This is a genomic window from Mangrovicoccus sp. HB161399, assembly GCF_013184745.1.
In the GTDB taxonomy this organism is placed as follows: Bacteria; Pseudomonadota; Alphaproteobacteria; order Rhodobacterales; family Rhodobacteraceae; genus Mangrovicoccus.
On record NZ_JAATVU010000051.1, the window covers coordinates 1 to 43,028 of the forward strand.

Here is a 43,028-nt window from a genome sequence, read left to right on the forward strand (position 1 = left end):
CAACGCCGCGAGGCCGGGAGAGGCCGGGAGGTTGCGCAGCCCGTCCGGCACGGCGGAAACCGTTCCGCCCGCACGGCTATGTCGGCAGCCTGCTAGCGGTTCGTGAGGGAAGTCCGCCAAGGAAGCGCGCCGGATGGCGGCGATGGTGCTGGAAGGCGTGGCCGCGCCCCGTTCCGGGCGGCGGCGGGGCTGGTCCGCGAGGGGACGCAGTCGGCCGCGGTGTCTTCCCCCGGAAACTGGCAAAGGCTTGCCAGCGGGCCGCATGCTGTCCCGTCGGACGAGGCCGGCAAATAGTGCCTACTGATGGCGGGCGCGGCCGCGCACCGCTCGGGGAGGCACTGGCGGCAGCGGGTCTTGATCAGTGCAATTGCGTGCCCGGTACCGGGAAGGGGGCCCGCGGCCGCTGCTCACCGCAGCGGAACTGGCGGGCATTGCAGCAGGTTTGCGGCTCCGGTTGCGCACCAGATTGGCCAGGGGTGCGGACACTGCCCTGCGGCATTGCCCGCGCCTCCGGCCTGCGCAACGGGCATGCCTGCCCGGGGACGGCGCTAGCCCGCCTTCCTGGCCGGAACGTCCGGGGCGGCCTCCGCAAGGGTGAAGCGCGCCACCGCCTCGGTCATGGCGCGGGCCTCGGCGCCGAGGGAGTGGCTGGCGGCGGTGGTTTCCTCCACCATGGCCGCGTTCTGCTGTGTCGCGCGGTCGAGCTGGCCGAGGGCGGTGTTGATTTCGGACAGGCCCGCCGACTGCTCGTTCGAGGACTCCGCGATGCTGCGCGCCTGCACAGCGATCTCGTTCACCGAGTCCGCGATATTGCCGAGGACCTGCCCGGTCTGGGTGACCATCTGCACGCCCTTCGTGACCTGCTGGGCCGAGGCGCTGATCAGCCCGCCGATCTCGCGCGCGGCATCCGAGGCCCGCTGGGCAAGGGCGCGGACTTCCGAGGCGACCACGGCAAAGCCCCGGCCGGCCTCTCCCGCGCGGGCGGCCTCCACCCCGGCATTCAGCGCCAGGAGGTTCGTCTGGAAGGCGATCTCGTCTATTGTCGCGATGATCTTGGACATGGCTTGCGAGGATTTCTCGATCTCGTCCATGGCGAAGATGGTGTCGCGCACGACCGCACCGCTGGCCCCGGCATCGGCCTTGGCTGCCTCGACCAGCTTCGCCGCCATGTCCGCGCCCTGGGCGGAGGATTTGACCGAGGCGGCGATCTGGTCCATCGCCGCCGCCGTCTCTTCCAGGGTCGCCGCCTGGGTCTCCGTCCGGCGGGCGAGGTCGTCTGTGGCCGAGGTGATGCCGCCGGATTCGCGCCGGATCGCCTCGGATTTCTCTGCGATCAGTGCCAGCGCTTCCGCCAGGGACTCGGCCGCCGAGTTGAAGTCGCGCCGGAGTTCCTCGTAATCCTCGGCGAATTGCGTCCGGATCCGGGCGGTCAGGTCGCCCTGGGACAGCTGGCGGAGCCCGACCTGCAGGTTGTCGACGACATCCTGCTGGGCCTGCCGCATCCGCTCCTGGACGGCATGGGCTGCGGCCATCTCCTGCCGCTGGCGGGTGACGTCGGAGGCAATCAGCAGCGCCCCGGCCGGGCGGCCGGTCTCGTCCGGCAGGGGGCTGAGGCTGCCTTCCAGCAGGAAGACGCGGCCTCCATGGCGGATCTCGAATGTGCCGAGGCGGCTCTTGCCGGCGCGCAGCTCGTCCCAGACCCGGTCCGGATCGGGCATGTCCGGTCCGGGGCTGATCATGTCCGGGAGGCGCTGGCCTTCGAGCTCGCGGGCGGGCAGCCCCAGGAGATCCGCGAAGATCGGGTTGACGGATTTCAGCGTGCCGCCGAAATCCGTCTGGACGCGGCATTGGCAGGCATCGACCGCCGACTGGATTACCTGGCTGCTCATCTGGAAGGTCTGGTCGCGCCATTCCGCGACGTAGCCGATCAGTTCGTCCCGAGCGTTGCGCACCGGCGCGAAGAGCAGGCCGATGAAGGACTCTCCGAAGCGGATCTTGCGGCGGATCGGCAGGTTTGCCGGGGCGCTTATTTCGGCTGGCGACAGGCCCAGCACGCCGGCGAAGATCGCCATGTTGCGGCCGAGCAGCGCATCCGCCGAGAAATCCGCGATCTCGCGGCGGAAGTCGCCGCCCTTGTCCCCGGCCAGGCGCAGCATCGCCTTGTTGCAGTAGATGATCTCCAGATCGGGGCCGCAGACGAACATGGGCGCGCCGGACATGTCGAAGCCTGCGCCCTTGAACGCGGCCTCGCGCGCAACGCTCTCGCCCGCCAAGAGCGACTCGCGGAAATTTTCCAGCGACTTGGCGATGGCGCCGATCTCGTCGCCGCGCGAGGTGTCAGGAACGTGCTGTCCGAGATCGCCGCCGGAAATCGCCTCCATCGCGCTGCCGACCCGGGCAAGCGGCCGGGTGATGCTGCGGGCGAGGAGGGTCGAGAAGGCGAGCGCGAAGATCACCAGCCCGGCACCGTTCAGGAAGAAGCTGCGCCGCAGCTCGCCCAGCATCGAGAACAGCTCGGCGCTCTGCTCGGTGACGACCAGAAGCCACGGGGTGCCTCCGAAGTCGATTTCCTGCGCGCTGCCGACGGCGGGCTGCCCGGCAAGGTCGGTGAATTCGGCGAAGGTTCCGGCCCTGGACTGGAGGTCCGACAGGACCTCTGGCGGCAGCCGGGTTGCGAGGATGTCGTTCGTTCCGGTCTTCAGCGAGTCGGTGCGCAGGAGCCCGTCCCCGCCGACGATATAGGCGTCGCCGCTTTCGCCGAGGCCCTTGAAATCGCGCACCGCCTCGTTGATCGCGTCGACCGGCATCTGGTAGGCGATGGCGCCCAGCCGCATGCCGTCCGCGGCGAAGACCGGCATCGCGATGAAGGAGGCGGGGGCGCCGGCGCTGGGGGCGTAGGGCGCGAAATCCGAAAAGGCGGCGCCGCCGTCCCGGTCCAGCTGCATCGCCCGGCGGTAGACATCGCCCAGCCCGGTATCCTTCCACTCGCCGTCCAGCAGGTTGGTGGCGAAATCGAGTTCCTTGAAGACGGTGTAGACGACATTGCCCGCCGCATCGACGAGGAACACGTCGTAGTAGCCGAACGCGTCCTGGAGCTGGTTGTAGTGAGGATGGAAGGTGGCATGGGCAAGGTCGTAGGGATTGTCCGCCCCGGTGCTGACCAGCAGATCCTTGGACCCGGCGGGATTCGGGTTCTCGTCTATGTACCTGCGCTGCAGCTCTTCCCGGGGCGCGCCGGTCCCGGCGAAGGCCGCGGCGAAGGCCTGCAGCGCAGCGCGGGTGTCAGGTTCGGCGGAGACGACATGAAGGTTGCGCTCGATATTGCCGAAGAAGCGCCGCACCATGCCGGCCTGCTGGTAGCCGATGGCGACGATCCGGTCCTCCGCGGCCTGCCGGATCTCGATCCGGGCGCTGCGGTAGGAAACGAGCCCCATGGCGATGATCGCCATGAGCGTGAGCGCCACCATGAACAGGGGCAGCTTGGTCTGGAGCCGGACAGAATCTAGGTACGTCACGAACAGGCACTTTCCGCAAGGGCCCGGCTGACCTGCCGGCCAAGTCACGGAATAGGGCCCAATCGGTTACAAAACATGAACATCGCCGGAACCGTCCCCGGGCGCGGTGCCGTTCAGCGCGCTCCTGCTCCGCGGCGCAGGAAAAGGCGCAGCAGGTCATCCGCGGAGGGACGGCCGGCGAAGCCCGTCGCAGGGGCATGGGCGATCTCGCGCAGGAGCGCGCCGAGCGTCGCCCAGTGCCCGGCGAGCACCTCCGCCTACGCCGGGGCGCGGCGCGACAATTCGAGGATCGCCAGCGGCCGGAGCCCGGAGCGCGACCGGCTGCCCGCCCAGGAGACCAGATGGAGTGGTTGCCGCGCTCCCCAGACGGCATCGCAATGTGCCAAGGCCGTGGTGTTGAACGCCACATAACGGAGAGGACAGCTATAAGAAGGATATGATGACCGGAGTCGATCTGGCAAAGAATGTTTTCCAGGTCCACGGCGCGTTGCGGACAGGAGAGGTGCAGTTTCGCATGAAACTTGCGCGCGCTCAGTGTCTAGCGGTCATGGGCCAGCAAGGATCTTGCATTGTCATCTTGGAGGCTTGCGGCAGCGCGAGTTGCTGGGCGCATCAGATGGCAGCGATTGGCCACCAAGTGAAACTGGTCGCGCCTCAGTATGTCCGCCCGTTCGTGAAGCGCCAGAAGAATGACGCTGCCGACGCCGAGGCAATCGTTATCGCGGCCCGCCAGCCCGAGATGCGCTTCGTGGACCCCAAATCGGTTGAGCAGCAGTCCCGCGCGGCGGTTTTCCGCAGCCGGGAGCGGCTGGTCTATCAGCGCACCGCGGATGTGAATGCCTTGCGGGCCCTGCTGCATGAACATGGCCATGTGTTTCCTGCGGGATCCGCCACCTCAACCGCATGACGGCCCTTGTGGAGGATGCCACCTCAGACCTGCCCCTGCTGATCCGGGAGGAGTGCCAGGATCTGCTGGCGCAGATTGCAGAAAAGACGGTGCGCATCACCGGGCGGGCCAAGAAACTCTCGGCGCTGGCCACCCAGACGGACAGGGCGCGTCGGCTCCAGACCATGCCGGGTGTTGGACCGATGACGGCTGTGGCAGTGGAAGCGTTTGGACCTGACTTGGCGCAATTCAGAACCGGGCGTGACTTTGCGCCATGGCTGGGCCTGGTGCCCAGGCAGCATTCCTCTGGAGGGAAGGAGCGCTTGGGCCGCATGGCCAAGGCGGGGCAGTCGGATATCCGACGCCTTCTGATCATCGGAGCGATGCCGCGCTTGAACTGGCTCGGGACGCGCGCCATTGCGGAGGACAGCTGGCCGTCTCGCATGTTGGCGCAGAAGCCCAGGATGCCGGTCGCGATCGCGCTGGCCAACAAGATGGCCTGGCAGTTCTGGGCGATGCTGGCGAAGAACGAGGACTGCAAGGTTCCGGCGCTGGCCGGCGCGGCATGATGCTCATGCGGAACCGCTAGCGACGGTGCCAAGGGGGGGGGGCGAGGAGGCGACGACCTGAATGGGCGAACCGGTCGAACAGATCCGGATTGGGAAAACCAGAAACGCTGTGTGGGCTATTGAAGCTCGAAAACCAGATTTGGACCCGGTTCGCTGATCACCATACCGGCCGACGGCTTCTGGAATGCCGCATCAAGAGGCCTGACAGAAGTTCGCACTCGATCACATGTCTGAAGGGGCAAAAACTTCTTGCGCTACGGGCGGCAACCACAGAAGCAGCGTTCCACGGCATGGCCATCCGGCGCCGCGGTGATGCGCGCGGCCGGAGCCCGGACATCCTCGGTGCCGATCCGGTCGAGGACCTCCAGGAAAATCGCCTCCTTGGGGGCGAAGCCGACATGGAAGGCGCCCTTGGCGAACCCGGCTTCGGCGGCGATCGCGGCCACCGCCGCCGCGGCATAGCCGTCGCGCGCGAACAGCCGAGCCGCCGCGTCGAGCAGGGCCCGGCGGGTGCGGGCGCTGCTTTCCCAGCGCGTCATCGGCCTGGCCAACTCTCCGTGCTCCTTCCGGTAAATCCTTGAAATCTTCCGCCCCGGCGGTATCTGATCGACACAGATCCCATGCGGTATCCGAAATTCAAATCCGCGGACGGCCTCCGGAGATGGCGCGACGCTGTCCGGCCCGCGGCCCGTTGCCGAAGGAAGACCGAGATGAAAGAATGCTACGACATCGCCGTTCTTGTGGGCTCGCTGCGCGCGGGCAGCTACAACCGGATGCTGGCGCAGGCGCTGGCCGGGCTGTCGCCCGCAGGCATGAATTTCCGCTTCGTGGAGATCGGCGACCTGCCGCTGTACAACTCCGACCTCGACACCGATGCACCGCCCGCGGCCTGGACCCGGTTCCGCGGCGAGATGCGCGGCGCGGACGGGGTGCTGTTCGTGACGCCGGAATACAACCGCTCGGTGCCCGGGGCTCTGAAGAACGCCCTCGATGTCGGCTCGCGGCCGATGGGCGAAAGCGTCTGGAAGGGCAAGCCCGCGGCGATCGTCACCGGCTCTCCGGGGGCGATCGGCGGCTTCGGCGCCAACCACCACCTGCGCCAGCCGCTGGTCTTCCTCGACATGCCGCTGATGCAGCAGCCCGAGGCCTATATCGGCAACGTGGCCAAGCTGTTTGCCCAGGACGGCTCGGTTGCCTCCGACGGCACGCGGGACTTCCTGAAGTCGATCGCGGAGGCCTTCGCGGCCTGGGTCGCGAAATTCGCCTGAGGCGCCGCGCGGGGCGGAGCCCGGCCCGGAACCGGAACAGGGGCCGCAGATGCGGCCCCGTCCTGGCGTGTCCGGCTCGGCCGGGTCAGGTCGCGGGGGCCAGGCTGTCCTCCCGGACAACCGGCGCGGCACTGACCAGGCGCTGCGTGTAGGGGTGGCGCGGCGCGTCGATGATCTCTCCGGCCGGGCCCTCCTCGACGATCTCGCCCTTGTACATCACCGCGACGCGGTGCGCGAAGCTGCGTGCCAGCCAGATGTCATGGGTGATGAAGAGGATGGCCAGCTGCCGTTCGGCCTGCAGCTCGCGCAGCAGCGCCACCACCCGGTCGCGGATCGACACGTCGGCCCCCGAAAGCGGCTCGTCCGCCACCAGCACCTCCGCGCCGGTCGCGAGCGCCCGCGCGATGGCGAGGCGCTGGCGCTGGCCGCCCGACATTTCGTGCGCGTAGCGGTGCAGATAGGCGGCGCCGGGGGTCAGGTGCACCTGCTCCAGCACATCGATCGCGCGCGCCTCGTGCTCGGAGGGCGGCACGCCCGCGACGGCGAGGGCCTGGCCGAGGATGCCGCTGACCGGGCGGCGCGGGTTGAACGCCTCCGAGCTGTCCTGGAACACGGGATACATCGCGGTGCGGGCGCGGCGCAGCTCGCCGGCGGGCATGGCAAGAAGGTCTCGGCCCAGCAGTTCCAGCCGCCCGGCATCGGGGCGCAGCAGCGACAGCGCGACCTTGGCCAGGGTCGACTTGCCCGAGCCGCTTTCGCCCACCAGCGCCAGGGTCTCGCCGCGGTGGAGCGCGATCCCGCAGCCGCGCAGCACTTCGGCCGCGTGGCGTCCCTTGCCGAAAGTCTTGCGGATGCCCTCGAGCTTCAGCACCGGCGCCTCGGACAGGCCGGGGGACTGCTCCACCGGGGCCTTGCGGGCGGAACCGGCGGCGATCAGGCTGCGGGTGTAGTCATGCTCCGGCCGGGCGAAGACCCGGGCGACTGAACCGGCTTCGATCACCCGCCCGCGATACATGACATGGACCTCGTCGCACATGGTCGAGACCACGCCCAGGTCGTGGCTGATCAGCAGCAGCGCCATGCCGGTTTCGGCGCGCAGCTTCGAGATCAGCGCCAGGATCTCGGCCTGGGTGGTGACGTCGAGCGCGGTGGTAGGCTCGTCCGCGATCAGCAGCCGCGCGCCGCAGGCCAGCGCCATGGCGATCATGACCCGCTGGCGCATGCCGCCCGAAAGCTCGTGCGGGAACGCGGTTTCCGTGCCGGGCTTCAGCTGCACCTGGGCCAGAAGCTCGGCGACGCGTCCGGCCGGGGCGGCGGGATCGTGCACGGCCAGCACTTCGGCAATCTGGCGGCCGACCTGCATCAGCGGGTCGAGATAGCTCAGCGGGCCCTGGAAGACCATTGCCACCTGGCGGCCGCGCAGGCCGCGCCGTCCGGCCGCGTCGAGCGCGCGCCCGTCGAAGGCGAAGCTGCCGGCCACCTGCGGCAGGCCGGCGGCGGGCAGCAGGTCGAGGATCGTGCGCGCCAGGGTCGACTTGCCCGAGCCGCTTTCGCCGACCACCGCCACCGAGGCACCCGGCGCGATGTCGATCGACACGCCGTCGACCGCCTGCACCGGGGAATGGCCGCCGCCGAAGCTGACCGAAAGGTCCTTGATCGAAAGGAGGGGTGTGGCCATGTCAGTGCTCCGACCGGGGGTTGAAGACTTCGGCCAGCTTGTCGCCCGCCAGGTTGAAGGCCAGCACGGTGACGAAGATCGCCACGCCGGGGAAGACCGAGAGCCACCAGGCCTGGTAGAAGAACCGCTGCCCGGAATTCAGCATCTTGCCCCAGCTCGCGACATCGGGGCTGCCGAGGCCGAAGAAGGCAAGCCCGGCCTCCAGCAGGATCGCCTGGCCGACGATCAGCGTGCCCAGCGTGATCACCGGGGCGATCGCGTTCGGCACGACCTCGCGCCAGAGCACCTCCCAGGGCCGCATGCCCAGGCATTGCGCCGCCGCCACGTAGTCGAGCGAGCGGATGCGCAGCACCTCGCCGCGCATCATCCGCGCGGTCTGCGGCCAGGACAGCAGCGCGATCACCAGCACGATCTTGCCCATGCCCGGCCCCCAGAGCGCGACGATCACCGCCGCCAGCACGAAGGAGGGCATCACCTGGAAGATCTCGGTGATCCGCATGACGAAATTGTCCAGCCCGCGGCTGCCGAAGCCCGAGACGGCGCCGATCAGCGCGCCCGCCACCGTGGCCGAGACCGCCGCGGCCAGACCGACGAACAGCGAGGTGCGGCTGCCCAGGACCATCTGCACCAGGACCGAGCGTCCCAGCTCGTCGGTGCCCAGCCAGTCGGCGCCCGAAGGCGCGGCCAGCCGGTTGGCGGACATGTCCAGCGCCTGCCCGCCGTAGATGATGGGGCCGATGGCGGCGCAGAGCAGCAGCAGCAGGACGATGCCGCCGCTGAACAGCGCCAGCGGCGAGGAGAGGAGCTTCCGCAGGCGGCGGTCAGGCCCGGACATAGCTGTCGCGGACGCGCGGATCGATGACTGCATAGAGGATATCCGTGAGAAGGTTGGCAAGGACGGTCACCAGCGCGACCGCGAGGAAGATGCCCTGCAGCACCGGGTAGTCGCGCGAGGCGATCGAGGACATGAAGAGCTCGCCGATCCCGGGCCAGCCGAACACGGCCTCCACCATGATCGTGCCGGTCAGCAGGTTGGTCAGGTTGTGGCCGATGACGGTGACCACGGGGATCAGCGCGTTCGGCAGGACATGGCCGAACAGGATCTTGCGGCGCGGCAGGCCGGCTGCGGAGGCGGTGGTGACATAGTCGCCCAGCATCGCCTCCTTGAAGCTGACCCGCGCGACCCGCGCGACGATGGCCAGGTTGAAGGCGGTGGCGATCAGCCCGGGCATCAGCCAGTGCTCCGCCAGGTCGACGAAGGCGGGCCAGCCCGGTTCGACGCCGCGCAGCGACTGCATCCCCTGGGCGGGCAGCACCTTGAAATGCACTGCCAGCAGCAGGATCAGCACCTGGCCCGACCAGAAGATCGGGATCGACTTGCCGCCGAGGCTCAGCGCCGTGATGGTCACGTCGATCCAGCGCACCTTCTGCACCGCGGCCAGCATGCCCAGCAGGATGCCCAGCACCGAGGACAGCACCAGCACCGGCACCATCAGGATCAGCGTGTTCACCGTGCGCTCGGCCAGCAGCGCGATCACCGGCTGGCGGTTGAAGAACGAATAGCCCAGCTCGCCCTGCGCCAGGTTGGCCAGGTAGAGCCGCAGCTGGGTCCAGACGGAGTCGTCCAGCCCGAATTCCGCCCGCAGCCGCGCCACGTAGTCGGGCGGGGCGGGGAAATCGCCGATCAGCGCCGTTACCGGGTCGCCGGGCACCAGCCGGGTCAGCAGGAAGTTCGTCACCAGCACCGCCAGCACGACGGGCACGGCATAGGCGAGGCGCGAGAGGATGAATCTTGTCATGCGCAGGTCCGTTTCGGGAAAGGGGCGCGCGCCGCGCGGGGCGGCGCAGCGGCCGGATCGGTCAGAGGACGAAGACGGCCTTGCCGGTCTTCTGCTGGCTGAACAGGCTGTAGGCGGTCGCGGCCTCCTCCAGCTTCCATTCGTGGGTGAAGACACTGTCGATATCCAGCCCCTTGGAGGCGATGAATTCGGCGCAGTCGGCCTGGCCCGCCTTCGACATCGTCCAGGACCCCATGACGGTCACCTGGCGGCGGATCAGGTCGTTGGTGACGTCGAAGGTCACGTCCCGGCCCATGCCGACATAGGCGACCTTGCCCCAGGTCCGCACGCAGCGCGCCGCGTCGCGCCGTGCGACCGGCGAGGCCGACGCGTCGAGCGCCAGTTCGGTGCCGAGCCCGCCGGTCAGGTCGCGCACCGCCTGGACGGTGTCTTCCAGTTCCGCCGGGTTCAGCAGCTCGGCGGCGCCGAAGTTCCGGGCCGATTGCAGCCGCCCCGCATTGGTGTCGAGCGCGATCACCCGCGCGCCCATCTGCGCCGCCAGCAGCGTCGCCGAGAGCCCGACCGGCCCCTGGCCGAAGATCGCGATGCTCTGGCCGGGCTGCACGTCCAGCCGCTGGAGCGCGCCCCAGGCAGTGCCGGTGCCGCAGGAGATCGTGGCGCCGGCCTTGAAGGACAGCGCGTCGGGCAGCGGCACGATGGTGTGGGCAGGCGCCTTCATGTACTGGGCGTGGCCGCCATGGCGGGTGGCGCCGTAATTCTCCATGACGCCGGGCTCGCGGCAGAGCTGGGTCCAGCCGCCGTTGCAGTGCTCGCAATGCCCGCAGGCGTCGTAATGGTGCTGCATGGCGCGCATGCCGACCGGGATCTTCTGCGTGTCGACCCCGGCGCCGGTGGCGACGACCACGCCGCAGGGCTCGTGCCCGGCAATGACCGGCCCGCCCTCGTAGGACGATCCGATTTCGGCAGCGATCTTCCTGCGAAGCTCCGACGGGCCGCGGTAGAGATTGAGGTCGCTGCCGCACATGCCGGACGCCTTGATCTCCAGCACCACCTCGCCCGGGCCGGGGGTCGGGTCGGGGAAGGTCATCAGCTCGGTGGTTTCGTTGCCTGTAAACACGATGCCCTGCATCGGGGTCTCCTTGGTAGAATCCGCGCGGCGCGCGGCACGGCCGGGACGGGCCCGGCAAGATAGGGGGGACGGGCGGCAGTCCGCCCGGACGCAGGCCGGCCGTCCCGCAGGACCGCCGGCCGCCGTCTCAATCGGCGAAATGGGCGGAGCGGAAGGAGGGCAGATAGTATTCCTCCTCCAGTCCCCGGAGCTTGGAGGAAACGCCGCTCTGGGCGATGCGCTCGTGCAGCGTCAGCACCGGCAGGTCGCGGGCCAGGATGCGCTGCGCCGCGGCATAGGCCTCGCCGCGCACGGCCCGGTCGGTGGCTGTCTGCCCCTCTTCGAAGAGCGCGTCGACCTCCGGGCTGGAATAGCCGGTGGGGTTGCCGAAGTTGCGGCCCTCGGTGGCGCTGCTCCAGATCCGGGTGAGGCCGATCGCCGGATCGCCGCCGGAATTGTAGGCCACCAGCGCAAGGTCGTAGTCGAAACTGGTGAAGACCGCCGGGATGACGCTGACGCGCTCGCCGGGTTCCAGCACCAGCTCGATCCCGACCTGCTGCAGCATCGCCTTCAGCGCGGTCGCCTCCAGCTGGGAGTCGCTTTCGGTGCTGAAGTACTTCACCGACAGCGCGAAGCGGGTGCCGTCGGCGCCGCGCGGCCTGCCGGCCTCGTCGAGCAGGGCGTTCGCCTTCTCCGGGTCATAGGGATAGAGCGCGTCGAAATCGGTGTCCGCATCCGCGGCCCAGCCCATGCGGTTGGTGAAGGGCATGGTGGCCGCCGCGCCGATGCCGTTGAAGGCGGTGGCCAGCAGCTGGCTGCGGTCGATCGCCATCATCATCGCCTGGCGCACCTTGGGATCGGCGAGATCGGGATTGCGGGTATTGGCCAGCATCACATCGATCGCCGGAACCGGCGAGGGGATCATCGTGTAGGCCGGGTTGCCTTCCAGCATCATGTAGTCGTTCGACGGCAGCAGGGTGAAGTTGACGTAGTCGACCTCGCCCGCCATCAGCGCCTGGGTGCGCGAGGAGGACTGCGGCAGGACCTGGCCGATCACCGCGTCGAGATAGGGCAGGCCCTCCTCCCAGTAATCCGGGTTCTTCGCCAGCTTGACGTACTGGCCGCGGCGCCATTCGTCGAACATGAACGGACCGGTGCCGACCGGCTCGGAGGTGGTCACCGGGTTGGTCGCAGGGTCGGTGCCCTCGTAGAGATGCTTCGGCAGGATCGCCGCGCCCTGGGTGCAGTTCAGCGTGCGCAGCAGCGGCCCGTAGGGCTTCGACAGGTGCAGCACGACCTCGTGCGGGCTGGGCGTGTCGATGCTCTCGATCGCCTTGGCGGCGCCGGAGAAGACCGAGCTGAACTTGCCGCTGATCTCCTCATAGGTGTATTTCACGTCCGCCGAGGTGAAGGGCGTGCCGTCGTGGAAGGTGGCGTCGCGCAGGTGGAAAGTGTAGGTCGTGCCGTCCTCGCTGATCTCCCAGCTCTCGGCCAGGCGCGGGACGATGTCGCCCTCGGGGGTGACGTCGACCAGCCCCTCGTAGACCTTGCAGGCGACCAGCCCGTCGGGGGTGCTGGTGGAGAGGTTGCGGTTCAGTCCGGAGGGGTCGCTGCCCAGCACGAAGATCGCGGTTCCGCCCGTTCCCTGGGCCAGGGCCGCGCCGGCGCACAGCGCAAGGGCCGTCCCGACAGCTGCCATCGGCATTGGTCGCATCGAGTCTACTCCTGTTGGGGTTTTTCTAAATTTGTATTCAAACCGTAGATGCAGCCTGTTCATGAGTCCACGATTCAAAGTTTATGAAGCCATAATTCCCTCATATGCCAAAAAGTGCCCAATATTTGAACTAAAATTCCGGATATTTTGACTGCAACGCAGAGAAGTTGGATCATATTGAATACAAAAATGGAGATTCGCCCATGCAACCTTTCCGTGGCGTGATGGTGCTCGACGTGACCCATGTGCTGGCCGGACCCTTCGCGACGGTCCAGCTGGCGATGCAGGGCGCCTCCGTGATCAAGGTCGAACCGCCCGGGGACCCCGATCAGTCGCGCTTTGCCGGGGCGGATCCGGCTCTGAACGCCGAGGGCCTCGGGACGGCCTTCCAGACCCAGGGCGCGGGCAAGCGCTGCCTGGCGCTCGATTTGAATACAGAGCAGGGGCGGACGGTCCTGCTGCAGCTTGCGGAACGGGCGGATGTCTTCGTCGAGAATTTCCGGCCGGGCGCGCTGGCCGGGCTGGGCCTGGGTGCGGCGGATCTGCGCAGGCGCAACCCCCGGCTGATCCATTGCGCGATCTCCGCCTTCGGCGCGGAAGGACCGCGCGGGCAGGAGACGGCCTATGATCTGGTGGTGCAGGCAGCCACCGGGCTGATGGCGATGAACGGCACGCCCGAGACCTCGCCGGTCCGGCTGGGCATTCCGGCGGTGGACTACGCGACCGGCATGATGGCGGCCTATGCCATCTCGGCGGCGCTGTTCCGGCGCGAGCGGACCGGCGAGGGGGCGCAGATCGACCTGGCCATGGCAGATGTCGCCGGGCTGCTGATGGCCTCGGGCCTGACCGGCTTCGCCAATGGCGGGGCGGAGCCGCGGGCGACCGGCCATGCGCTGCCCGGCGTGGCGCAGGGGATGTTCCGCGCCAAGGACGGGCCGGTGGCGATCGCCGCCAACAACCTGCGCCAGCAGCAGCGGCTCTTCGCGGCGCTGGGGCGGCCGGATCTGGTGCGGGAGACGCGTGAGGAGGCGGCGCGCCACCGCGATGCCGACCGGGCCCAGCTGGAGCAGATGGTGGCGGAGCGCAGCGCCGCCGATCTGGAAGACCTGCTGCGCGCGGCGCGGGTCCCGGTCTCGCCGGTGCGCAGCGTCGCCGAGGCCATGGCCGATCCGCAGCGCCGCGCGCGCGGCAGCTTCGCCCGGCCGGAAACCGGCGGCCCGCTGCTGCCGCTGTCCGGCTTCCTGATCGACGGGCAGCCCGCGCGCCATGCATTCGCGCCGCGCAAGGCGGGGGCCGACAGCGCGGAGATCCTGGCGGAACTGGGATATTCGGAGGCCGAGATCGCCGCGCTGGCCGCCGGTGGCGTGATCTGACGCGCCGCCGGACAAGGCTCAGCCGATCAGGTCCTGCAGCGGCAGCGCGTGGCGCTGCACCGGGGTCTTGATCACGATGTAGCTGAAATACTGCGAGATGCCGATGTTGCGCTCCAGGAGCGCCTCGGCCATCTCGTGGTAGTCCTGCACGTTGCGCGCGGTGAATTTCACCAGGTAGTCGTAGCCCCCCGAGATCAGGTGGCATTCGCTGACCTGCGGGATGCGCGCTATCTCGTTCTCGAAGCGGGCGAAGAGCTCCCGCCGGTGGTCGGCGAGAGTGAATTCGGTGAAGACCGTGATCGTGTCCGAGATCTTCGAGACGTCGACGAAGGCGCCGTAGCCCGAGATGATGCCCTGCGCCTCCATCCGCTTGATGCGCTGGATGCAGGGCGAGGCGGAAAGCCCGACATGCTCGGACAGGCGGACATTGGATATCCGCCCGTTCTTCATCAGCTCGCTGAGGATGCGGATGTCGATCTGGTCGAGCTTCTGCGACACGTCATGCCCCTCAGGAGGCGAGCGACAGCTGCTTCTGATGGGCCTGGACGAGTTCGGCCATCGAATTGAAGCGGAAGTCGTATTTCGGCATCTCGCCGGGGTTCATCGTGGCGCCGAAGCCTTCCTTGTCGTGGCGGCGGTAGATCCAGGCCGAGGTCAGCCCGTGACGGTTGGCGGGCTGGTGGTCGTGGAACATGCTCTCGGCGGTGTGCAGGATGTCGCCCTTGCCGTAGCCGTTGCGCGCCAGATGCGCGAGCATGTAGTCGAAATTCCGGTCCGACGGCTTGTACGAGCCCACGTCCTCGGCGGTGTAGACATAGTCGAAGGTCACGCCGAGCTTCTCGTTGGAATGGGCGAAGCTCCTCGCGTCCACGTTCGAGAGCACGGCCAGCTTGTAGTATTTCTGCAGGTACTGCAGCGCGCCGGCGCTGTCGGCGAAAGCGGGCCAGTATTCGACCGAATTGCCGTAGGTCTCGCATTCCGCCCAGGTCACCGGGATGCCCCATTCCTCGGCAATGCGGCGGTAGACCGTGGCCAGCAGGCGCGAATAGGGCATTGCGGGCGTCGCCGCCTGCTGGGTGCTCTCATGGAAGGCGTGGGTTTCCAGAACCTTGTCGCGGCTGGGCTGCTCGGGCAGGCGTTCGAAGAGAGGGCGAAGGCCTTCGAACATGCCGGTCTCCCAGTCGATCAGGGTGCCGTAGACGTCGAAGGTCAGGACTTTGAAATCTTGCAGGGTCATCGGTGTTTCGCTCTCGTTGCTTCTGTGGTGTCGGTTCCGGGCCGCCGCGGAGGCGCCGCGCCGCCGGTCTCCGCCGCGGGGACGGGGCCTGGCTGTTCCGTCCTTCCGGCGGCCATGAATGTCTTCCTTCCTCCAGATGCACGTCCCGCACCTGTTCCGCAAGCGGCGGGCCCGGCCGGACCGGTCCGCTGCGGCACCATCCTTGCCGCTGCCGCGCCGCGGAATTCACCGAATTTCCCGCCGAAACTGCCGGGAAATGTTGTTCTGCGGTGCAGCTTTGCCGAAACCCGCTGCCGGAGCCGTCCTAGCCTCGGAGCCATCGAAAATGTGAAAACAGGGCAGGTGCTTCATGAGCCGGAAAGATTTCTATATTGACGGACAATGGGTTGGGTCGAAGGGCACGCTGACCCGCGAGATCGTCGATCCGGCGAGCTACGAGGTCATCGGCCATGTCTCCCTGGCCACGGCGGAGGATGTCGAGGCAGCGGTTTCCGCTGCGCGGCGCGCCTTCGAGCGGCAGATCGGCCCGGAGGGGCTGGACGTTGCGGCGCGGATCGCGCTGCTCCGCCGCATCGCCGACATCATGGAGCGCCGCCAGGAGGACCTGGCCCAGGCGATCTCCGCCGAGATCGGCGTGCCGATTTCCTATGCGCGCAGCGGCCATGCCGCCGCCGGAGCCGCGCATATCCGCATCCTCTGCGAGGAGATGGAGCGCTTCTCCTTCGAATGGATGCAGACCGATACGCTGGTGACCCGGGTGCCGATCGGCGTCGCCGCGCTGATCACGCCCTGGAACGTGCCGGTCAACCAGATCGTCATCAAGGTCGCTCCGGCGCTGGGGGCCGGCTGCGCGGTGATCCTGAAGCCGTCGGAGATCGCGCCGGGCAATGCCCGGATCATCGCCGAGATCCTCGACGAGGCGGGCGTGCCGCCGGGCCTGTTCAACCTGATCCACGGCGACGGCGAAGGCGCGGGGGCGGCGCTGTCCTCGCATCCCGACATCGACATGGTCTCCTTCACCGGCTCGACCCGCGCGGGCGTGGCCGTGTCGCGCAATGCCGCGCCGACGGTGAAGCGGGTCGGGCTGGAGCTGGGGGGCAAGTCGGCCAACATCCTGCTGCCCGACGCCGATTTCGCCGAGGCCGTCGCCAAGGGCGTGAAGGGCTGCTTCGCCAATTCCGGCCAGGCCTGCTCGGCGCCCAGCCGCATGCTGGTGCCGCAGGACCGGATGGAAGAGGCGGCCGCGGTCGCGGCGGAAACCGCGGCGGGCTTCGCGACCGGCGATCCGCGCGATCCCGGCACCGATCTGGGCCCGGTGGCGGGCGAGGCGCAGTGGACGCGCATCCAGGGACTGATCGAGAGCGGCATCGCCGAGGGCGCGCGGCTGGTGGCCGGCGGTCCGGGCCTGCCCGAGGGGCTTGCCTCGGGCGCCTATGTGCGGCCGACGGTCTTCGCCGATGTCGCCCCGGACATGGCCATCGCGCAGCAGGAAATCTTCGGCCCCGTGCTGTCGATCATCGGCTACCGGGACGAGGACGACGCGGTCCGCATCGCCAACGGCACGGTCTACGGGCTGGCCGCCTATGTGCAGGGCCGCGACCTGGACCGGGTCCGTGCCGTCGGCCGCCGCCTGCGCGCCGGGCGGGTGCACCTGAACTACCCGGTGCTCGACCGGACCGCGCCCTTCGGCGGCTTCCGCCAGTCCGGCAACGGCCGCGAGCAGGGGCGGTACGGGCTTGAGGAATTCCTCGAATACAGTGCATTGATCGGTCATGGCCATGGATGAGGAGATGCCGATGGCGGAGAACGGCAATCCGGACCGGGCCCCTGCGGGTGCTGCCGCGCCCGGCCGCCCGGGGGCGCGCCGGACGGCGCCCCCGGCCTACATGGACAGCTACAAGGAGGCCTTCGTCGAGGAAACGGCGGCCTTCGTGCATTCCTATGACCTGGCCCATGTGACGATGCTGGGCGAGCGCGGGATCCTGCCCGCGGAAACCGCGCTCGGCGTGCTGGCGGGGCTGGCGGACATGCAGGCGCGTGGCCTCGCAGACTGCCGCCGCGCCGCGGGAGGCGGCAACCACGCGGGCGAGAAATACCTGACGCAGGCGCTCGGCAGCGAGATCGGCGGCGCCATCGGGCTGGCCCGCTCCTCCGGCGATCTCTCGGCGATCTCCTTCCGTATGTATGCCCGCGACCGCGTCCTGTCGCTGCGCGGCGGGCTGCTGTCGCTGCGCGGCGCGCTGGCCGACTTCGCCCGCCGCCATGCCGAGACGGTGCTGCCGGGCAATACCCATGGCCAGCACGCCCAGCCGGTCACCGCCGCACTCTGGGCGATGATGCTTCACGACGCGCTGGCGCGCGACGGCGCCCGGCTGGCTGCGCTCGGCACCAGGCTCAATCTCAGCCCGGCGGGCGCGGGGATCATGTCGGGAACGGAATTCCCGATCGACCGCCGCCGGATCGCCGATCTGCTGGGCTTCGACGCGGTGGTGCCGAACACGCTGGATGCCGCGCTCAGCCACGATCTGGAGATCGAGTTCGCCTCGGTCCTGAACCTGCTCTGCCACACGCTGTCGCGGATGGCCGAAGACCTGTTCCTGTGGACGACCACCGAATACGCCCTGATCGCGCTGCCGGACTGGTTCATCGGCATTTCCTCGATGATGCCGCAGAAGCGCAATCCAGACGGGCTGCAGGATCTGCGCAACCTCTCGGCGCAGTCGCAGGCGGTGCTGACCATGGTAACGGGCACCGAACGCGGCCCGACCGGCTTCCCGATCATCGAGCGGCGCAATTCCGACCGGATGCTGCGCGCGCTGGCGGCCGGGATCGGCGAGCGGCTGGAGGTGCTGCCGGATCTGCTGGCGGAGATGGCGGTCGATGGCGCCCGCGCCGAGGACCTCGCCAATGCCGGCTGGGCCAGCGTCACTGACCTGGCCGGGGCGCTGGTCCGGATCAACCGGATCGAATGGCGCCGGGCGCACAACCTGGTGGCTGGCTTCGTGCGCGACTGCATCGCGCGGGGCATCGGGCCGGTCGAGGTCACGGCCGAGGATTTCAACGCCTATGCCAGCCGCAGCGGCGCGCAGATGGTGACGATGGACGACGCGACCCTGACCAAGGCGCTGGATGCCCGCGCCTTCGTGCGCCGCCGCGAGACCTTCGGCGGGCCGGGCCCCGGCGCGATGGAGCAGGCGATCCGCAATGCCGGGGCGCGGATGCGCGAGGAGGAAGCCGCCATCGCCGCCCTGCGGGCGCAGTTCGCGGCTGCCGAGGCGCTGCTGCAGGAGACCGTGCAGCGCACGCTGGCGGCCGGCCGCTTCGCCTGAGGGCGAATGGCTCCGGGCGTGCCGCGCCCGGAGCTGCCGTCAGCTTTCCGCAGCGGCGCGCTGTTCGCGCCCGGTGCCGCCGAGCAGAGCGGCCAGCGACAGCAGCGCGATGGCCGGGAAGAGCAGCGCGCCATGGCCGAGATCGATCATCCGCCCGATGGCGAGCGGCGCCAGCACCTGGCCCGCGAAGAGGCCGGAGGTGACGAAGCCGAAGATCGCCGCCTGGTCCGGTCCGCGCGCCTGATCGGCCAGCAGCGTGTCGCGCGAGGGCAGGGCGAGCCCGTTGCCGACCCCCGCCGCGCAGGCCAGCACGGCGACCGCCGCGGCCGGAAGGCCGGGCATCGCCGCGGCAAGCCAGAACAGTCCCGACCCGCCCATGCCCAGCAGCATCACGCGGCCCGGCCCGATCCTGGAGGACAGCGCCCCGCCGAGGACCACGCCGGCCGTGGCCGCCGCCAGATAGGCCGACAGCAGAGCGGTCGCCGCCGGGGCGTCCATCCGGCCGGTCTGGGCCATGGCCGGGATCAGGAAGCCCTGCAGCCCGGCCGATATCGCGCCGAACAGCCCGAAGACCGCGAATTGCAGCTGGAACCGGGCCTGCCGCCAGATGCCCGCCGCCTGCGGCCTTGCCTTCGGCGCGGCGGGCGTGTCCGCTCCGGCGAGCCCGCGGCGGGCGAGGACCAGCGCCAGGATGCCGGCCAGCGACAGCGCCGCCGCCGCCGCAAGTCCCGCGCGCCAGCCGAAGGCCAGGCCGATCCCGCCGGTCAGCAGCGGCGCCGCGGCGAATCCGGCCGTGCCGGCCACCGAATGGACCGCGAAGGCGGTGCTGCGCCGGGCTTTCGAGACATGGCTCGACAGCAGCGACATGTCTGCCGGGTGATAGACCGCATTGGCCACGCCCGCAGCGATGACGCAGATCGCCAGCACCGCGAAGCCCTGTGCCAGCGTGGCCAGAAGGAAGGCCGCCGCCGCCCCGGCCAGCGCGGCATGCAGCAGCGGCATGCCGCCGAAGCGGTCGGTCAGGCGGCCCATCCGGGTCTGCAGCAGCGCGCCGACCAGGCTGTAGCCGACGGTCAGCAGCCCCAGCGTGGCATACGACGTGCCAAATTCCGCGCGCAGCAGCGGATAGAGCGGCGGCAGCGCGAGGATATGGACGTGGCTGACGAAATGGACGGCGGAGATCAGCACGATCATCCGCCAGTCCCGGCGTTTTTCGGTCATCCCTGTGCCTCCCGGTCAGGCGCGCGCGGTCTTGCGCGGCTGCAGCAGCAGCCCTTCGGCGGCGGCGCGCAGCTGGGCGCGGGCGCGCTCCAGCGCATGGTGGCGGTCGGCAAGGCGGCTGCGCCCGAGCCGGATCCGCGCCTGGGCCGAGACCAGCCCGCGGGCCAGCCCTTCGGGGCCGGGTCCGCCCGTGCCCGAGCGGCGCTCGACGAAAGCGCGCGGGTCGAGCGCGGCGTCGATCTGCTCCTGCGACAGCCGTGCCTCGGCCATGCCGAGCTCGGACGCGACCCGAGAAAGCGCGGCCGCGGTCAGCGTCTCGGGGCCGGTGCCGCGGGCGAGCCCGTCGCGCATCACCGCCTCGGCCAGCTGTTCGGCGCGGTGGCGCGCCATGCCGCAATGCCGCCCGAGCGCTGCAGAGAGGTCGATCGCCAGGCTCCATTCCCGCGCCGCGAGCCGCGCCGCCCGGCCGGCATCGATCCGCACCCCGTCGAGCAGCCGCGCGATCTGCGGCAGCCCTTCCAGCACTTCGCCGGACAGGCCGATGGCGCCCTCTTCCGAGGCGTGGCGGCCGTAATTCGCCAGGGCTGTCGGGCCGCGTTCGGCCAGGACGGCGGAGGAGGCGACCCCATGGGCGCGGGCGGCCAGCATTCGGATCGCGCCCAGAACGGCGGGTCCGGCATCGCGGGCGAAGCGCGCCCCGCCGGTTTCGCCCGGCAGCGCCACCAGCCCCTGTCCGGGTCCGGCCCAGAGCAGCAGGTCATCGGCCAGCCGGGCGGCGGTCTGCGCCAGAATCGCCAGCGCGCCGGTGAATTCCAGCATCAGGTCCTGCCCGGCCACGGCGTCATAGGTGTTCTCCACCAGCCCGTCGAAGCCCAGCAGCTCGGCGGTGCGCAGCCTGCGCAGCGGCAGGTCGGCGCCGGAAAGCCCGCCGGCCCCGGCCGGGGAGCGGTTGATCCGCCCGTAGAGCGCCACCAGCCGCTCCGAATCGCGGGTCAGGGCGGAGTCGATCATCAGCGCCCAATGGCCGAATGTCGTCGGCTGCGCCGGACCGCCTTGCACCTGCGCGGCGACGATCTCGCCCGAATGCGCGTCGGCAAAGCGGATCAGCGATTCGCGCAGCTGGTAGAGCGCTTCCATCAGCTCCAGCAGCCGCGTGCGCGCGAAGAGGCGGAATCCGGTCGCCGCCAGTTCCGCCGGGCTGCGTGCCAGGCCGAGCTGGCCGCCGACCGCCGGTCCCAGCCGCGCCGTCACCAGCCGTTCGCCGGCCAGGTTCCCGCCGCCCACGCCGTCGCGGGCATCGAAGACGCCCTCGATCTCGGTATCGAACAGCGTCGACAGGATCGCCGCCCCGGTCTCGGGGGCGACGAGCTCGCTTTCCACCAGAACGACCATGTGCGCCAGGTCGAGCTCGTGGAGATGCGGTGCCGTCTCGGGCCGCACCGGGTCTTCCGGCGCGGCATGGGAGAGGGCGGAAAACGGGCCCGGCGTGGTGTCGGTCATGCGTGGACGGCCTTTCTTGCGTTCAGCGACCGTAGCTGGACCGAGGGGTCTTGGAGAAGCCCCTTCTCCAAGACGGCCCCGCTTTCGATCAGCGCGGTGACCGGGCGGGTGTCGCGGCCCTGGTCGATCATCACCGCGCCGATGATGCGGCCCTCCTCGAGGTAGAGCCGGGTCTGCGCGCCCTCCGGATCGCCGCGCAGGACGGAGTCGCCGGCACCGAGCGGATCGCCCAGCACCTGCAGGTTGATGCCCTGCTGGTCGGTCCAGAACCAGTGCACCGGCGCGTAGTCCGACGGGAGCCCCGCCATGCGCCGTGCCACATGCGCGCCGTGGCGGCGGGCATGCTGCCAGGTCTGCCAGCTCTGCCGCGCGCCGGACGGACCGGGAAAGACGGTGGCATCGCCGGCCGCGTAGATGCCGGGAACCGAAGTCCGGCCGTCGCCGTCGACGACAATGCCGCGGTCGATCTCCAGCCCGGCCGCTGCGGCAAGCGCGGTATCGGCGTCGAATCCGATGCCTGCGACCAGCAGGTCGGCGGCGAGCACCGATCCGTCCTTCAGCGCGACGACCTGGCGGCCGTCCGCCCGGGTGGTGACGCCGGTGATTCCCGCGCCGAACAGGAACTTCACCCCGGCCGCCTCGTGCCGGGATTGCAGCAGTGCCGAGATTTCGGGCGGCAGCGAGCGGGCCATGACGCGCTCGCCTGCCTCGATCACGGTGACCTCCAGCCCGAGCTTGCGCGCCGACGACGCGGTTTCCAGCCCGATCACGCCCGCGCCGATCACCGCCAGGTGGCCGCCCTTGCGCAGGGCGGCATGCAGCAGCCGCGAATCGGCGGCGGTGCGCAGCACGTGGCAGGCCTCGCCGCCGGGAACGGCAAGCTGCCGCGGCATGCCGCCGGGACAGAGCAGCAGCCGGTCGTAGCCCAGCCGGTCCCCGCCTTCGAGCACGACCTCGCGCGATCCGGCTTCGATCCGCTCGGCGGCCCTGCCGCCATGGAACGCGATTCCGCCCGCCGCCCAGTCATGCGGGGCGGACTCGGGGAAGGTGTCGGCGGTCAGCCACTCCTTGGAGAGGGAGGGGCGTTCGTAGGGCAGGCCGGCATCGGCGTCGACCAGGATGATTTCCGCCTCGAGCGCGCCGGATTTCGCGGCCTTGGCCAGCTCCTGCGCCGCCGCGGCGCCGGCATGTCCGGCGCCGATGATCACGTGGCGCCGGGTCATGCCACCATGTTCTCCAGCGCGCCGATGCCGCTGATCTCCACCCGCACGGTGTCGCCGGGCACCAGGTAGACCGGCGGGACCATCCCGATGCCGACGCCTTCGGGCGTGCCGGTCAGGATGATGTCGCCGGGCTCCAGCGTGATGACGCGGGAAATCGTCTCGATCAGGGTCGGGATGTCGAAGATCAGGTCCTTCAGCACGGCATCCTGCCGCTTCTCGCCGTTGACATGGGTGGTCAGGCGCATCTCGCCCAGTTCCGGAATGTCGGCGGCGGGCGTGATGCAGGGGCCCATCGGGCAGAAGCCGTCGATCGACTTGCCGATCAGCCACTGGCGGTGGTCCTTCTGCAGGTTCCGCGCGGTGACGTCATTGGCGACCGTGTAGCCCCAGACATGGTCCATCGCCGCCGCCTTCGAGATGCCGCGGCCGCCCTTGCCGATGATGACGGCAAGCTCGCCTTCGTAGTCGGTGCTGTCCGAGTAGTCGAGCCAGGAGGGAATCGGCGCGCCGGGTCCGGTCACGGTGCTGGGCGCCTTGGTGAAGATGATCGGGAATTCCGGCGTGGCGTCCTTGCCGGCGGAGGCGTCGAAGCCCGAGCGGTGAAACTCCTCGGCATGGGCATGGTAGTTCTTGCCGACGCAGAAGATGTTCCGGCCCGGACGCGGCAGCGGCGCCAGCAGGATGACATCGGCCAGCGGCACGGGCGCGGCCTTGGCGGCGGCGGCCTCGGCCTCCGCCTCGCGCCCGATCAGATCCAGCAGGTCCCCGCCGCGGCACAGCCCGTCCAGCGGCAGCACGGCGGTGCCGTCCGCACTCAGCGCGCCTGCGCGGGGCGCTGCGGCGGAATCGGAAGCGGGTCGAAAGCTCACATATTTCATCTTTGGTCTCCTTGTCCGCGTTCTGAATACAAAATGACAGCGCGTCGGTCAATCTGAATGCTTAATCGAGAGGCGGTTGCCTTTTTGATAGGTCATAATTGCAAAAAAATATGTTGACTATGGGATGCACCTACGTTTTGTATTCAAAACAGGCCCAGACGGGCAAGACAGGCAGACGAGCTGCCGACTGACAGCCAAAGGACTCCGAGTGACATGAAGGACTTCGCCAGCGTTCAGGTGAACTGGCCGCGCAAGGACTATTCCCGCGTGCCGTATTCGATCTACCACGACCCCGAGATCTACCAGCTGGAGCAGGAGAAGATCTTCCGCGGGCGATGCTGGAACGTGCTTTGCCTTGAAGCCGAGATCCCGAATCCGGGCGACTTCCGCGTCTGCCATGTCGGCGACACGCCGGTGGTGGTGAACCGCGACGACGACGGCGAGCTATACGCCTTCGTCAACCGCTGCGCCCATCGCGGCGCCGAGATCGTCCGCGAGCCCTGGGGCACCGCGAAAGAGCACACCTGCATCTACCATGCCTGGCTCTACAACCGGAAGGGCGACCTGAAGGGCGTTCCCTTCCGCCGCGGCGCCAACGGCAAGGGCGGCATGCCCGCCTGCTTCGACATGAAGAACCACAACCTGGTGAAGGTGCGCGTCACCTCCTTCAACGGCGTGATCTTCGGCACCTTCCACCACGACATGGAGCCGATCGAGGAGTATCTCGGCCCGCTGTTCACCAAGCATGTCGGCGAGATGTTCAACCGTCCGGTCAAGGTGCTCGGCTACCAGCGCCAGCGGATCAACGCCAACTGGAAGCTCTATCCGGAGAACATCAAGGACGCCTATCACGGCTCGCTCCTGCACGAGTTCAACCGGACCTTCGGCCTGTCGCGCCTGACCCAGGTCGCCGGCGGCTACATGGACGAGAAGCACCGCCACTCGATCCTCTTCCAGTACAAGGGATCGGACAGCGACGAGGAAGCGCTGAAGGCCTATATCGAGAACGGCGTGAAGAAGGGCGAGATCGCCGGGCTGAACGACTACTCGATGGTCAACATCATCGACGAGAACCCGTTCGGCATGTCGACCCGCGTGATGAACGTCTTCCCGAACTGCTTCTTCCACCAGATCGGCAACACCCTGGCGATGCGCAAGATCCGCACGCTCGGCGTCGACGCGTTCGAGCTGACCTGGGTGCTCTACACCTACGAGGACGACAGCGAGGAAATGGTCCAGCACCGGCTGAACCAGGCCAACATGGTGGGTCCGGCGGGCCTGATCTCCATGGAGGACGGCGAGGCGCTGGAAATGGTGCACCGCACCACGAAATCCGCAGCCGAAGAAGAGATGGCCGTCATCGAGATGGGCGGCATCGGCGAGATCGGCGACCGCGACACCCGCGTGAACGAGGTCACCATCCGCGGCTTCTGGGCCTATTACGCGCAGCTCATGGGCTTTGCCCCGGAAGGAGCCGAACAATGAGAGACCTGATGGACAAGCCCGCCGCGCGCAAGACCGACCGGTCGATTCCGATGGAGGTGCGCCAGGCTGCCGACGATCTGATCATGGACAGCACGGTCCACCTGGACCGGATGGAACTGGACGCCTGGATCGAGTGCTTCGACGAAACCGCCGAATATCACGTGATCCCGCGCGAAAACCTCGAAGTGGGCTATGGCGCGGCGGTGATCCGCTGCAATTCGCTCGACGTCATCAAGGACCGGCTGATGGTCCTCGACGTGTCGAGCAAGTACAACCCGCATTGGGACCGGCATTTCCTGAACGGCACCCAGTACCTGTCCTACGAGGACGGGATCCTGGAGGCTCGCACCAACTTCATGATCGTGCAGTCGTCGCTGGAAGGCTTCTCCAAGCTCTTCGTCGCCGGTCACTACGAAGACAAGATCGTGATGACCGACGCCGGGCCGCGCCTGCGCTCGCGGGTCGTCGTGCTCGACACCTTCTCCGTCCCGAACCTGATCGCGGTCCCGCTCTGAGGAAATCCGATGGCATACAATATCTACAAATCCCAGTTCCGCCAGCTTTCGCCCGAACGGCTGGAAGCCTGGTCGAAGGTCAACACCGCTTCGGCCTCCGACATGATGAACCGCGGCCAGGCGATGGGCCATGACATCAAGCCGCTCGACCGTTCCATGCGGATCTGCGGCCAGGCCCGCACCGTGCGCGCGATCCATGCCGACAACTCGATCATCCACTACGCCAATTCCTATGCCCGTCCGGGCGAGGTCGTGGTGGCCGAGGCCGGCGGCAATTGCGAGGTCGCCATGTTCGGCGGCGTCACCGCTCTGGAAGGCATCAAGCGCGGCCTCGGCGGGCTCGTCATCGACGGCGCGGTGCGCGACATCAAGGAAGCCATCGACCTGGGCTATCCGATCTTCTGCAAGGGCGTGACGCCGAAGGGCCCGCACAAGGCCTTCGGCGGCGAGATGGACATCCCGATCGCCTGCGGCGGGCTCGCGGTGAAGCCCGGCGACCTGATCCTGGGCGACATGGACGGCATCACCGTCGTGCCGCTGGAATGGGAAGAGGAGGTCTTCGCCAAGGTCACCGAGTTCCGCAAGACCGAGGATTACTGGCTGACCATCTTCGAGGGGCCGAAGACGCTCTACGAAGTGCTCAACATCCCCGAGCCGACCTTCATCGACTGACGACCAAGGACCAAGATACATGAACATCGCCTATATCGATCCGCCGGGCTCGGTCCCGGCCCAGGGGCTCTATACCTCGGTCGGCCATCTCGAAGGTTCCGCCTACCGCTTCGTCGCGGGCCAGCTTTCGGTCAACGCGGCCGGCGACATCGTCGGCGCGGACGACTTCGACGCGCAGTTCGACCAGGTCTTCGGCAATCTCGAAGGCGTCATCAAGGGCCTGGGCGGTTCGATGGCCTCGGTGGTCAAGTTCACCACCTTCGTCACCTCGCGCGACTGCATCGACCCCTTCATGAAGAAGCGCGCCGCGGATTTCCCGAAATGGTATCCGTCGGGCATCTTCCCGCCGAACACCCTGCTGATCGTGCAGGGGCTGGTGAAGCCCGAGTTCATGCTCGAGGTGGAAGCCGTCGTGGCGATATGACAGGCAGGGACGGGGGGTTGTTCCCGACGCCCCGTCCCTCGTCGAAAACCTGACCGCCGGAGGCCCCATGGACGGAAACCAGCTTGTCGCAGGCACGCTCTACCGCGAGATCCGCGAGCGGATCCTCTCCGGGCAGTACGCCCCGGGATCGGTGCTGCGCCAGGAGGACATCGCGCGCCAGTTCGAGACCAGCCGCGTGCCGCTGCGCGAGGCCTTCTCGAAGCTGGAGGCCGAGGGCTTCCTGATCCTGCGGCCGCGCCGCGGCTATGCGGTGATCTCGCTGGAGCCCGAGGAGATCGCCGAGATCTTCGACCTGCGCACGGTGATCGAGGGCCATGCCGGCCAGATCGCCACGCGGATGCAGAAGCCCGGCGATGCCGAGGCGCTGGAGGCGCTGCTGGCGGAGATGGCGGAAACCAACCCGCTGGAGCAGGAGGGGATGACGCGCTGGTGCGAGCTGAACCGCGCCTTCCACGAGCGCATCCTCGAATGCTGCAACCGGCCGCGGCTCCAGCGGATCGCGCTGCAGCTGCGCGACCAGGTCGAACCCTATGTCCGGGTGGAGCTCGCCGTCACCGGCGATGTCGCCGAGGCCACGCGCGATCACGAGGAGATCGTCTCGGCCTTCCGCTCCGGCGATGCCGAGCTCGTCGGAGAGCTCTGCGCCGTTCATTGCAGCCGCACCGCAAGGCGGCTTCTCGACAAACTCAGAGCCCCCGCGCTCACGGCAGACGAGGACAGATGAGATGACACAGACAAGCGAAATGGTGAAGGTGCTCGACAGCGCCGCGCTGGAAGAGGGCGGCATGACCTCCGTCACTGTCGGCGAGGAAGAGGTCGCGCTCTACCGGGTGGAAGGGGTGGTCTACGCGACCTCCAACATCTGCTCGCACGCCTATGCCATCATGACCGAGGGCTACCTGGACGGCGACTGCATCGAATGCCCGCTGCACCAGGCGCTGTTCTCGATCAAGACCGGGGAACCGGTCGACGCGCCCACCGACGTGCCGCTGCCGGTCTTCGCGACCGAGGAACGCGACGGCGCCATCTACGTCAGGGCCTGATCCGGCTCCCGCCTGAGGGACACGGACACCCCTGCTTCCGCACTGTGCGGCGCATCCGCCGCAGGAGACCTCCCGGCCGCATTTCCCCGATGCGGACGAGGGGACCGGCTTGCCCATGCCCAGGGCAGGCCGGAGCCGAAGGCCCGCCAAGAGGCCGGAACCGGGACGAAGTCCCACAATGCCACCTCCAACAGGGAAGCCGCGACATGAATGCAACCTTTCTGAAATCCCGCCTCGCCGGCACCGCTGCCGGGATCGCGCTGGCCACGATGGCCGCTCTGCCGCTTTCGGCCGCCGATCTCGACGACGTCACCTTCGCGCTGCCGAGCTCCACCGTCCTGCCCTATCACGGGTTCATCTTCCTCGGCATTCCCGCCGGGTTCTACGAGGATCTCGGCCTCGACGCCGATGTCGAGCGCATCCAGGGCTCCGCCGCCGCCGTCCAGCTTGTGGCCTCGGGCGATGTCGACATGGCGCATATCGGCCTTTCCGCGCTGATCGCCGCCAAGAAGAGCCAGCCCGACCTGCCGGTCAAGGCGGTCTTCCTGCAGGACATCGCGCCGATCTATTCCATCGCCATCCCGAAGGGCACCGGCATTTCCAGCCCGGCCGACCTGAAGGGCAAGAAGCTGGGCGTCCTCAGCCTCTCCTCCGGCGCGGTGCCGTGGGCCAAGGCATATCTCGCCAAGGAAGGCCTGTCCGAGGATGACTACGAGATCGTCGCCATCGGCTCGGGCGCGCAGGCCTATTCGCTGCTGAAATCCGGCGAGGTCGACGCGATCAGCTTCTCCCGCGGCCTTTCGGCGGCGCTGGAGATCCTCGGCGCCGATTTCGAGTACTACGCCCCGGACGAGCCCTCGGGCGTGATCGTCGCCAACACGGATTTCCTCGCCGAGCATCCCGACATCGCCACCCGCGCGCTGGAAGGCGTGGTGCTGAACCAGACCTTCATGGAGATCAACCCCGAAGCGGCCACCCGCTATTTCTGGGACTACGTGTCCAAGCCCGCGGGCATTTCCGAGGAAGAGGCGCTGAAGCAGGGCGTGACCTACATCACCCGCACCGCGGCGATCTGGAAGGACTACCAGGACACGTCGCGCGACTGGGGCAGGATGACCGACGGGACCTGGACCGGGCTGATGGAGTTCGGTCCGATCGCGGCGAGCTTCGACAACGAGGATGCGCTCGGCGATTTCGTCGCCTCGCTCTACACCAACGAGCTGATCGACGGCGTCAACGAGGTCGACCTGTCCATCGCCGAGAAGGCAGCGGCGGAATGAGGGGCGCGGCCATGCTCAAGGCCGTCCCCGATGCCGGTTCCCCCATGGGGGACCGGTCGATCCGGCTGGAGGACATCCGCCTGACCTATGGCAGCCGCGAGGCCGGGGTCACGGCGATCGAGGATTTCAGCTGCGACATCGCCGAGGGCGAGTTCGTCACCATCGTCGGCCCGTCCGGCTGCGGCAAGTCGAGCCTGCTGCGCCTGCTGATGGGGCTGCAGAAGCCGACGGAAGGCAAGGTGCTGCACGGCGGCAAGCCGGTCGAGAAGCCGACCCGCGATTTCGGCATGGTCTTCCAGGCGCCGGTGCTGCTGCCGTGGCGCAACATCCGCGAGAACGTCGCCATGCCGGCCCGTGTCGCGGGCGAGGACATGAAGGCGGCGCGCGCGCGTGCCGACGAACTGCTGGAGACCGTCGGGCTGAAGGGATTCGGCGACCGCTACCCCTGGGAGCTGTCGGGCGGCATGCAGCAGCGCGCAGGCATCGCGCGGTCGCTGCTGCACGATCCCGACACGCTGCTGATGGACGAACCCTTCGCCGCGCTCGACGCGCTGACGCGCGAGAAGATGATGTTCGAGCTGCAGTCGATCTGGATGCGCCAGCAGAAGACGGTCGTCTTCGTCACCCACGGGATTTCCGAGGCGGTGTTCCTGTCGACCAAGATCGTGGTGATGACCGGACGGCCCGGCAAGGTGCTGAAGGTCATCGACAACCCGCTGCCGCGCCCGCGGAAGCTCGAACACATGGCCAGCGACACCTTCGCCGAGCTGACCGTCGAACTGCGCCGCCTGCTCGGCGCGTCGGACATGGGAGACCACTGAGATGCCTGCCGACCACGCCGCCAATCCGCCCGCCCCGGTCTTTCCGCCGCGGCTTGCCCACTGGATCCGCTACCGCAGCCAGTACCTGATCCCTGCCGCCGTGCTGATCGCGGTCTGGTGGCTCTCCGTCGCGATCTTCGACGTGCCGGGCTATGTCCTGCCCGATCCCGCCTCGGTGGTCCGCGCGCTGGCGAACGGCCTTGCCTCCGGCGACTATGTCGAGGCCGCGGCGGCCACGACCGGATCGATCCTGGGCGGCTTCGCCGCCGGCACAGCGATCGGCATGACGCTGGCCATCGTCATGGTGCTCTGGCCGGTGCTCGACCGGCTGGTCTTTCCCTACATCGTCGCGCTGCAATCGATGCCGAAGATCGCCATCGCGCCGCTGATGATCGTCTGGTTCGGCTTCGGCTACGGTGCCAAGGTCGCCATCGTCGCCATGGTCGCCGCTTTCCCGGTGCTGGTGAACATGCTGGCAGGGCTGCGCGCCACCGAACACGAGCGCATCGAGCTGATGCGCGCGCTGGCCGCCTCGCGCCTGCAGATCCTGACCCAGGTGCTGATCCCCTCGGCGCTGCCCTATCTCTTCGCCGGCCTCTCGGCCGCGCTGGTCCTGTCGGTGACGGGCGCCATCGTCGGCGCGCGGAAGGGCATCGGCGTGCTGATCCTGCAGGCGAACTATGCACTCGACCTCGCCTCGGTCTTCGCGCTGCTGCTGCTGCTCGGCGGGATCTCCGCGGTGCTCAACCTGATCCTGCGCATGATCGGCGCCCGCGTCGTCTTCTGGACGCAGCGCAAGAGATAACTTCCAAGAAACGGACCCGAGACAATGCCTCTCAACGACTTCACCAACCCGCTCCGGCCAAAGCTGCAGGGAACCGATCCCTGCAAGGGACTCTGGGTCACGATGGACTGCGCCACCGTGACCGAGCTTGCCGCCGAGCTGGGGCTCGACTGGGTCACGCTCGACATGGAGCACGGCAACCTCGACTACAAGGACGTCACCGAGCACCTGCGCGCCGCCAAGGGCAGCGACACCGCCGTGCTGGTCCGCGTCCCTGCGATCACCGTCGACGCGATCAAGCGCGCGCTGGATCTCGGCGCCGACGGCGTGCTGCTGCCGCTGGTGCGCACCGCCGAGGATCTTGAGCTGGGCATGCAGTTCGGCCGCTACCCGCCGCGCGGCCAGCGCGGCATCGGCGGCGAGCGCTCGCTGCGCTGGGGGCTGAAGCTGCAGGAATACCTCGCCCTGGCCAATCAGGAATGCATGGTCATCCCGCTGATCGAGCTGGGCGATGCGGTCGACAACATCGACGGCATCCTCGAGGTCGAGGGCCTGGAGGCCGTGTTCCTCGGCCCGGCGGACCTGTCCTCCAGCCGCGGCTATCTCGGCGAATGGGAAGGCCCCGGCGTCGCGGAGGAGATCCTGACCGTGCTGGAGAAGGCCGGCAGGAAGGGCATCGCCTCGGGCATCATGGCGATGGACAATGCCGACCTGATGAAGCGGCTGGAGCAGGGCTTCCGCATGGTCGGGCTGGGCTCCGACGTGGGCATGATGTCCCGCCAGCTGCGGCCGATGCTGGCCGAGATGGGCGGCCGCCGCTTCGAGAAGCGCTGGTTCTGATCCGCCTCCGGCCGCCGCGGCCGGTTCCCCGACGACTGCAGGACGGGCTCCCCAGGACACTGGCGGAGCCCGTTGCGCCATCTGCGCTCCGCGCGGAACGCAGCCCGCAGGGCGGCTGCGGCTGAAGAGATTTCCTCAAAATTGCGGTGCCCGCACTGTGCGCCCGGCTGTAACCTTCAGGACGGAGGAGCGGGAACCTGGCCTGAGGGCAGGGGGGAGACAATCACCATCGGTCCGTCCGTGCCTGCGGGCATGGCGGCGCCGCGCCGGCTTCCGGCAGCATCCCCTGCACGCTGCGCTTCGTCCCCGCGGCCCGGCCGCGCGCCGTGCCGCTCTCCGCCATGTTGTACAGCAAGTGGACAAGGGTAGATGCTTGAACAGACCATGACGACCGAAACGCCGCTCGACACCGAGGGGGACCACGCGCGGCGGCTGAACCTGATCACCGTGATCGCCTGCCTCGGCGGGCTGCTCTTCGGCTACGACACCGGCGTGATCAACGGCGCGCTCGAGCCGATGAAGGCCGATCTCGGCATGTCTCCGGCGATCGAGGGATTCGTCGTCTCCATCCTGATCTTCGCCGCGGCCATCGGCGCAGTTCTGGGCGGACGGCTCGCGGATGCCCATGGGCGGCGCCACAACATCCTGCTGCTGTCGCTGCTGTTCATCGCGGGCACGCTGGGCTGCGTCTTCGCGCCAAGCTGGCAGGTGCTGGCGCTGTTCCGCGCGGTGCTGGGCCTGGCCGTCGGCGGCGCCTCGGCGATCGTGCCGATCTACCTGGCCGAGGTCTCGCCGCACGAGCGCCGCGGCAGCCTGGTCACCCGCAACGAGGTGATGATCGTCAGCGGCCAGTTCGCGGCCTTCGTGATCAACGCGCTGATCTATTCGTTCTGGGGCGGGCACGAGGATGTCTGGCGCTGGATGCTGGCGATCGCCGTGCTGCCGGCCATCGCGCTGATGATCGGCATGCTGCGCATGCCCGAAAGCCCGCGCTGGCTGAGCATGCAGGACCGCAACGACGAGGCGCTGGAGGTGCTGCAGCAGGTGCGCAGCCCGGAACGCGCCGTGGCGGAGATGAGGGAGGTCCGCGAGATGGCCGCCATCGACCGCCAGGATCCCTCGACCATCCTCGCCGACCTGGCCCAGCCCTGGGTCAAGCGGCTGATCTGGATCGGCATCGCGCTCGGCGTGTTCATGCAGCTGACCGGCATCAACTCGATCATGTATTACGGCTCGCAGCTCCTGCAGGATGCCGGCTTCTCCAGCCGCGCGGCAGTGATCGGCAACACGCTCTACGGCCTTGCCAGCCTCGCCGGGATCCTCGGCGGCATCATGCTGATCAACAGGCTCGACCGGCGCACCATGCTCATCGGCGGCTTCGTGCTGACCACGGTCTTCCACCTTCTCGTCGGGCTCTCGGCCTATTTCATGCCTGACGTGGCGGCCAAGCCCTGGGTGATCCTGTGCTTCACGGTGCTCTTCGTGCTGGCCATGCAGGGCACGATCGGGCCGCTGGTCTGGCTGATCCTGGCCGAGATGTTCCCGCTGCGCGTCCGAAGCTTCGCCATGGGGATCAGCGTCTTCGCGCTGTGGATCACCAATGCCACCGTGGCCTTCGCCTTTCCGCCGCTGGTGGCGGCCGTGGGCATCGGCGCGACGTTCTTCGGCTTCGCGGTGCTCGGCGTCATTGCCATCGCCTTCATGGCGGCGCTGGTGCCCGAGACCCGCGGCAAGACGCTGGAGGAGTTCGAGCAGGAGATGCAGGCACGGATGTCCTGACGGAGGTTCCGGCGCGGTCCCGCAGCGGGGCCGCCATTGCGCCGCGGGGGCCGGGGGAAACTCCGGCCCCTTCCATGCTTGAGCGGGTCCGCGCGGGGTGCTAGCGAACCGCGCAGCGGAGGACCTGGGAGAGCTTTCCCCGCGATGGAGGGGCAATGGCGCGGAAACCGACGGCACGGGACGTGGCGCGCGAGGCGGGGGTCTCGGCGGCGACGGTCGACCGGGTGCTCAACAGCCGCGGCGGCGTGACCGAGGAAAAGGAGCGGCGCGTTCTGGAGGCGGCGCGGCGGCTGAAGCTCGACCGCATGCTCGACCAGCGCCCGGCCCGCACGATCCGCATCGCGGTGATGCTGCAGCCGCCTGCAAACCCGTTCCACGCCGAGCTGCAGGAGGCGTTCCATGCCGCGCGCCATACCCATGCCGCGCTGAACATGGAATTCCGCGTGCACCATCTGGTGCCGACCGATCCGGCCAGGGTGGCGGCGCAGATCGGCGCGCTCGGCGCGACCCATGACGGCTTCGTGGTCTGCGCGCTGCACCATCCGGCGATCGCCGCCACGCTCGACCACCAGATCGGCCTCGGCAAGGCGGTGCTGACGCTGGGCACCGACATCCTGACCGAGGGGCCGCGCATCTATGTCGGCTCGGACAACTACCGCTCCGGCCGGGTCGCGGGCAACCTCATGGCGCGGCTGATCGGTCCCGGCGGCGGCGACGTGCTGGTGATTGCCGGGCTGCTGAGCATGATCGGCCACGAACAGCGCGAGCAGGGCTTTCGCGCGGTGCTGTCGGAACGCCATCCGGCCTGCCGCCTTGCCGGGGTGGTGGAGAGCCAGGAGGAAGGCAGCCGCGCGGGCGAGCTGGTCTTCCGCGCGCTGAAGGACAATCCGCGGCTCCGCGGGGTCTACAACGCCTCTGCCGGGTCGCAGGCAGTGGCGGCGGCGATCCGCGCGGCGGGACGTGCTGGCGAGGTGGTGGTGATCACCCACGAGCTGACGGCGAACCGCAGGGTGCTGCTGCGCGAGGGGCTGATCGACGTGGTGCTCGACCAGAACCCGGCCGACGAGGCCCGCACCGCCGTGGAGGCGCTGGCCGCGCATTTCGGGCGGCTGCCCGCCGGTCCCGCAACCACCCTGACGCCGGTGCAGATCCACACGATCGAGACCTGCTGACGCCGCGCCTTCCGGCCGGCGCCCGATCGAGTGGCTGCGCGCATGGGCGCTGGCGCGACCGCTTGAGGCCCGCCGGCCGGGCGGCCGGCGCCGACGGGCCGCAAGCGGTGCGGGACTGGATTTGAGCGCAACGTGCGGGGACCGCACCACTGAACTGCCCCCCGCCTGCCGCAGGTTGTTTGCTTGATGTCAGGCGGCCAAGTTCAGCTGCGTTTGCCGGTCGAAGAAATCCCGTGCCGCTGCGGCTGGAGGACTGTCTCCGACAGGGCCGAGCAAGCGCCGCATGTTGAGCCAGTCGACCCACTTCAAGGTTTGATGGGCATTGTTGCAGAAGTCTGCGTCGGGACGTGATGCCCCTTCCCCAGCGGAGGTCAGGCCAAGCGCTCGATCTCGGCGGTGCCGAGGGCGTTGAATCGGTTCATGAATGAGCGGCAAGCGCCATCGGTCCGAGCGCAGCCGCGAATGACACGGATGCGGATTTCGGCGGCCTGCCGGCCGGGGTCCCTCGAAGCGATCCGTTCGCCGGAGGATTTGAGGTTCCCCATCCTGGCCTCGATCCTGCTCCGGACGTGGCAGCCGGACCACCGCTTACAGATCGTCCGGCCGGGCCGCTGGGCGGCCCGCGGGATGGCGTTGCGCGCCAGCGCAGCAGGGCAGTCCTCCTTCCACAGGCGGCCGTTTTCCGGATGGGAGCGAGGGCATGACTGCCGTCGCCAGCGGTGCTCGGAGTTTCCCATCGCGGCGCCATCGGTTCGAGCCCGATGGGCGACGGCGCATCCGCCGGCAACCGGTCGGCAACGGTGCCGGTTTCCCCGTCTTCCGGAATCCGGGCGGGCAATTCGGGACGGACAGGGCTGCCGCCCCCGCGGCTGGAGGCGAACTCCACCGCCCGGATGTCGCCGGTGCCTGTGTCCATCGCCAGATGGAGCTGGCGGCACTGGCGGCGGCGGTGGGTGCCGTGCTTCCCGGCCAGCCACTCATTGACCGGGCTTTCGCGGCGCCGCTGGCGCCACGGTCCTTCTTCATTCGCCCGGGAACTTGATGTCGGTGCCGTCCACGAGGAGGTTGAGCGGGCCCGGAGCCCGCCGCGATGAAAGCTGGGCCGCGATTGTCCGACGGGCTTTCGCGGCCCCACTGGCGCCACGGTCCCGTCTCGCTCGGACGTCGGCCAAGCGCGGAAAAGCCCGGGACCGGCCAGTCCGGGCACGCCATCTCGAGGATGCTGGCGGCCATCCCGGCCGTTTGCCTGGGCGGCAGACTGAAGAGCACCTTGATCATCAGGCAGAACTGGATGGCACTCCTCGGGCAGGGCTCCGCCCGTCCGGCCCTCAAATCCTGTGCCGGAGGGTTTGCCGCTGGCGCGGACCGGCCCGAACTCCCCAGGACCGTCTGCTGATCCTCCCCATTCCGAAAAGGCCGGCGGACGCCCGGGTTTGCCTGCCTTCGGCGCGAGCCAGGCCACGTCCCTGTCCAGCCAGACCAGGAGCGAGCCGCGCCGCTTCAGCCCGTTCGCCATTGTGCTCGAACCAATGGCGCATCAATGGCTCGCTGCAGGATTTCCGTTTGGCTGTGCGGTGCCGGGCAGGTTCCGGCTTCGCCATGCCAAGCTCTTGGCCCGCCGGATCCACGCCGTGAGTCCCGGAAGCCGACGAGTTCCGCAACAACGCCCCGTACGGCTATTTCAGCAGCCTGCCAGGGCAGTGCATGTGTGCCGTGCCGCCCACGGGCAACGAAGCGCGGGCCGGACTCGCCGCCCGCGATCATGTCCAGGCCGCGCGCATGGACCCGGAACGGCGATCGCTCCTGCTCATCAAGCCGCACCGTCCTTTCGCGGGGTGCCCCGGCCGGGACGATCCCGTGGTCAGTCTTCGCCACCGGCTGGAACTCGCCACGAAGGGCGTGGCGAAACAGCGTGCCGCCTCCGCAGGCGCCAGAACGGCGGTGCCCGGCCAGGCGGGCGGCCCAGCTGCGGCTGGGCCGGTTCCGGTATCGGCAGTTCAGGGCTGGACCGGTTCCACGCTGGGCTGCATTGCGCGGCGCTCTGGTGGAGCATGGTCTGGAATACCGGCGTTTTCCCCCGTGCGGGCCGTCGGCGCAGACCCTGCCTGGACATCGACCAGTCGCTATGCGGGTCCGCCAGCGGCGCGATAACAGAGGCAGCGCAGAGGGGAGCCGGGCTGCAGAATTTGGCCGGTCTCGCGGCTGCCTGTGATCGCGATGACAGCCAGATGGCAGCCCGGATGATGCGCGGCTGGACGGGCGGCGCGGAGCTGGAACTCGGTCCGCGCCGCCCGTGCCCCGCACAGCGGGAGGGCTCCTCCGAGATCAAGGCGGGCCGAAGGTCATGCCGTGCCGGAGGGTTGCAGCGGAGAGCGCCGTGCCGCCGAGGGGCCCGCCGGAACCCCGGCGTGTCGGCCCGCCGACGGCTTGGTCCGGGGCTGCCGCGCCCTGACTCCGATACCGACTTTCTACCGTATTTATCCGTCCGGGGATGCCGCCTAGCCTGACCGTGCGGTCCCGCACAAAAAGAACGGGAGGAGACATGGACCAGCCGCAGGTTTCAATGGCCGGACCGGTCGGCGATCTGGCGCGCCAGCTGCGTGCCGGGCTTGTCGGGCATGACGTGCTGGTCGAACGGCTGCTTGTCGCAATCCTTTCGGGGGGCCACCTGCTGGTGGAGGGCGCGCCGGGGATCGCGAAGACGCGGGCGGTCAAGTGGCTGGCCGAGGCGGTCGAGGGCAGTTTTGCCCGCGTCCAGTGCACGCCCGACCTGATGCCCTCGGACCTCACGGGCACCACGGTCTTCCGGCCGCAGGACGGGCGCATCGAATTCATTCCGGGGCCGGTTTTCCACAACCTCGTCCTGGTGGACGAGATCAACCGTGCGCCGCCCAAGGTGCAGTCGGCGCTTCTGGAGGCCATGGCCGAGTCCCAGGTCACCATTGCCAGCGAGACCCATGCCCTGCCGGCGCCGTTCCTCGTTGTGGCAACGCAGAACCCGATCGAACATGACGGGACGTTTCCGCTGCCCGAGGCGCAGCTCGACCGGTTCCTGCTGCATGTGGTCCTTGCCCTGCCGGATGCGGAGACCGAGCGGCGGATCCTCGACCTGGTGGAGACCGAAGCGCAGGACGGCGCCGCGCCGCACCAGGTGCTGACCTTGGCGCAGCTGGCCGAAGCGCGGGCGGCCGTGTCCAGGATCCACCTGGCGCCGGAGCTCAGGGACTACATCGTCCGGCTGGTGACCGCGACGCGGACAGGCGCGTTTGCCTCCGAGATCCAGCATGCCGTCTCGCCGCGGGGCTCCATCGCGCTTGCCGCCGCTGCGCGTGCGCGCGCCTTCCTGATGGGCCGCGACTATGCGCTTCCCGAGGATGTCGCGGCGCTGGCCGGGGACGCGCTGGCGCACCGGATGGTGCTGGCATGGCGGGCGACGGCCGAGGGGCGCACCGCCCGCGCCGTCATCGGCGACCTCCTGAAGGAGGTGGAGCCGTTGTGAGCCCCGCTGCCCTCGACGCCCCCGGCGTGGCGCTCGATGCCGCCCGCCTGATCGCCCTGCGCCACGTGGCGCTGGCGGCCCGGGACGAGGCGTCGCTGGCGGCCGCGCCCGGCGGCTTCGCCTCGCGCAAGCGGGGACGGGGGCTGGAGATTGCCGATGTCCGCGAATACCAGACCGGCGACGACCTGAGGCAGCTGGACCGGGGCACCACGGCCCGCACCGGGCGGCTGCACGTCCGGCTGTTCCAGGAGGAACGCGACCGGATCGTGCTTCTGGTCGCGGATTTCCGGTCTTGCATGTTCTGGGGCGTCGCCAGGGCATTCCGGTCCGTGGCCGCTGCCGAGGCGCTTGCCCTGATCGGCTGGACCGTTGTCGCGGAGGGCGGCCGCGTGGGGCTTCTGGCGCTGACCGACGGCGCGCCGGTGATGGTGCCGTCCCGGGGGCGGACGCGCGGAATGCTCGATGCGATCGGCGGGATGGTCGCGGCCCATCGCGACGGCCTTGGCCGCGCGGGCCGGGGTCCGTCCGCGGATCCGCCGCTCGACGCCGCGCTGTCGAGGCTGGAGCGGATCGCGCCCGCCGGGTCCGAGATCGTGATCGCGTCGGGCTTCGACAGGGCCGGCCCGGCCTTTGCCGACCGGCTGGGACAGGCCGCGCGGCGGCGGTCGGTCCGGCTGCTTGCCGTCTCGGCCGGCCGCGGCGGAGAGCTGCCGCCGGGAACCTACCCGATCCGGCTGCCGGACGGGCGCGTGATGCGCCTCCGGCTGGGCCGTGGCAGCGCCCCGGAAGAGGAGCGGATCGACGGCTGGCCGGCGACGAGGATCGAGTCCGCCGATCCGCCGGAAGAGACCGCGCGGCGGCTTGCCCTTGCGCTGCAGGCGGAGCCCGCCCGATGACCGGGGCGCCTGCCAGCGAGGCCGCGATGCTGGCGGCCCTCCGGGACATCCACCTGCCGCTGGCTGCCCCGGGCGGCACCGTTGCCGAGATCGCGGCGGCCGTGGCCGTCGGCGGAGCGGCGGCGATCGCGGCGGCGCTGCTTCTCCGGCTGGCCACGCGGCGCCGGCCCCGACCGGCGCCCGAAACCCTTGCCGCGTCTCTCGACAGGCTGGCCGGGGCGCCCGAGGATGTCCGCCGGATCGAACTCCTTCGCCTGATGAAGGCCCGCGCGCCCGACCGTTTCGCGGCGCTCTGCCCGGATCTCTACCGCCCGGGCCCGGTGCTGGCCTCCGAACTGCTGGAACGGGAGTTGCGCGGCCTTGCCTGAGCTTGCCGATCCCTGGGCGCTCCTCCTGGTGCCGCTGCCCTTGCTCGCCGCCCGGCTGCTGCCGCCGATGCGCGCGGGCGGCGGCGCCCTGGCCGTGCCGGAGCGCGTGGGCTTGGCGCTGATCGCCGCAGCCCGGACCGGAAAGATCGCGGCCAGGCTCAGCCTGCGGCAGGTGCTGCTCTGGGGGATCTGGCTGCTGCTGGTGGTCGCCATTGCCGGTCCGCGGAGCGTGACACCGGTTCCGGCGCTGCGCGTGTCCGGCCGGGATCTGGCGGTGGTGCTCGACCTCTCGGGCTCGATGGTCCGCGACGATTTCTTCCTGGACGGGCAGCCCGCCACGCGGCTCGACGCGGTCAAGCGGGTGGGAGCCGCCTTCGTCCGGCGCAGGGCAGGGGATCGCGTTGCCCTGGTCGTCTTCGGGTCCGAAGCCTACTACGCCGCTGCGTTCTCCCATGATGTCGAGGCCGTCGCGCAACGGATCGAGGCGGCGGAGATCGGGATATCGGGCCGGGCCACCAACATCCCCGACGGGCTCGGCCTGGCGCTGAAGCGGCTCCAGCGGTCCGAGGCCGCCTCGAAGGTGGTCATCCTGCTCTCCGACGGGTCCAGCAATGCCGGCGCGACCGAGCCGGCAGGCGTTGCCCGGATGGCGCGCGACATGGGCGTCACCGTCCACACGATCGCGCTGGGACCGAAGGATGCGGCCGATGCTTCCCCTTCTGACCAGGGGGTCGTCGACGCGAAGGCCCTCCGCGTGCTGGCCGAGATCACCGGTGGCGAAAACTTCCGGGTGCGGACCACTGAAGACCTTGTCGCCGTGGGCGAGGCGCTTGACCGGCTGGAGGCGACCGAGGGCGACGGGCTGAGCGCGGAGGTCTTCCGCGAGCTCTGGGTCTGGCCCGCGGGGATGGCGCTGGTGCTGAGCCTCGGGCTGGCATGGAGGGAAACGTGAGCGCGCTTCCGGATTTCGCCGTCCTCCGCCCTCTGTTCCTCCTGGCCCTGCCGCTGCTGGCGGCGGCGGCATGGTGGTGGCACCGGCACCGCGCGGCCGCAGGGGCATGGCAGCGCGCGGCGACGCCCGCTCTGCTGCAGGCGATGGCCGCCCTGGGCTGGGTCCCGGCGCGCAGCGGGCGGCCGCATTTCCGGCTGGCGATGGCGGCGGCGGCCCTGACGGCGCTCGCGCTCACCGGCCCGGCAGCGGAACGGCGCGACGCGCAGTCCTTCCGCAATCTCGACGGCGTCATCCTCGTGATCGATGCCTCGCCCAGCGTCGCCGGAGACCCGCGCTGGCCGCAGATGCAGACCATGGCCCAGGTTGCGGTCGCGTCCCTGGGCACGCGCCCGGCCGGGGCGGTCGTCTATGCCGGGGATGCCTACCTGGCCGGCGGGATGACCATGGACCATGCCGAGCTTGGCCAGACCCTGACCCTCATCGACGCGGAAACCGTGCCGGATCCGGGATCGCGCCCCGAGCGCGGGCTGCGGATGGCGCTGCAGGTCATGGAACAGGGCGCGCTGCTTTCTGGCGACGTGCTCCTGCTCAGCGACGGGGCGGGCCTCGGCTCCGAGGCCCTCGCGGTGGCCGGGGAACTCGCGGCGCGCAACCTGCGGGTGTCGGCGGTGGTGCCCGGGACCCCCAGCCCCGATGTCGCCGCGCTGGCCCGGCTGGGCGGCGGGCAGGTCTTCGCGACCGACCAGACCGCCGCGCTGGCCGCGTGGCTCGGAGACGCGGCGCGCACCCGGCTGGTCCGGCAGGCCTTCCCGCTCCTCTACTGGCGCGATCTCGGCCGCGCCGTGCTGGTGCTTGCCCTGCTTCCGGTGCTCATGCTGTTCCGGAGGCCGGCGGCATGAGGCTCCTGCTGGCAGGAACGGCCCTCGCGGCCCTGCTTGCCGTGGCCTCGGGCGGGTCCGCGCCCTTCGGCCGGGTGCTGCTGGCGGCCGGGCTGCCCGGATGGGCAGGGCCGTTCTTCGCCGATCCGGCCTGGCGCGGCGTTGCCGCCTACCGGGCGGGCGACATGGAAGCCGCGGCCGCCGGCTTCCGCGAAGCGGGCGACTTCCACAATCTCGGCAATGCCGAGGCGATGCGCGGCGCCTATGCTGCCGCGCTGGAAGCCTACGACATTGCCATCGCCATGGGCGATGCGGATGCGCGCGCCAATTTCGACCTCGTCTTCGCCGTCTACGGCCGCAGCGCGATCGATCCCGAAGCGCTGAGCCTGTTTCCCGAACGCGGGGACGGTCCCACCGCCGAGGCCCCGACGGCGCGGGGCGATGCCCGCGCGGCCGGAACCGGCGACGAGGTCACGAATGCGAGCACCATGCTGGGCCGCACGGAACTTGCGAGCCACGAACAGCAGGGGGTGCGGCGGGTCTATGACGACCTCTACATGATGGCGGACGAGCGCTGGCTGCAGCAGCTGTCCGATGTCCCCGGCGCATGGCTGAAGGCGCGCATCGCGGCCGAGCACAAGGCCCGCGCCGAAGCCGGGCTCAGCCCCCCGCAGCCGGAGGACCCGCGGTGAGGGCGCTCCTCGCCATCCTGTTCCTGCTGGCCTGCGGCCAGGCGGCGGCGCAATCCTCGGTCGTCCGGCCCGGCGAGCTCGGCTTGACGGTCACGGTCGAAAACAGCGGCCAGACGCCGTTCGTGCGGGAAATGGTGCTGATCCGCATACGCGGCATGTACCGCAGGCACATCACGCTCGAAAAGCTGGAACAGCCCGATCTCGACGGGTTCAGCTGGGCGCAGCTCGGACCGGACAGCTGGACCAGGGGCGTGGTCGCCGGGCGGCCGGTCAAGATATTCGAACGCCGCATGGCGCTCTACCCGACCCGGCCCGGCCGGCTGGACATAGGACCCTTCGTCCACCACCTGACGCTGACCGACGAGGACAACGGCTGGTTCGCCCACGACGTCCGTTCCGAGCCGGTTGCGATCGAGGTGGACCCGGCCCCTGCCGATGCCGGCTGGTGGTTCCCGGTGCTGTCGCTGCAGATATCGGACAACTGGTCGAACCCGGCGACGCAGCTTGAGGAAGGTCAGGGGGTCCTGCGCGTGATCCGCGTGGACGCCCTCGGCGCCATGCCCGACATGATCCCGCCGATGCCGGAGCTGTCCTCGCCCTCGGCGCTGATCTTCCCGCATCCAGAGAAGCGCCTGGTGGAACAGACGCCCTTCGGCCCGCTCACCCGCGCCTTCTGGCGATGGACGATCCGCCCGACGAACGGCACCTCCGCCATCGTCGAGCCGCTCCGGGTGCCGTTCTACGATACCCGCAACCGGGTGGCGCGCGTCGCCGAAATCTCGGCGCAGCGCATCGCCTATGCCGACAGGGCCATTCCCGAACCAGAGCCTGCCGCTGTTGCCGACCTGCCCGGCCTCGCGGCGGGCCTGGCCGCGGCGGCAGCGTTCCTGGGCGGGCTGGCCGTTGCGGCCAGGGGCCGCCGCTTCGAGCTGCGGACGCGGCTCGCCCGTGTGCGGGCCCTGGATCCGCTGGCATGGCGGATGCGCCGCGCCGCGCGGCAGGGCGACGCTGCAGGCGTCCGCCGGGCCGCGGCAGCCATGCTCCGGCGCGACGCCGCGCAGTCTCCGCCGCGCAAGCTTGGCGACCTGGCCGCCATCGACCGCCACATCTTCGGGCCGGAGGGGGCAGGGACCGACCTGAAATCGCTGGCGGACGCCTTCCTGCGGCGGCGGTGACCGCGAGGCCGAAGGCACTCCGGCGGCCGGGAACCGCAATTCGGATCCGCAGTCCGGCGGCCTGGCGGTTGCCGTTCCGCGGCATCGGCCGCCGGGCAGGCAGGATCGCGCAGGCCATCCGGTCGCCGGGGGCTGTGGGCAACGCCGGTAGGTTGCCTGTCCCGGAACCCTCGGCAAGCGCGCCCGGACCGCGCGCTCCAGCGGTCCGGGCCTGCCGCCCCGAAGCTCGGGCCGGCAGCTAGGGGAGGGCGAAGACGGTGAGCTGGCCGCCGAGTGCGGTGTAGTTGCTCAGCGAGGAATAGAGCCCGACCGCGCCGTCGCCATCCGCCGGGTTGGTGAGCCCCGCGGCGAGGCCGATTCCGGCCCAGCCGCCGACGCCGGAGAGCACCGCGACGTACTGCTTGCCCGCCTGCTCGTAGGTCATCACGTTGCCG

36 protein-coding genes and 4 pseudogenes are annotated in these 43,028 nt (G+C 69.5%); 24 read left to right on the forward strand and 16 right to left on the reverse strand.

Annotated features, from left to right (window positions below):
• Nucleotides 1-548: 548 nt before the first annotated feature.
• The gene (locus HCC78_RS22500) at nucleotides 549-3,515 is read right to left on the reverse strand and encodes a methyl-accepting chemotaxis protein (protein WP_172331039.1); all 2,967 of its coding nucleotides are present in this window, start codon (nucleotides 3,513-3,515) and stop codon (nucleotides 549-551) included.
• A 436-nt stretch (nucleotides 3,516-3,951) separates the two neighbouring features.
• On the opposite strand from HCC78_RS22500, the pseudogene HCC78_RS22505 reads away from it, so the two are divergent.
• A pseudogene (locus HCC78_RS22505) lies at nucleotides 3,952-4,970 on the forward strand (IS110 family transposase).
• A 254-nt stretch (nucleotides 4,971-5,224) separates the two neighbouring features.
• Here the strand turns inward: HCC78_RS22505 and HCC78_RS22510 are convergent.
• Nucleotides 5,225-5,521, reverse strand: coding sequence for a TetR family transcriptional regulator (locus tag HCC78_RS22510; protein WP_172331040.1), 297 nt, complete (start codon nucleotides 5,519-5,521; stop codon nucleotides 5,225-5,227).
• A 159-nt stretch (nucleotides 5,522-5,680) separates the two neighbouring features.
• Between HCC78_RS22510 and HCC78_RS22515 the strand changes: the two genes are divergently transcribed.
• Nucleotides 5,681-6,238 carry an NADPH-dependent FMN reductase gene (locus HCC78_RS22515; RefSeq protein ID WP_172331041.1) on the forward strand — a complete coding sequence of 186 codons (558 nt, stop codon included), beginning with the start codon at nucleotides 5,681-5,683 and terminating at the stop codon, nucleotides 6,236-6,238.
• A gap of 85 nt (nucleotides 6,239-6,323) precedes the next feature.
• Here the strand turns inward: HCC78_RS22515 and HCC78_RS22520 are convergent, their stop codons facing one another.
• The 5 genes from HCC78_RS22520 to HCC78_RS22540 form a co-directional block, all read right to left on the reverse strand.
• Nucleotides 6,324-7,916 carry an ABC transporter ATP-binding protein gene (locus HCC78_RS22520; protein ID WP_172331042.1) on the reverse strand — a complete coding sequence of 531 codons (1,593 nt, stop codon included), beginning with the start codon at nucleotides 7,914-7,916 and terminating at the stop codon, nucleotides 6,324-6,326.
• Nucleotide 7,917: 1 nt separating this feature from the next.
• Nucleotides 7,918-8,751 (reverse strand): ABC transporter permease, encoded by an 834-nt coding sequence (locus HCC78_RS22525; protein WP_172331043.1) that lies wholly within the window; start codon nucleotides 8,749-8,751, stop codon nucleotides 7,918-7,920.
• Complete coding sequence (locus HCC78_RS22530; RefSeq protein WP_172331044.1) at nucleotides 8,738-9,715, reverse strand: ABC transporter permease; 978 nt, start codon at nucleotides 9,713-9,715, stop codon at nucleotides 8,738-8,740. The genes HCC78_RS22525 and HCC78_RS22530 overlap by 14 nt, the downstream gene beginning before the upstream one ends.
• A 61-nt stretch (nucleotides 9,716-9,776) precedes the next feature.
• Complete coding sequence (locus tag HCC78_RS22535; protein ID WP_172331045.1) at nucleotides 9,777-10,844, reverse strand: zinc-binding dehydrogenase; 1,068 nt, start codon at nucleotides 10,842-10,844, stop codon at nucleotides 9,777-9,779.
• Between the two features lie 127 nt (nucleotides 10,845-10,971).
• Complete coding sequence (locus tag HCC78_RS22540; RefSeq protein WP_172331046.1) at nucleotides 10,972-12,537, reverse strand: ABC transporter substrate-binding protein; 1,566 nt, start codon at nucleotides 12,535-12,537, stop codon at nucleotides 10,972-10,974.
• Between the two features lie 203 nt (nucleotides 12,538-12,740).
• On the opposite strand from HCC78_RS22540, the gene HCC78_RS22545 reads away from it, so the two are divergent.
• The gene (locus HCC78_RS22545; RefSeq protein ID WP_172331047.1) at nucleotides 12,741-13,910 is read left to right on the forward strand and encodes a CaiB/BaiF CoA-transferase family protein; all 1,170 of its coding nucleotides are present in this window, start codon (nucleotides 12,741-12,743) and stop codon (nucleotides 13,908-13,910) included.
• An 18-nt stretch (nucleotides 13,911-13,928) separates the two neighbouring features.
• On the opposite strand, the gene HCC78_RS22550 is transcribed toward HCC78_RS22545, so the two are convergent.
• Both HCC78_RS22550 and HCC78_RS22555 read right to left on the reverse strand, forming a co-directional pair.
• A complete protein-coding gene (locus tag HCC78_RS22550; protein ID WP_371743908.1) occupies nucleotides 13,929-14,408 on the reverse strand; it encodes an Lrp/AsnC family transcriptional regulator in 480 nt (159 codons plus the stop codon).
• Nucleotides 14,409-14,418: 10 nt separating this feature from the next.
• Nucleotides 14,419-15,147, reverse strand: a complete 729-nt coding sequence (locus tag HCC78_RS22555; RefSeq protein ID WP_172331048.1) for a haloacid dehalogenase type II — start codon at nucleotides 15,145-15,147, stop codon at nucleotides 14,419-14,421.
• 349 nt (nucleotides 15,148-15,496) lie between these two features.
• On the opposite strand from HCC78_RS22555, the gene HCC78_RS22560 reads away from it, so the two are divergent.
• Together HCC78_RS22560 and HCC78_RS22565 are read left to right on the forward strand one after the other, a co-directional pair.
• Nucleotides 15,497-16,933, forward strand: coding sequence for an aldehyde dehydrogenase family protein (locus HCC78_RS22560; protein ID WP_172331049.1), 1,437 nt, complete (start codon nucleotides 15,497-15,499; stop codon nucleotides 16,931-16,933).
• The gene (locus tag HCC78_RS22565) at nucleotides 16,926-18,476 is read left to right on the forward strand and encodes a lyase family protein (protein ID WP_172331050.1); all 1,551 of its coding nucleotides are present in this window, start codon (nucleotides 16,926-16,928) and stop codon (nucleotides 18,474-18,476) included. Before HCC78_RS22560 ends, HCC78_RS22565 begins: the two co-directional genes overlap by 8 nt.
• A 39-nt stretch (nucleotides 18,477-18,515) precedes the next feature.
• Here HCC78_RS22565 and HCC78_RS22570 read toward each other — a convergent pair whose 3' ends face one another.
• From HCC78_RS22570 to HCC78_RS22585, 4 genes are read right to left on the reverse strand one after another with little or no spacing between them, the layout of a single operon-like run.
• The gene (locus tag HCC78_RS22570) at nucleotides 18,516-19,697 is read right to left on the reverse strand and encodes an MFS transporter (protein WP_172331051.1); all 1,182 of its coding nucleotides are present in this window, start codon (nucleotides 19,695-19,697) and stop codon (nucleotides 18,516-18,518) included.
• A 15-nt stretch (nucleotides 19,698-19,712) separates the two neighbouring features.
• A complete protein-coding gene (locus HCC78_RS22575) occupies nucleotides 19,713-21,197 on the reverse strand; it encodes a lyase family protein (protein WP_172331052.1) in 1,485 nt (494 codons plus the stop codon).
• The gene (locus HCC78_RS22580; protein ID WP_172331053.1) at nucleotides 21,194-22,420 is read right to left on the reverse strand and encodes an NAD(P)/FAD-dependent oxidoreductase; all 1,227 of its coding nucleotides are present in this window, start codon (nucleotides 22,418-22,420) and stop codon (nucleotides 21,194-21,196) included. The genes HCC78_RS22575 and HCC78_RS22580 overlap by 4 nt, the downstream gene beginning before the upstream one ends.
• Nucleotides 22,417-23,298, reverse strand: coding sequence for a fumarylacetoacetate hydrolase family protein (locus tag HCC78_RS22585; RefSeq protein ID WP_172331054.1), 882 nt, complete (start codon nucleotides 23,296-23,298; stop codon nucleotides 22,417-22,419). Before HCC78_RS22585 ends, HCC78_RS22580 begins: the two co-directional genes overlap by 4 nt.
• A gap of 213 nt (nucleotides 23,299-23,511) precedes the next feature.
• Between HCC78_RS22585 and HCC78_RS22590 the strand changes: the two genes are divergently transcribed.
• The 12 genes from HCC78_RS22590 (at nucleotide 23,512) to HCC78_RS22645 (ending at nucleotide 34,134) form a co-directional block, all read left to right on the forward strand.
• On the forward strand, nucleotides 23,512-24,783 hold the full coding sequence (locus tag HCC78_RS22590; RefSeq protein ID WP_172331055.1) for a Rieske 2Fe-2S domain-containing protein: 1,272 nt from the start codon (nucleotides 23,512-23,514) through the stop codon (nucleotides 24,781-24,783).
• The gene (locus HCC78_RS22595; RefSeq protein WP_172331056.1) at nucleotides 24,780-25,298 is read left to right on the forward strand and encodes an aromatic-ring-hydroxylating dioxygenase subunit beta; all 519 of its coding nucleotides are present in this window, start codon (nucleotides 24,780-24,782) and stop codon (nucleotides 25,296-25,298) included. The genes HCC78_RS22590 and HCC78_RS22595 overlap by 4 nt, the downstream gene beginning before the upstream one ends.
• 9 nt (nucleotides 25,299-25,307) lie before the next feature.
• A complete protein-coding gene (locus HCC78_RS22600; RefSeq protein WP_172331057.1) occupies nucleotides 25,308-25,970 on the forward strand; it encodes an RraA family protein in 663 nt (220 codons plus the stop codon).
• A 19-nt stretch (nucleotides 25,971-25,989) separates the two neighbouring features.
• Entirely contained in the window at nucleotides 25,990-26,394 is a 405-nt protein-coding gene (locus HCC78_RS22605) for a RidA family protein (protein WP_172331058.1), read from the forward strand.
• A 67-nt stretch (nucleotides 26,395-26,461) separates the two neighbouring features.
• The gene (locus HCC78_RS22610; protein WP_172331059.1) at nucleotides 26,462-27,139 is read left to right on the forward strand and encodes a GntR family transcriptional regulator; all 678 of its coding nucleotides are present in this window, start codon (nucleotides 26,462-26,464) and stop codon (nucleotides 27,137-27,139) included.
• Nucleotide 27,140: 1 nt separating this feature from the next.
• Nucleotides 27,141-27,458, forward strand: coding sequence for a non-heme iron oxygenase ferredoxin subunit (locus HCC78_RS22615; RefSeq protein ID WP_172331060.1), 318 nt, complete (start codon nucleotides 27,141-27,143; stop codon nucleotides 27,456-27,458).
• Between the two features lie 206 nt (nucleotides 27,459-27,664).
• Nucleotides 27,665-28,738, forward strand: a complete 1,074-nt coding sequence (locus HCC78_RS22620; RefSeq protein WP_172331061.1) for an ABC transporter substrate-binding protein — start codon at nucleotides 27,665-27,667, stop codon at nucleotides 28,736-28,738.
• 11 nt (nucleotides 28,739-28,749) lie between these two features.
• Entirely contained in the window at nucleotides 28,750-29,559 is an 810-nt protein-coding gene (locus HCC78_RS22625) for an ABC transporter ATP-binding protein (protein WP_172331062.1), read from the forward strand.
• Between the two features lies 1 nt (nucleotide 29,560).
• Nucleotides 29,561-30,364, forward strand: a complete 804-nt coding sequence (locus tag HCC78_RS22630) for an ABC transporter permease (protein WP_172331063.1) — start codon at nucleotides 29,561-29,563, stop codon at nucleotides 30,362-30,364.
• A gap of 24 nt (nucleotides 30,365-30,388) precedes the next feature.
• Complete coding sequence (locus HCC78_RS22635) at nucleotides 30,389-31,183, forward strand: HpcH/HpaI aldolase/citrate lyase family protein (protein WP_172331064.1); 795 nt, start codon at nucleotides 30,389-30,391, stop codon at nucleotides 31,181-31,183.
• A 369-nt stretch (nucleotides 31,184-31,552) separates the two neighbouring features.
• The gene (locus HCC78_RS22640; protein WP_172331065.1) at nucleotides 31,553-32,962 is read left to right on the forward strand and encodes a sugar porter family MFS transporter; all 1,410 of its coding nucleotides are present in this window, start codon (nucleotides 31,553-31,555) and stop codon (nucleotides 32,960-32,962) included.
• A 155-nt stretch (nucleotides 32,963-33,117) separates the two neighbouring features.
• Nucleotides 33,118-34,134 (forward strand): LacI family DNA-binding transcriptional regulator, encoded by a 1,017-nt coding sequence (locus HCC78_RS22645; protein ID WP_172331066.1) that lies wholly within the window; start codon nucleotides 33,118-33,120, stop codon nucleotides 34,132-34,134.
• Nucleotides 34,135-34,505: 371 nt separating this feature from the next.
• Here the strand turns inward: HCC78_RS22645 and HCC78_RS34950 are convergent.
• Nucleotides 34,506-35,433 (reverse strand): annotated as a pseudogene (locus HCC78_RS34950) (transposase); the annotation flags it as partial.
• A 106-nt stretch (nucleotides 35,434-35,539) separates the two neighbouring features.
• Nucleotides 35,540-35,735 (reverse strand): annotated as a pseudogene (locus HCC78_RS22660) (hypothetical protein); the annotation flags it as partial.
• Between the two features lie 941 nt (nucleotides 35,736-36,676).
• Here HCC78_RS22660 and HCC78_RS22665 point away from each other — a divergent pair.
• The 7 genes from HCC78_RS22665 to HCC78_RS22695 are packed head-to-tail and all read left to right on the forward strand — an operon-like array spanning nucleotide 36,677 to nucleotide 42,594.
• Complete coding sequence (locus HCC78_RS22665; RefSeq protein ID WP_172331067.1) at nucleotides 36,677-37,633, forward strand: AAA family ATPase; 957 nt, start codon at nucleotides 36,677-36,679, stop codon at nucleotides 37,631-37,633.
• Entirely contained in the window at nucleotides 37,630-38,529 is a 900-nt protein-coding gene (locus HCC78_RS22670; RefSeq protein ID WP_371743909.1) for a DUF58 domain-containing protein, read from the forward strand. Before HCC78_RS22665 ends, HCC78_RS22670 begins: the two co-directional genes overlap by 4 nt.
• Entirely contained in the window at nucleotides 38,526-38,897 is a 372-nt protein-coding gene (locus tag HCC78_RS22675; protein ID WP_172331069.1) for a hypothetical protein, read from the forward strand. Before HCC78_RS22670 ends, HCC78_RS22675 begins: the two co-directional genes overlap by 4 nt.
• Complete coding sequence (locus HCC78_RS22680) at nucleotides 38,890-39,849, forward strand: VWA domain-containing protein (protein ID WP_172331070.1); 960 nt, start codon at nucleotides 38,890-38,892, stop codon at nucleotides 39,847-39,849. The genes HCC78_RS22675 and HCC78_RS22680 overlap by 8 nt, the downstream gene beginning before the upstream one ends.
• Nucleotides 39,846-40,748, forward strand: coding sequence for a VWA domain-containing protein (locus HCC78_RS22685; RefSeq protein ID WP_371743910.1), 903 nt, complete (start codon nucleotides 39,846-39,848; stop codon nucleotides 40,746-40,748). The genes HCC78_RS22680 and HCC78_RS22685 overlap by 4 nt, the downstream gene beginning before the upstream one ends.
• On the forward strand, nucleotides 40,745-41,419 hold the full coding sequence (locus HCC78_RS22690) for a hypothetical protein (RefSeq protein WP_172331072.1): 675 nt from the start codon (nucleotides 40,745-40,747) through the stop codon (nucleotides 41,417-41,419). Before HCC78_RS22685 ends, HCC78_RS22690 begins: the two co-directional genes overlap by 4 nt.
• Nucleotides 41,416-42,594, forward strand: coding sequence for a hypothetical protein (locus HCC78_RS22695; RefSeq protein WP_371743911.1), 1,179 nt, complete (start codon nucleotides 41,416-41,418; stop codon nucleotides 42,592-42,594). Before HCC78_RS22690 ends, HCC78_RS22695 begins: the two co-directional genes overlap by 4 nt.
• A gap of 238 nt (nucleotides 42,595-42,832) precedes the next feature.
• Here HCC78_RS22695 and HCC78_RS22700 read toward each other — a convergent pair.
• Nucleotides 42,833-43,028 (reverse strand): annotated as a pseudogene (locus tag HCC78_RS22700) (PQQ-dependent dehydrogenase, methanol/ethanol family); the annotation flags it as partial.

Excerpts from the sequence above, each read along its gene's own strand:
- HCC78_RS22515 (WP_172331041.1), top strand. The coding sequence starts at position 5,681 with ATGAAAGAATGCTACGACATCGCCGTTCTTGTGGGCTCGCTGCGCGCG.
- HCC78_RS22520 (WP_172331042.1), bottom strand. The coding sequence starts at position 7,916 with ATGGCCACACCCCTCCTTTCGATCAAGGACCTTTCGGTCAGCTTCGGC.
- HCC78_RS22525 (WP_172331043.1), bottom strand. The coding sequence starts at position 8,751 with ATGTCCGGGCCTGACCGCCGCCTGCGGAAGCTCCTCTCCTCGCCGCTG.
- HCC78_RS22530 (WP_172331044.1), bottom strand. The coding sequence starts at position 9,715 with ATGACAAGATTCATCCTCTCGCGCCTCGCCTATGCCGTGCCCGTCGTG.
- HCC78_RS22535 (WP_172331045.1), bottom strand. The coding sequence starts at position 10,844 with ATGCAGGGCATCGTGTTTACAGGCAACGAAACCACCGAGCTGATGACC.
- HCC78_RS22540 (WP_172331046.1), bottom strand. The coding sequence starts at position 12,537 with ATGCGACCAATGCCGATGGCAGCTGTCGGGACGGCCCTTGCGCTGTGC.
- HCC78_RS22545 (WP_172331047.1), top strand. The coding sequence starts at position 12,741 with ATGCAACCTTTCCGTGGCGTGATGGTGCTCGACGTGACCCATGTGCTG.
- HCC78_RS22555 (WP_172331048.1), bottom strand. The coding sequence starts at position 15,147 with ATGACCCTGCAAGATTTCAAAGTCCTGACCTTCGACGTCTACGGCACC.
- HCC78_RS22560 (WP_172331049.1), top strand. The coding sequence starts at position 15,497 with ATGAGCCGGAAAGATTTCTATATTGACGGACAATGGGTTGGGTCGAAG.
- HCC78_RS22565 (WP_172331050.1), top strand. The coding sequence starts at position 16,926 with ATGGATGAGGAGATGCCGATGGCGGAGAACGGCAATCCGGACCGGGCC.
- HCC78_RS22570 (WP_172331051.1), bottom strand. The coding sequence starts at position 19,697 with ATGACCGAAAAACGCCGGGACTGGCGGATGATCGTGCTGATCTCCGCC.
- HCC78_RS22575 (WP_172331052.1), bottom strand. The coding sequence starts at position 21,197 with ATGACCGACACCACGCCGGGCCCGTTTTCCGCCCTCTCCCATGCCGCG.
- HCC78_RS22580 (WP_172331053.1), bottom strand. The coding sequence starts at position 22,420 with ATGACCCGGCGCCACGTGATCATCGGCGCCGGACATGCCGGCGCCGCG.
- HCC78_RS22585 (WP_172331054.1), bottom strand. The coding sequence starts at position 23,298 with ATGAAATATGTGAGCTTTCGACCCGCTTCCGATTCCGCCGCAGCGCCC.
- HCC78_RS22590 (WP_172331055.1), top strand. The coding sequence starts at position 23,512 with ATGAAGGACTTCGCCAGCGTTCAGGTGAACTGGCCGCGCAAGGACTAT.
- HCC78_RS22595 (WP_172331056.1), top strand. The coding sequence starts at position 24,780 with ATGAGAGACCTGATGGACAAGCCCGCCGCGCGCAAGACCGACCGGTCG.
- HCC78_RS22600 (WP_172331057.1), top strand. The coding sequence starts at position 25,308 with ATGGCATACAATATCTACAAATCCCAGTTCCGCCAGCTTTCGCCCGAA.
- HCC78_RS22605 (WP_172331058.1), top strand. The coding sequence starts at position 25,990 with ATGAACATCGCCTATATCGATCCGCCGGGCTCGGTCCCGGCCCAGGGG.
- HCC78_RS22610 (WP_172331059.1), top strand. The coding sequence starts at position 26,462 with ATGGACGGAAACCAGCTTGTCGCAGGCACGCTCTACCGCGAGATCCGC.
- HCC78_RS22615 (WP_172331060.1), top strand. The coding sequence starts at position 27,141 with ATGACACAGACAAGCGAAATGGTGAAGGTGCTCGACAGCGCCGCGCTG.
- HCC78_RS22620 (WP_172331061.1), top strand. The coding sequence starts at position 27,665 with ATGAATGCAACCTTTCTGAAATCCCGCCTCGCCGGCACCGCTGCCGGG.
- HCC78_RS22625 (WP_172331062.1), top strand. The coding sequence starts at position 28,750 with ATGCTCAAGGCCGTCCCCGATGCCGGTTCCCCCATGGGGGACCGGTCG.
- HCC78_RS22630 (WP_172331063.1), top strand. The coding sequence starts at position 29,561 with ATGCCTGCCGACCACGCCGCCAATCCGCCCGCCCCGGTCTTTCCGCCG.
- HCC78_RS22635 (WP_172331064.1), top strand. The coding sequence starts at position 30,389 with ATGCCTCTCAACGACTTCACCAACCCGCTCCGGCCAAAGCTGCAGGGA.
- HCC78_RS22640 (WP_172331065.1), top strand. The coding sequence starts at position 31,553 with ATGCTTGAACAGACCATGACGACCGAAACGCCGCTCGACACCGAGGGG.
- HCC78_RS22645 (WP_172331066.1), top strand. The coding sequence starts at position 33,118 with ATGGCGCGGAAACCGACGGCACGGGACGTGGCGCGCGAGGCGGGGGTC.
- HCC78_RS22665 (WP_172331067.1), top strand. The coding sequence starts at position 36,677 with ATGGACCAGCCGCAGGTTTCAATGGCCGGACCGGTCGGCGATCTGGCG.
- HCC78_RS22675 (WP_172331069.1), top strand. The coding sequence starts at position 38,526 with ATGACCGGGGCGCCTGCCAGCGAGGCCGCGATGCTGGCGGCCCTCCGG.
- HCC78_RS22690 (WP_172331072.1), top strand. The coding sequence starts at position 40,745 with ATGAGGCTCCTGCTGGCAGGAACGGCCCTCGCGGCCCTGCTTGCCGTG.